The sequence below is a fragment of the Streptomyces sp. NPDC006384 genome (genome assembly GCF_042870695.1).
Classification (GTDB): domain Bacteria; phylum Actinomycetota; class Actinomycetes; order Streptomycetales; family Streptomycetaceae; genus Streptomyces.
Map to the genome: position 1 here is coordinate 89,362 of NZ_JBIAHR010000022.1, position 57,305 is coordinate 146,666.

A 57,305-nucleotide genomic window follows, 5' to 3' on the forward strand; every position below is an offset into this window, starting at 1 on the left:
ATGTGGGTCATCGACCAGCGAGTCACCCGGCCAGGACCCACCCCGCCCCCACGTAAACTCCACTTGATCTACCGCTTCCACATCACCCCCGCTCTTTGTGCCACCCTCGCCGAGACCGAACATGACGAACTGCCCGACGGCAGCCACGAGACCGGCATCATCGAGTGGGTCAACTACCGCAAATCCGCCGCCGACCTTCCGCTCTTCCCGCCCATCGGGCCCGCCATCGCCGCACTGCCCCACCCCCGTGCCGTCGTCACCGACGCCGCCCTCCCCGCCGTCACCGACGAGAACTACACCTGGATCGTCTGACACGACGTGATCAGTTTCCTCCAACGCGCCTCCTTCCTTCTCTGCGACCACAGGCCAAGAGCGTGTGGGAGGGATGGAGAATGCGGCTGACGCGACGGAGCGAGCAGCGGGCTCCGCACAGTGCCCACCAAGGCCTCAACCGGACGAGAACGCGTTCGCCCGGGGCAAGCAGACGGGTATGGTCGCAGCTGTACTGCTGGCAACGATCGGGCAGTTCGCGGTGGCCGTAGCGGAGTGCGGGTGACGACGACGGCCGCCAGGTCCGGCCGTCCGAGCACGGCCTCGTTGGCTTTCACTCGCTGTTCGGCGGCCACCCACATCCGTGCCGCGTACGCCCAGAACAGGACGTGGGAGCGGCTGGTGCCGCCCCGGAAGGGCCAGACGCGGCCACCGGCCAGTTCGTTGCCGGCTTTTTCCTGGCTGGCGAGCCGGGCGCGGAAGTTCAGGGTGCGCCACAGCAGCAGCGGTATGTCGCGTTGCCGCCCGTGGCGGGTGGCGCCGGGGCCGATGCGATCCAGGGCGAGTGCGACAGTTCTGGTCAACGTGTCCGCCGTGGTGGCCTTCACGACGTTGGCGAGCGCCTGCAGGAGGCGGACATGCACAGCGTGGTCGGGGCAGCCTGGAACAGCGCGGCCGCTGTCCATGTCCTCCCCGAACTCCACTTCCCTGTCAAGTCAGCGTGGTGAACATTATGCCGATGACGAGAAAGACCGCGGGGACAACGACCGGTGGGCTAGGGTCCCAAGGGTTCGCTGAACGGGTGGGAGGGCTGGCGTCGGTCCAGCAAGACAGCGAGGCTCTGTCGGCCGTCGATCACGAGCAGATCGTCTGGGCCTGCTCGGTCGGTCATCACCTGAGCCATCACCCGACGGCGCCGGACGCCGGCGGAGCAGTTGCCGAGTGGTCGCTCCGGAGGCCGAAGGAGGGGATCATGAAGCCTGTTGAGATCGTTCCCGGCCTCGTCGTGGACGAGCAGCTGTTCGACGCTGCCGTCGCGGGCCTGGCCGCCCACGCGCAGGACGAGCGCGTGACGTGGGGCAGCTTCACGGACGAGCAGAACTGGACGCTCGTCCCCGGCCCGGACGGGGCCGGATACAAGGCGGAGTACCTCGTACGGGGCGAGAAAGAACGCACCGTCAAGATCAACCTGTGGTTCAGCCCTGATCTCCGCGATGGAGAGGCGCCGAAGCCGCACAACCATCCGTGGGAGTTCACCGCGTTCATCCTGCTCGGCGGATACACCGAGAACCGGTACGAGGTAGTCGACGGCCGGGTGGAGAAGACCACCCAGGTCCACAAGGCAGGCGAGCAGAACCATCTCCCGCTCAGGACGTTCCACGAGGTCACCCAGATCGCCGAGCCTGGCCGGACGCTGACCCTGATGGTGTGCGGCGCCGGCTGCAAGGGGGCCTGGGGCTACATCGACCCGGAGACCGGAGAGTTCGAGGAGAACCAGCCGGACCCGGGCTTCCGTACACACTTGCAGGCTCTGAACCCGCGCCTGCGCTGAACGCCCCGGGGCGTACCTCCGTATAGATGCCGACGTCTTCCACGCAGCCCGGTCCCGGATGACCATGGAGGGCCGGGTCCGGCTGCTGGAGGTAGGCGGGTTGGACCGCAAGAGCGGCCGAACCGGCTGAAGAAGCACGCGAAGCGCCCGAGCTGGAACCATCCGGAGGAGCAGCACAAGCAGCTTCAGTGGGTGGACGGGCTCGGGAACACCGGCGCGTGGCGGGTGGAGGTCTGTCTGTCCTCCCTGTTTGCTTTCCGAGTAGCGGCAGGCCGCCTGGCACTGCCCGCTCCTTCTCCTGAGGCTGACCGCTTCTCCGGCAGCAACCGGCAAGCCCGCACGCGCCGTTGGGCGGCTCCGTCACCTTTTCCGACGTTCTCCCTGTGTATCAAGCTCAGGGCCTCTTCGCTGAAGTCCGTTCCGCCGGAGCACAGTTCGCTGAGAGCCTCACGCGGCGTAGTCGGCGGGCGTCAGGCGGGCCCGGAGAGCGTGCTGACGGCCGTCCCTGCGGACGCCGTCAAGAGAAGACGCTGTACCCAGTCCGCTACGAGTAATCGGCGTGGTGAGAGGGGGAGGCAGGCGAGGATCCGCGAACCGAACCTGGTGACCGGAGACCAGCCGAGCGTTGAAGGACGCGACTGATCTGCGGTCTCTCCTCCTCCCCCTTGCTGCAGCTAGCGGTCGGGATCGTCGTTCCACAGCAAGACGTGCGTCCGGAATGACAATCCGTACCCGCGTTCCAGGGCTGCGTCGACCACTTTCTGCGCGGTGGTGATGTTCGCCCGGCCGTCCGATCCTTCCGGCATTACCATCACCCGCTGCGGCGGCACGGGCACCTCCGCGACGATGCGGTCGACCTCGGCGAGATCGGGTTCGTAGTTCGCCGTGACGACGAACTTGAACCACGCCTTCCCTTCGGTCTGCAGCGCCGCCAAGACCTCCGGTTTGTAACGCTTCGACAGCCGGTTGCCGGAGTTTGCCAGCTTCGGCGACACGTTGTACTGCGTGATACACGCGTCGAACTCGGGGACAGGTGCGATGGTGCCGGCCGTCTCGATGTGCACCTCGTTGCCCCAGCCGCGCAGACGCTCCAGCAGCGGCACCAGTTCGCGCTGCTGCATCATCGGCTCCCCGCCCGAGACCACGATGATCGTCGGCCGCGCCTCGACGTCCCACAAGGACTTCAGCCGGTCCAGGACCTCGGCCGGCTCCATCAGCTTCAGGCCGTATGCCGGGTCGTTCCGCTCATAGAGGTGCCCGCTGCGGGTCCTGGCCGCCTTCTCGGGCGTGACGGCCCAGGTGTACGCGGTGTCGCACCACACACACTCCTGATTGCAGTCGAAGGTCCGCACGAACAGGCAGTGGCGTCCGGCGGCGCTGCCCTCGCCTTGAACCGTTGGCCCGAACACCTGGCTGACCTTGAGCATCCCATTCCCTTTCTGTATGGGCCGACGACACCCTGGCCTCCGGGTACTTCCTGAAGTCTGTGATCACCGCCGTCGGCTGCGGCCGGAGCGTGCAGAAGACCTTGGCGGTGCAGCGGTCACTGGCCGACCAGGGTGGCAAGTGGCCCGAAATCGCCGGTGACGGCCGCCAGCAGCACGACGTGCGGTGCGATCAAGGCGAGCGAGGCTGCCGTGTACCGAGCGTGGTCGTCGGGCGTCAGGTGGTCGTTCTCCCACTGCTCCATCGCGGTGACGGCCAAGTCGTGCCACGCAATCTTTTGGTCCTTGTGACAGGCGATCGCGTGATCCTGGACCTGCTGGTAGGACGGCGCGGGAGGAGGGGAGTCCTGCCACTGCTGCCACAGCCGGTCGGCGCTCGCGAGGCAAGGGCGACCCGCGTCCGCGTACGTACACAGCAGGCGGGCCATCCGGGAGTGGAAAAGACCGTCCGGTGCCTCGGCAAGGACCTGATCGGTGATCCGCACACAGTCCGAGATCCACAGGATCGACTGGGTCATCCATGCGGACTGCAGCAGCCACGGGACCGCTGGCCGCATGCCTGCTGCGCCCAACTTGTTGCGCCGCTCACGCATTGCCCCGCCGAGCAGGATCTCCGCATCGCTAGGCTGCCAGCGCTCGTCCAGCAGGTCGCGGGCCGCTTGTACCGCGTACGACGTCTGATCGTCAGCAGTCATGTGCACACCTTACGGAGGGAGAACCGTGAGCGGTGAGGAAACGCCCATCCTCCCCTTTAGGAGAAGGTGAGTTCACGCAGCGAATGGGTGGGAGAAAAGGCACAGTCGAGCCTTCAAGGCCGGTAGATCCGATCGAGTGCTGGTACGGGCTGGTCGGCCGGATGACTTTGCCCGGGCAGGGACCGCAGCAGGTGTGATCCGGCGTACGCTGCATGGGCGACGGACACCAGAAGGGGCGCGATGATGGGCTGGCGGCTCGGCAGGCGACGTGGCGGGGGGATACGACAGGCAGCCCACCGTGCCCAGTGGATCATTGCGGTCAACGCCGGCTACATGGCCTGGATGTCGGCGTGGAGCGAACAACCCAGGTTGTTCAAGACCGATCCCGCTGAGATCCCCCGCACCATCACCGGTCCGCTGCTCGCGCGCAGCCAGGAGATCGACGAAGCGCTGGGCATCTTCCTCGCGTGTACCCCGCCCGCAGAGGTCACCGAACTCGTGGACCGCGCGCGCCGCTTGCTGAAGCCGCTCCTCGACCTGCAGCCGGCCTGGATCACCTACCTCGCCTCCTGCCAGGAGGGCCGCCGGCTTCCTACGGAGGACATGGACCTCGACTTTGGCGGCTTCCTTCTCGCAGAGTGGCCGGACGAGGAGACCGCGATCAGCGCGGCCCTCACCGTCGCGCCGATCCTCGATCAGGTACAGGAAGCCCTCGTCCCTTATTCAGGCGTCAACCTGACTGCCCGCTCTGCCGGTTGACCCCTCGAACGCCCTGGTCCTGGCCGGATGGGGGAGGGACACCGGTTGTCTCACCTGTGTCTCGTCGCCACCGAGCGCAACACCCGGTGCAGTGGCCGGCACGTACGGCCGTCCGTACCGGGAACAGCGAACGACGAGGTGTTGCGCGGAGTATCAGGCTCGCACCAGAGAGCGAGCCGAATTCCAGCGGTGTTTTCCAGGGCACGCAGCACGCTGCAGTGTCCGTTCTCCCCAGCCGTTGGTCATCGCACCGTTCAGAGCCGCGCGGCCGACCGGCCCCGGCTGCGGCCCAAGCCCGGACACTGCTTTGTGTGTCGGTGGGCGTGACCAGCGTGTTACAGGTCGCGGAAGTCGTCGCTGGGATACCCACCGTCCGCCGGGGGAGGAAGGTCGGGCCAGGTGGTGAGTTCGAAGTTGCTTATCCGCACGGTGAACCGGCGTCCGTTCTCGACCATGTCGAGGCGTTCTGGCGGCAGCGGGAGGCGGACCTTCCGCGCAGGCTGCTGTGCACGGTTCGTCTCGGCGGCCTGGAGGATCCATGCGGCGAGCCGCTTGGCGAAGTCGTTGGCGTCGGCGCTGTCCCGCCGCGGAGGCGCCGGGATCTGCGGGCCGTCGTGCAGCGCCCTGTCGCGTTGACGCCACCAGGACAGCCAGGAATACAGCAGCGACGGAAACATCTCCACCGGCGCGTCGGGCGTCTCGCCCGTCATGGTGAGAAGCACTCCGTCCTTGTTGTCCAGCTGCTCGAACGTTGAACACAGCCCCAGGCGGCATGTCCGCGCATCGATCAGGGCGCCGACGACATGCGCCACGGCCAGCCCCGACATCAGCCGATCCACGACGAGTTCCGGCACCTCGTCATCACGAACGCGTGCCGCGACCACTGGTGACGTCCGGGCCCAGCGCTCGAACAAGGCAGTCCTGCTCGCGTCCTCGGCGGTGCCGGTGTCGACGGTGGTGAGGAACCTGGTCAGCAGCGTGTCGTCCGGGAGGGGCTCGGGCGCGGGGTCGTGCCGGCTCAGATGGAAAACCGGAGCGGAGACCTCTCCTGGATTACCGGTGGTGCGGGTGTCGATACGAGCGGCGACACCACCGTCCCGCAGCCGGCCGGTCTCACACTCCGGGCGCATCCGAATGCCTCCTACTGCTCTCGAGCCGTTACAGCGACTCGGTCTTTTTGTCCGGCCGCTGCGGAGTGCCGTCCTGTCCCGGCAGTGGCCAGCCGGGTCCTCCCGGTGATTTCGCAGCGGTCCGGCAAGGACTCCTGGCCGGTGCCGGCCGCCCCGTGCCAGGCGCCGTGGGGCGGCTCCTCAGTGATCATCGCCCCAGGCCTGAGCGAGCCGGTCGAACCGCTGACGCTGGTGTTCGCCGAGGAGTACGTCTGCGATGGTGCCGGCGCGCTCCCAGTATGGGCCGTCACTGCGGGCCTCAGGATGGCGCGGGCCAGTGTGACGGGCAGGAGTGCTTCTGGCGATGCTGTCCGCGACGGTCAGTGCGGCCGCCCGGACCCGTTCCCACAGCAGTCGGTCATCCGGGTGGGAAGAGAGAGCAGTGCGCAACAGCAGGACACGCGAGGCGCGCCCTTGGTGTTCGATATCGGGGCTGAGGTTGAGCGCGTCGTACGCCGACCGTCGCAGTGTGCCGGTGACGCCCTCCTCCTGAGGAGCAGCCAGCGGTACGAGCACCGCGTCGGCGAACGACAGCTCCATGCGCACGATTCTCTCGTGCAGAGCCGCCGCGAGGGAGAAGGCCACCAGATGCCGGTCAACCCCGACATACAAGGCTGTCTCCTCCTCGGAGAGCTTGAAAAGCTGGTCCTGGCGAGATTGTTCCAGTGCCTCCACATGGAGGCCGATCAGCAGATCAGCCCAGACGAGGCAGCACTCCCACACCGTCTGGGGGGAAGTCTCCCCATTCGGGGCCTCCGGGGGTGTCATGGGCAATCCCTCTCGTATCCAGAGTGCGGGGTGCAGCGCCGCTGGCCTGCTGGTCCAGCCTATGGAACCGTGGGCGAGCGATGGGCCGGAACGGAATCTTCCGCCGGTCCTGGATCCGGTCCTCGGCCTGTACCACCGCTCTTTCGGCCACCAGCGCGAAGACGCCCTGAGACGCGCCCCCGTTTCCCGCTCGGTCGCGTGCAAGAAGGGCAACAGCACAACGGCGCTTCCCCGCCGGACAGGCACAGACCACCGCTCACGCAACCGCGCGCGGGCGTGCACCCGCTCACCCGCACAAGGGGGCGCGCAGACGCCGCTGTACGCCCTGTTCCCGTTCCCCTGGACAACCGTAGTGTCATGGCGTCGCCCACCGGCCCAGAAGGAGACAGCGCATGGAGCGACGGAGCGTACTGGCGGAGGAACTCGCGCTGCCGACCGCGGCCCTCCTGCCGCAGCTGTCCACCAGCGACCTCGCCGCCGACCGCCAACTGTTCGTGGCCGGCTCCTACGCCCGGCTCGGCCGGGTGCTGCCGCTGCTCCTGGGTGCCGCCGTGCACAGCGCCCAGCAGGACCCGGCCGGCGCCGCCCGGGCAGCCGGAGTGTGGGTCCTTAAGGCCCTGGTGGATGGCCGTGTCCCATGCTGTGTGAGGCGCGGGCGGGGGCGGACTGACCGTTGCGAGACGGTGACGCCAGGAGAGTAGGGGACGTGGATGGAGCTGTCCTGGAGCCTGCTGCACCCCGTGATGTTTGTGCCGTATCTGCCGACACTCGGGCCCCTGCACCCCGACGTTGTCAGCGCAGACCTGCTCGACGCCATCACCCAGGTCGCAGGGACTGGCCAGTTCCTGCCCCACGACAAGGACCGCCGCTGGTCCAAGCGCAAGGACGAACACCTCCTCGCCGACGGCGTCCACCAAGACACCCGCCGCACCCTGATCCCCACCCGCACCGGCCGGGGAATCCTGCGGGTTCACCTCTATGGGGCCGGCGAGCACCGGCCCGAGGCGATAGAGACAGCCGTCAGGCTCGCCGCTGCCCACGACGCCACCGCGGCCCGCGTGGTGTGGTTCCAGAATGCCCCGGACCCGGTGGCCGCCTCCACCCGTGTCCAGCTCCGTGCCTTCGATGCTGACCACCCTGCCCCATCCGTTGACGGGATCGCACATCTCGACAGCCTGCCCGCGCCCGAACACGCCACGTTCGGTGCCTTCGCCGAAAGGCTGGCCAACGACGGCTTCGCCTTCCTGCACTCCCGGATCGACAGCGTTGGGCCCGTCCTGGCCGCCGTTCGCGACGGGGCGGTGGTGGGCGCGATCGGCCCGATGGAGACCATGCCCGATCCGATCGGCAGGACCCGGCTGCTGCCGCAGTACCTCGGCGTGCTGCCCGAGTACCGGCGCCTGGGCCTTGGCCGCCTGTTGTGGCGCGCGGCGATGCACTGGGGACACACCAACGGCGCCGACTACCAGCTGCTGCAGACCACCGCCGGCGGTGCGTCCGACCGGCTGTGCCAGACCGAGGGCCTGGCCGACCTCGGCTTCGTCTGCACGATGACGGTATGACCCCAGCGTTCCTATCGGAGCTGCTCTCGCGGGCGATGCCAGCCCAACAACGACAACACCCCCAGAAGTCGAGCTGCGGCCCCGCTCGACTGGGAGCGCCGCCCGTGCCCACGGGCGGCGCCATCGGTCCGGAGCCGTCCAGCCCGCCCGTCTCTTCCAGGCCGCCCGCGCCGAAGAAACAAGGCCGCCCCGGCTGTCGCGCGGATCCGGAGGGGTGGCGCAGATCTGCGGGGGACTGCCAGGATGGGCGGAACCAGCGCGGTGGGGAGGGCGTATGGAAGCGGCGCAGTATGAGGTGCGGAGCGCTGGCACCGCGGTCTACATCGACCGCGGCCCAGGGCACGCATCCCGGATGCCGGTGACCTGCCGTGATTGCGGTGCCCGCGTCGGCCTGACTTTCACTGCGCAGGGTGAGGACGCCTGGATCACCTGCTCGGAGGGGCACAGGACCCAGGACTGGCGGCTGACCCCCATGGCTGTGCGAGACGTGGCCCGGGCGGCTGCCGACGCCGACGTTGACGTGGTCCCGGCCGGTGCCGAGATCTGGTTCCGGGTACGGACCCGGGTGCCCGTTCTGCCCGAGTACGAGCACATGTTGCCCCCTGATGGGCCTCCTCGCTGACAGTGCGCGGCAGCAGCGCGCAAAGGGGTCATTCACGAACACGCGGGACGCCGTCGCGTCGGATGGCGGCAGTACCAGCGGGCTCTTCGGCGGCGCCGGAGGCTGACCCGGCCGCAGGAACACCGTGCCCCGTACGACGAGCCTCGCGTACGGGGCACGGCCCGTTGCGGCCACGCGCCGCTCACGTTCGCCGTGGCCGGACGTGCAACTTTCTGCAACATTCTGGACGCGGCGTGCGGGCCGCCAGGAGACTCGGCTTCATGTCTCTCCGCGTTTTCCGTCACGTCCACCATGAGCTCAGCCACAGAACGCGCGATGGTGCTGTCGACCCGCCCGCGGCTGATGCCGTCCGCTACGACGCGATGCTGGAAGCCGTCGCCATCGCGCGGGGGCTTGCGCCGGAGAAAGGGCGCGCGCTGTACGAGGCCTGGGTGGAGGCTGAGCAGCCGCCGGGGTGCGACTGCTCAGTGTGCGTCACCGTCCGTGAGTTACGCCAGGTCGAGCAAGACCGGTTGGCCGTGGGCGCATACCGGGACCGTGACGGGTTCTGGGTGTTCCCCAACGGCCTGCCGGACGGTGACAAGTGGTCGGGTCTCTACCAGCGGGCGGAAGGGGTCTGGGTGTATCCCCCTGGCGACGGTGAGCAGGCTCCGCCCTGCCCTGCTCCGGCCCCGGACGAGGCGTGACCGAGGTCAGCCGGCCGCCACCAGGGCGGCAAGGACCAGCGCGGTGACGTGAGTGCTCTGGTCGACCAGCCGAGTCGGCTCGCCTGAGTCCGCCGGGCGGTCAGGTCGCGTTGTCCTGGAGGTAGTGGTGCGTGAAACGGTGATGCGCCCACCGCGCTCCCGCGTCCAGCAGAGAGCCGCCGGGTGTCTGATCGAAGGCGGGAAGGTCCATACCGCTCGCGGAGTGGGTCACCGGCTCGCGGTAAGCGGTCAGCCACCGAACCAGGGAGGACAACTTCGAGTCGTCCTCCAGGTCGTGATGGCGCGCCGCCAGGCCTGCTCGGATGGTGTCCTCAAGCGACGGCCCGTCCTTGGCGGCGGGGCGCGGGGCGAGCGCGGTCACGATGTCTTCCACCGGTACGTTCTCGGGCTCGCCGCCGAGCGGGCCCGCGTACAGGAGCAGAGCGATCGTGGGGAGCGCGAAGGTAAAGGGGCCGGCGGTGTCGTGCGTGGGCCAGACCGGTTCCAGCAGGGTTGCCGAGCGGTGCAGGGAAGTGGACCACCGTACGTTTCGCCAACTGCCCTCCTCCGCCACGTTGAAGTCCATTCGCCCCGCTGCCCACCACAGATCCCGTATGCTCGTCATGCCGTCACGCTACGTGCCTGTGGCCCCTGGTGTCCGCCGCTTCGATCAGTTCCGCGGGCGCCTGCTGGGAAGCTCTGCGTCGGCCCTCCGACCAGCACTGAAGCAGACGGTTACCGTCTCCGCCATGCTGCGCCGTGCCTGGTTCGACCGGGCCGAAGGCGCCCTCGAGGACGCCGAAGCCGAGTACGAAGTTGTCCTCGGCGAGCCGACACCAGCCGCGTGTACATCGGCTACGTGCCCGTCCCCTACGCAGCCGAGCTGCTTGACGCGACCAGCTCCGCCCGCGAGCGCCAGCAGCACAGCACCCCGCAGGCCGGCCCGGAGCTCCTGGCACACTGAACGCATGAGCTCTCAGAAGTCCGCCCGCCTGCACATCAAGATCACGATCGTCGGCACCTGCGCGATGATCCTTGCGGGCGGGCTGACGGGGGCGCTACTGGGAGGCTGGGGCGATGCCGCCGTGGTCGGACTGATCGCCGGGGCGATGACGGCCCTCGGATCGTTCGTGTCCCGGCCCCGTGTCATCGAGGCCCTGGGCAAGGCAGCGGACCGCGGCTACGCCGACGGACTGTCCCACGGCGTCCTCACCAAAGTCTCCCAGTACGAGGCGGCCGTCTTCCCCATGAGCCCCGGCGGCGTGACCGCGGAAGAGCGCTTCGCCCGTCGCGGTGCCGCCTACCGGGTCGCCTCCGCCGGCGAGCTGCCCCACCCCGTCCGTGAGACTGCGGCCACCGCCCTGGCCGCCCTCGACGACCGCGACCCGGCCGCCGCACAGAAAGCCATGACCGCCCTGTTCACCGCCGTCCACCGGCAGACGACGGGACGCTAACCCCCAGGGGTGCATGGTCCCGTCCTCGCACCCGCCGCTCCCTTGCGGCCGTCACCGGCGGCCCAGCGCCCGGGCGCAGGACGGAGAACCCCCGCCGTGGCCTCTCGACGCCGCACGGGCGGGACGAGATGGGGGCCGCGAGGCCGCGGTGATGTGTCAGCACTTCGCAGACTGGCTTCTCCCCACCGGCCTTGCACTCCGGTCCGGTGCCATTGGAGGTGACGAGCCCTTCCAGCCGGACCGGAAAGCAATGGCCAACGATGGCTTCGGGTGCGGTTCGGAACCTCCGCTTTCGCGTCAAATCTCTGCCACCTTCTTGGGGTGCATTCGCAGCGTCGGTGCAGGTGAACTGTCAGAAGCCGGGAACGGAACGGCGCGATGCGACGGCGCGTTCAAATGGAGAACCCCCAGGTTGAAGGCGCGATACTCGCTCACCTCGCCGACCGGCACGGACGGCTCGATCGGCTATGGCCGGATTGTGATCGATGCAAGCCAACCCTCGTGATGACCCATCAGTTTTTGTCAGTGCCCGCTGATACACCCATACCCACAGGGGCAGCATCATCAAGTTGCCAGGTCACAGGAGGGGGAAAAGGGCATGCCGCCGGAGGGATTTCACGAGGTTCGTCGCCACATCCGCAGGAATCCTCGGCCCCGCGGAAAGAAGCTGGGCGGCTGGACCATTGCGGGAATCATCGCCTTCGTCTGGCTGTGGGGTCAGGTCTTCGGTTTCAGCGGCGACAGTGGGGCCGAGACGAACAAGCCGGCCTCCACTCCGTCGGTGTCCGCGTCGCCGGGCCGGTGATGGGCGGCAAGCGGATGCGGCTGCGTGCGCCGCGCGGTCGCCGCGAGCGGGTGGCGGCGGCCATCGTCGCCCTGGCCGTGGTCACCATGCTGGCACAGGCAGTCACGGTGCTGTGGCGCGCGGTCGTGCGCGGGTGGCCGTTCGTGGTCGCCGTGGCGATGGCGGTCCTGCTGGCTGTCGCCTGGTGGCAGGTGCGGCGGGTCCGGCTGCGGCAGACCCAGGCCGCGATGGTTGCGGTGCTGCGGCTCTCGCTCGACCGGATCGACTCGCTCGGTGATGCAGAGTTCGAGTTCGTACTGCGGGATCTCCTGATCCGGGACGGCTGGTCGGCGCGACGGGTCGGGCAGGCCGGCGATCAGGCGGCCGATGTCATCGGCCACCATGCCCAGCGTGGGCGGATCGTGCTGCAGGCCAAGCACACCACCGTCGGCGGGAAGGTCGACTCGAAGGTGATGTACCAGGTGAAGGGGACCGCCGGGCCCGTCCACAAGGCCGATGTCGCGGTCGTGGTCACCAACGGCGGCTTCACCCGGGACGCCAAGGCGTGGGGCGAGCGGCACCAGGTCCACTGGGTCGATCGCGAACGGCTGCGGCAGTGGGCTGAGGACGGAGTTCCGCTGCACACCCTGCTGCGCCTGCCCGCCCGCAGAGCACGCAGGACCGCGGGACGACGAGCCGCGTAGCACAGGCTACCGCGAGGGCAGAGAAGGGGGAGCGGTGTTCGACGAGGACGGGTCGCTGGACCCGGTGCTGAAAGTCATCCTCTGGTTGATCGTCGGCCTGGCCATCGCCAAGGTCGCCTGGGAGTGGCTGACGCAGGACGCATGGCCGTGGGTACGCGACGACGTCGGGGCCTGGTTCACGGAGGACGTGTGGGGGTGGCTCATGGGGCATCCGTGGTGGTTCGCGCTGATCATCGTGGGCACGTTTGTGCTGTTGTGCTTCGTGGTCTTCTCCGACCGGGGCGGCTACGTCGCCTACGGCGACGCGCCCGAGGACAGCGATCACAGCCCGGTCGAGAGCGGTGACAGCGAGCCCGGCACCGCGGCGCCCAAGGTCTTGACCTTCCGGATGAAGCAGCTCGCCGCGATGAGCGCGGACGGCTTCGAGCAGGCGTGCGCCGATCTGCTCACGCGGGACGGGTTCCAGCGCGCCCGCCGGGTCGGCGGCTCCGGAGACCTGGGGGCGGACGTCGTGGCCTGGGACGACGACGGAGGCAAGATCGTTTTGCAGTGCAAGCAATACAGTGGCGCGGTCGGGTCCGAAGCTGTGCAGAGATTCAACGGCACCGCGGTGCCCGAACATCACGCGCAGATGGCCGTCATCGTGGCCCTGAACGGCTTCACCCGGCCCGCGACGGACTTCGCCCGGCGCCACGGAATCGTTCTCGTGGGCCGGCAGGAGCTCAGACGCTGGGCCCACGGTGAGCATCTGTACAGCGTGGTCAGGGAGGAACACTCGCCTGCATAGTCCGCCTCTCCGGGGCCCGGCACGCAGAACAACACCGCGTTCAGCGGCCTGTTGCCAAGGACAGGGAGACCGCAGCCTGCTCCGCGTCCAGGGCGTCAGGCGGCAGGACATCACGGAGCGGACGGACGGCCGCCAGCCCCGGTGGAGCACAAGGCATCCTTGATGAGAGAGGACCGTCGGAGCCTGACCAGGAAGACCTTGCCGCCGCCCTTGCTCGGATACCGGGCTTTGCTCACAGCGCGCGCGTGCGAGCGCGCCCCATCGGAGGCTCCAAGGGGTGCTTCCCGGCTGTGCTGATCCATCCGTTCGCCCGGCCGGTGCTCATCTGCTTCACCCACCAGGCGTCGGCGGCTGTTCGCCGGGGCGCACAACCCGGACACCGGTAACCGCGTACACCTTGGGGGGCCAGAGCGAGCAGAAGGTGGTCACTGGGGCAGTCGGTCGAGGACCGAGCGGCGTGGATGGCATGGAAGGAGACCCTCAAAGGGCCTGAAGCGCAGCAGCACGGTGGAGGCGACCGCGATTTCGGCGTCGAAGGTCTCGATCCGGGCGACCGCTCACCGGCCGCCTCCTGCACTGCCGAAGGCACCTCTATGAACCGGGCATGTACCACCTCCGGCGCGGCTACGGACACCTGCTGGTCAGCCTTGCCACGCTGGTAGCCGACATCACCACGATCCCCGGAGGCCCTTGATGCCCGTACCGTTCACGGAGGAAGACGCCGCCCGCTTGAAGGAGACCTTCGAAGCCGTCGTCGCCAACGGAGCTTCCCCGGGCGGTGTCCTCGCCTACGGCACCACCGGCGCTTCCCCGCAGTACATCAGCGTCGGAGTGGTCGCGCCGGAGTGCGGCGACGAGCCCGCCTCCCGCTACACGGCGTACGACATCGCCTCGCTGACCAAGGTGGTCGCCACCTGGCCGCTGGTCGGGCAGGCCCTCAGCAACGGCCTGCTCGACCTGAATGCGCCCATCCGGGACTTCCTGCCGGCGATGACCGGCGAGATGCCCAGTGCGGACGCGACCGTACGACAACTCCTCACCCACACCTCGGGGCTTCGCGCCTCCACCCGCCTCGACCACTACCGCGGATCCGACCTCTCGCTGCACGAACTGCTCTGCCGAGAGCCGCTGGACGACGCTCCCGGCACCCACCGGTACATCAACCGCGGCTACATCCTCCTCGGACTGGCCCTCGCCCACGTCAACGATCTGCCCCTCGACGACCTGGGCAGCATCCTGTGGGACAGGCTCGGCATGACCGAGACGATGTACGGCCCCCTGGTCCGCTCCCACAAGGTTGCGCCGACCGAGCAGCGCATTCCGGGCGCACCGCGTCTCTGGGGTACCGCTCACGACGACAACGCCACCCTGCTCGGCGGGGTCGCCGGACACGCCGGGGTGTTCTCCACCCCCGCCAACCTCGCCCTGTACGCCGAACGGCTGCTGACCGCGCACGCGGACGACAATGATGCCGCGCTGGGTGAGTGGCTGCGTGCCAGCCTTATCCCACAAGCGGCAATCGAGCCAGGCCTCGCCCGCGGACTGTCCTGGATCCTCGCCGCCGGCGGACGCGTCGCTTACCATCACGGCTTCACCGGCACCAGCCTCTACCTGGCCCCGGAGACCGGCCGCTACCTCGTGATCTGCACCAACGCCGTCTACCACGGCACCGCCCGCACCCGGATCGCCCCGTTGCGGTCCCTCGCGCTGAAGACGATCTCCGCGGCCTGACCAACGAAGCCCCCGCCGACTGGCCCGGCCTCGCCCAGGACGTACGGCGCCATGGTCTGACTCCGTACGTCCTGCCCATCGGCGTACGCTCACCACTCGCCGATACGTTCCAGGGCGTCCTCGACGACCGTCGGCACCGTGATCTGTCGCTCCCCAGGAGTGGCCCAGACGCCCGCCGAACTGGCGCCGTCGTTCAACCCACCCACCCCGCTCGGGAACTCGCATCACCCAGTCCTGGATCACACTGGGTAAAGCCCGCGCTGGTTTTCTCGCCGCAGGCCGGACTGCGCCTGGTGAGCTCTCCGGACATACATCCCAGACGTCGGTGCCATGTACGACGTCGTCTGCCTCGTCAAGGTCATCTCTGTCTCGGGCCGTTGGTGTGCCAGGCCAGGCCGCCGCGGGTCTGGTCACTTCGCCACCCCGTCCCTCGTCTCCTGCTCATCGGGGGAGAAGTGGCTCAAGGTTTGCCGTTCGCCGGGGCAGGCCCTTGGAGGAACTCTCTGGCGCCTCGGAGCTTCGTGCTCAGCCGGCTCTGTGAAGTGCGGCTGTCGAGACGGACGTCGAGGGCCCCCGGCAGGCCGGTGTCCGTCCTGCGGCCGGCTGGCAGCAGGACGGGGTCGATGCCGTCGCGTCGGGCGATGAGGGTGCCAAGGGCGTGGCGGCTGAGGGCGTCGGGCCCAGCCAGGTGGAAGATGCCGGTCATGTCGGACATCGCGAGTTCCCAGAGGGCGGCTGCCAGATCGGAGACGTGCACGGGGCAGCGGATGTCGTCCGTGAACAGGGTGCCCTCTCGGGTCCCGGCGGCGAGTTCGTGCACGATCCGCTCGTGGGCGGATGCGCCGTCACCGATGATCAGAGAGGTGCGGGCGACGACCGGGGTGGGATGCAGGAGACGGACCGCCGTCTCGGCGGTGGCCTTCGCGGCGCCGTATGGGGTGATCGGATCCGGGAGCGCGGTTTCGTCGTAGCGAACGTCGGCCCCGGAGAAGATCGCGTCGCTGGACACATGTACCAGCCGGATACCCCGCCGTGCTGTTGTCCTGGCCAGTCGGACAGCCCCGTCGGCGGTGACTGTCCAGTCGGCGCCTCCACTGGAGGCGTTGATCACCACGCTGGGCGCCACCGTGTCGACGACTGTCTCGATGCATTCGGCGTCGCGAAGGTCCAAGCGGTGCCACGGGACGCCGGGAGGCGTGTGGGGCCGGGAGTGGAAAGTCGCGGCCGCGGGGTGGCCTGCGGAGGTCGCTTGCCGTACCAGCTCAGTTCCCAGGAATCCGCTGGCTCCGATGATCAGCACCGTCATGCCGGCACACGGTAACGAAACGGCGCACGTTGCGCGCCGGAACAGGGATATAGGGGCGTACGGCGGCCGTGGACGGCAGGTGCGGCAGCAGGGCCGGGGGTTTCTGTTCCGCACCCTCTGCGGCCGGGAGTACCCCAGTCGCGAGCGCGCGGTCGGCGCCCGCTGCGCGCACGCGGGTGCCTGTGGTGCAGGAGGCGTGGCAGCGGACGGACTGTAGCCGGACACGAACCGCGGCGGGGTCCCTCACCGGCCCGGCACCGCTACCACCCGGGTCTGACAACCGCTGTGGCACACCGATGTCTTTCGGACGGCCCACTCCGGCGCATCCGTGCCGGTCCTCCGTGACGCCACGCGTGAGGACGCCCGTGTACTCCGGCGGCCTGTGAGAGACCGCCGTAACCGGATTGGCCGGATCTCGCCGCCGTGCCGTACCGCCCGCCGGATGCTCCGGGGACATCGACCAGCCGACGACATGCGCTGCTCATCCGTGCCGGCCGCGGCCGAAAAAAAGGGGGAAGCCTTGCCCATCGACGACGACACCATCACCGCGCTGTCCCGGCGCCGCATCGAGCTGGCCCGGCAGGCGGGCAGCGACTGGCGGTTCTCCGAGAGCCTCAAGGAGCTGAGCGAGGAGATGGCCCAGGAGTACGCGGGGCGTGCCCTGGTGGAGCTGATCCAAAACGGCCACGACGCGCTCGGCTCAGGCGGCCGGGGCCGCATCGGTGTTCTGCTCGACCTGCACACACCCGGCCCCGCAGGGGATGCCGAGCACCAGGGAACGCTCTACGTGGCCAATGACGGCGCCGGGTTCACCGAAGCCAACTTCCGGGAGATCATCGAGTTCGGGCTGTCCGGCAAGGGACCTGGCGAGGGCATCGGCAACAAGGGGCTGGGATTTCGCAGCGTGCTCCAGCTGACCGACTGGCCGGAGATCTACTCCAGATCCGCACCGGACTCGGCCGGCTTCGACGGGTTCTGCTTCCGCTTCGCGACCCCGGACGACGTGCGCGCCCTCCTCAAGGACCCCGAGGCCGCCTCCTGGGTGATCGACAAGGTGTCGCCGCTGGCCCTGCCCGTGCCCGCCGCCGTCACGGACCCCGTTGTCGAGGAGTTCGCCGCCCAGGGATTTTCGACAGTGGTCCGGCTCGCGCTGCGCAAGGAGAACGCGGTCACCGCCGCGCTCGCCCAGGTCGCCGAACTGGTGCACTCCGAGGCCCCGCTGCTGCTCTTCCTCGACCGGATCACCGCTCTGACGGTGGAGACCCTGGACGGTGCGGGACGGACGGAACGCCATGTGCTGACCCGCTCCGAGCGACCGCCTGCCTGGTCCACCACGGCAGGCGTCGGGGGCATCGCCGAGGTGGACCTGGGCGAGGCGGGCCGGTACCTGCTGGCACGCGGGAGCGTCAGCGCCGACGCCCTGCACGACGCCATCGAACGAAGCATTGCGGGCGACGAACTCCACAGAAAATGGCGGAACTGGCAGGGCGACACCTGGGTGGGCATCGCCCTCCCCCTCGACCGCGACCTCGACGCGGGCCTGATGTACACGTTCCTGCCGATGGGCCCCGAGGCTCCCGCGCCCTTCCCCGGCCACGCGCACGCCCCCTTCTTCACGAAGATGGCCCGGCTGCACCTCAACGAGACAGTGGCGCTCAACGACTTCCTCCTCGACGAGCTCGCCACCCTCTGTCTGAACACCGCGCGGCACCTGCGCGCCCACGCACCCCGATCGCTGGCCGTCCGCCTGGTGCCCGACACGGTGTGCTGGGCGCGCCCCGACCGGATCGACGCCGCCGCGCACGGCGCGCTGGCCGACGAGACGGTGGTGCCGCTCGCCGGAGGGGGCGAGGACGGATGGGGCTGCCTACGGGAGTCCTTCGCCTGGCCCGACGACGGCATCCCGTGGAAGGTCATGACCGCGACGGCGCTGGCCGCCTGCGGCGCCCCGGTCGTGGACCCCGAGGTGGGCGCCGCCCGCCAAGGCAGGATCGACGACCTGTACACGAAGCTGCTCGGCGGAAGGTGTATGCGGGCGGGGGCCCGCGTCAAAGCCGAATGGGCGGAGCATCTGGCCAGGACGCTGCACCCCGGCACGGCCGCCCCTGTGGGCGTCGAGTGGGCCGACTTCTACGACGACCTGGCGCAGGCCTTCCGCGGGGAAGGGGCCGCCGAACTGCGCGGCCGCGCCATCGTCCTGGACCACAGTGGGGAGCTGCGCGCGCCTCTGGGCGGCGAGCCCGGTGCGGGCCACGGCAGGGAAGAGAGCGTCTTCTTCGCCCCGGAGGGGGCCGGCACTGACGCAGCCGCCCGTGTCCCGAGCGGCCTGCGGGCCCTGCGCAGACGTCTGGTCTTCACTCACCCCGGCATCGCCTGGCGTCCGGCGGGCCGCGGCTTCTTCGAAGGCAACCGGCTGATCCGCCGGTACCAGCCCGACCGCGTCCTGGACGCGTTGCGAGAACTGCTTGCCCACCGGCCCTCGCACGCGCTGTGCCGGGATGCCCTCGTCTTCGTCCATCACCAGTACCCGCACCTCAGCCAGCCTCAGCGCAGCCGGCTCGCCGCCGTCGGCTTCAGAGTGCCTCTTAAGGACGGCGGCTGGGCGAAGGCCGCCGACTGCCTGATGTCGCCTGGGTGGGGCACCGAGGGTGCCCGGCTCCTCGCCCGTTTCCTGGACTCGGGCGGTGATGCCGTACCCGAACTGGCCGCACTGCGAGGGCGCTGGATCTCCGCGCCCGACGACTGGCCCGTGCGCGTGAGCGATCCCGCGCTGTGGCGCGAGTTCCTGCTCAGCGTCGGCGTACGCGACGGACTGCCCCTCGAGGAGGTCACCCTCCCGGCGGCCGAGGGCCGCAGCCTCGCCCCCGGGAGCCTCGCCCGCCGCTTCCCGCTCACTTCTGCGGTGACCCGGGCCTGGGCGTCCGACGTGAGGCGGAGATGGTCGTCGGGAAATCACCCCCAGACCCCCTACGCGTTCGACCGGGCGGTGCCGCACCTGCCGGGCATCGAGGCGGTGGCAAAGCTCGACGGTGCGAGCCGGCGTCTCTTCGCCAGCCTGGTCCTGAACGGTCTGCGGACATGGCCGCAGCACGCGCTCACGGTCGGCGTCCGCCGCCCGAGCTTCCGGCACCAGCGGACTCCGGACCTGCACACCTGGCCCACCCCCGTGAGCTCTGCCCTGCGCCACCTGCCGTGGCTGCCGGTCGAGGACGGCGCCGAGGGCAGCCTCTCCTTCGTCGCCCCCGGCCGGGCGTGGTACGGCGACGACACCGAGCTGCCCCCCTTCGTTCCCCAACTTCCTCTGCCGGTTCGGCGGATGCTGGGCGACAAGCGCACGCTGGAGCGGCTGCGCTGGCTCGGGCTGTGTCTGTGGGAAAACCCCGCCGATGCCGCCGCGGCGGTGCGGGACCTCGGTGAGCTGCTGGCCGACGGCCAGGTACCGGACCGCTTCGCCGTCCGTTTCAAGAGGTACTACCGACAGGCGTGGCAGCACACGGCCGCCTCCGGGTCCTGGCCCTGGGACGACGACGAGACGATCCGGCTGGCCGTGACACAGTCGAACGTCCTGAGCGTGCACGCACTGCCGGGCACGGACGACGAGGAAGAGGAGGTTGGGGAACTGGACGCGGGCACCGTCTACGTCGTCGACGAGGCCGCCCCGCTGAAGGAGTCCCTCGTCGAACTCGCCGGGCACCCCGTGCTCGTCACCGCCCCCGAGCACGGCAAGGACATTGCGCGGCTGCTCAAGCGCCACGGCGTTGACCTGCGCGTGCTCTCCACGACCGAGTTCCAGGTCCGCACCCGCGACGGCCGGCCGATCACTCCGGCGGGCGACCAGCCCCTGCTGACGGACGGCAGGGAATGGCTGCTCGTCCTGGTCGCCCTGGTCATGGAACTGAAGTCGGGCGCCTTCACCCACCGCAGCGAGCAACGGATGAGGGAGCTCCTGGACCTGCTGCACCTCATCCGCATTGTCCGCACCGAGGAGGTCGACATCCTGGTCGCCGGCTGTCCGGTGACACCCCCGCCGACCGCGCGTGCCCTGGCCCTGCCCCACCCGGAGCACCCCACAGTCGTGGTGTGGGCCGGAAACGACGGCCGCTGCGAACTCCAGGCGTGCGCACCCGCCCTCGCCCAGCTCCTCCACAGCCCCACGCTCCACGACGCGCTCGAACTGGCACTGACGAAGGTGCGCCAGCAACTGGGCACGCCACCGGCCGAACTCCCCGACGTCGACGACCGCACGCTCGCCCTCGCCCTCGACACGACCGAGGAGAAGGTCGCGGAGGTGCGCCGCGGACTCACCGGCGAACTGACCACGCTGGTGCGCCGGCTGCGACCGGTACTGGTCTGCACGGCGGGCCCCGGCCGGGCCGCCGAAGTGGACGAGGCGCTGCGCGGCGCCCGCTCCGAGGAAGCGCTGCTCGACGTCATCGACCGCTACCGGACGACCGTGCGCACGCCCGCACCCGAACTGCTGGCCCGTACCCGTGAGCACCGCTCACTGGCCGACCTGCGCGACGCCCTCGGCCTGGACTTCACCGCTTTCAACGCGGCGCTCGAGGCGATCGGCCCGCCCTGCCACCCACTGACCCATCCCGAGCTGCACGAGCGGGCCTTCGACGAATTCGTGCACACCCACACCGATGCGATCTTGGACCGGCTCCGGGAGCACTACGCTCCCCTGGCAGCGGCCGGCGCGGACGTCTCCAGGTACGTCCAGGCCCGGCACTTCGAGAAACTGGCCCCCGACCCGGCGTGGCTGCCGCTGTTCCGGGTGCCGCCGCCGGAGATCATGCGCGGACACGTCAGCGCGTGGCTGCGCGCCCAGGGAGTTGAGGGAGACGACTGGGACGACCCGCAGAACCCCACCCTCAAGCCGGTGGCCGAACTCCGCGTGGCCAACGCCACCGGGCTCGACGCCCTGGTCCCCGAACTTGTTCCGCTGGTGCAGGCATGGTGCCGCGCCCACGGCGTCCCGGTCCCCCCGGCCTGGCTCCAAGCACCCCTCATGCACGCCAAGGACGGTCTCGACCGCTCAGGCCTGGCCGATCTGTCGCTTCTGACCGAAGACCAGTTGCTGCAGTCCGTCTTCCGTGACCTGGGCCGGCCTCCGGGTATGCCGCTCACCGCCGACGCGGCGGCGCTCGGTCTGTCCCCGGCGAACCTGGCCGCGGCGGCATCCCGCCGCCCGGGCGGATCCGCCGCGCCCACGCCCACCATCACCATCGGTGGCGCAGAAATCCCCGTCGGCCGCGATCAGCTGGCCCGGATCGCCGAGCTGGCGCACCAGAGCGTTGACGAAGCCCTGCTGGCACAGCCCGGGACAGTCCACCTCACCTCCATGGCACCGGTCACCCGCCTCCGCAGCACCAGCCCCGCCGGGGCCGGCGCTAGCTCTGCCCAGGTCTCCCGCCCCACCGACGCCCAGCGGGAGGCGATCGGACTGGTGGGCGAGGTGGTGGCACGCGCCTGGCTGCGCCGCAGGCACCGAATCGTCCACTGGCGCTCGAGCTACGCCGCACTCCTGGGCAGCCCCGAAGACGCGGCGGCCGCGTCGAACTCCCACGGCTACGACTTCGAGGTCCCCTGGCGCAACACCTCACTGCTCTACGAGGTGAAGGCCCTGTCCGACGCTTGGACGAGGCACGAGCTGGAGTACGAGTTCGATCTGGGCGCCTCCGAGCACCACGCGGCGACGGCGCACGCCGCCACCACGCGCTACCGCATCCTTCTCATAACGTCCGCCCTGGACCCCACGTCCCGCCAGCTGTTCGAACTGCCCAACCCGCTCTCCCCCCGAGGCAGGGACTGCTTCCGCATCGTCGGCCACGGGCTGCGACTGCGCTGCGCCCCAGGACGGTGACCCGGTCTCACTCGCCGGCGGGTTCGAGGCGAGAGTGAGCTGCTGCAGTACCGCTGACCGGCCGGAAGGAAACCGGGCCGCCTCCGGTTCTGCAGCACACAACCGTCAGCGTGAACGCTCCCGTGGGCGAACAGCCAGTTCTCGCCGAGTTCGCAGACCGCGGACGCGAGGCAGACACCGATGCTCCCCGCCGCCGGGGTGCCATACCGCACTGCCCTGATGACGCTCGCGCGGGCCGCGGTGAGGGACGCCCGCAAGTCTGCAGAATCTCGCGTGATCACGTGCGCGGACACCAGCGTTGCTGTCACGATCTGAGAGCAGCGGCACGCGAGGCCGCCGGAGCGGGGACATGCCAGCCCGTCCCTGAACCGCGGCCTCCCGAAGCCGCGTTGGCGACCTGCGTCACATCGGGATCTGGGGCGGAAGGAGCGGCATGCAGTTAACCGTAGTAGTGCAGAACGTAGGGACCGGAGGAATCAGGAACGGGGACGGCGACCCGGAAGACCGCTGGCCGGCGCTGGCCGAGCGGATCAACGGAGCCGCCGACCGGGTGGACGTGGTCCTGCTTCAGGAAGTGTCGGAATGGGACAAGTACGGCCACAAGCAGCTCAGCCGCGCCATGAGTGATCTCGGCCTGGACGCCCTGCCGCTCGCCCCGTCACGCAGCGGCCTGGGGACGGCGATCCTGTACCGCCCCGAGGTCCTGGGCCGCTGGGTCCGCTGGAACACGGACTTCGCCAGCGAGACACTGCACGGCTTCGGCATTGCCACCTTCGACCTGGGACTGCCGGCCCCGCTCGCATTCGCGTCGGTGCACCTGACCCCCTTCGACGCCGACGCCGCGCTCAGCGAGGCCAACCTGATCGCCACCCGCGGCTACAAGTACGGCCCCTTCAGCGTGCTGGGCGGCGACTACAATTACCCGCCGGCGTCATCGCAGCATCCCGCTCCGGACTTCTCCGCCATGCGGCCCTACAACATCGCCTCGCGCACACTGCTGCCCGACGGAGATCTGGTACCCGCCCAGGGTCTGGAGCCCGACCGGCGGGTGACACGCAAAATGGTCCACAACGGCTATGTGGATGTGGCCTGGCATCTGTACCAGCAGACCGGGGACGAGGACTTGCTGCGGCCCACGGGGACCGATGACCGCATCGACCAGGCATGGGTGAGCGGGGCACTTGCTCCGGCGGTGTCCGACTACCGGGTCCTCGACAGCCCGAGGGGAGCCGTCGATCACCACGGACTGGTCTTCCGCCTGGAGACCACCGCCATCAGCACGGACAACGTGTGGACCTACCGGTGACAACCACCGGCTGACCGGTGCAGGCCCAGGGCACAAGCGCGCGGGCCGGCTCGGAGAAGAGCAGTTTCATCCCCGGCCGCCAGCCGCGCGGTGAAGCCCCGTTCGTGCGCCGGCCAGGCAGGACGGCCTCGCACCACCACAGGCTGGTGCCGAACCCGAGGGAAACTGCTCGGGCCCGGCACCAGCCATCAATCAGTCCCTCAGATGTTCGGCGGGGGTTCGTACCGCTCGACACCGAACCCGGTGACGTCCAGCACGCCGCGCAGGAGCAGGGAATTCCCCGGCTTCGGAGAGAAGGGGGCCAGATCCTCCAGCCGGTCGCCCCCTCCCATGGGGAGGTACACGTTCATCGCCGATCGCTTCCTCATGCCGGTGTCGCACACCGGCGCCCGGAACGTGATCAGGTCTTTCCTGTCGCTGCCCCGCATCCACCCCGGTCCGATACGCACTCTCGGCAGTGCTTTCGCGAGACGCCGCCGTCCCTCTGCTACATCAGCGGCCCGGACGCTGGCACCGTAGACCGGTGCCGTTCGCCCCACAGCCTGAAGGACCGCCCGGTGCATCAGGATGTGATCCGGATGCCCCGTCAGCCCGTCACTCCCGACGGTCAGCACGGCCTGAGGCGCGACCGCTTCCACGTGCGGCACGATGGCGGCGGCCAGCTCGTCGACAGTGGCACGGGTCAGCGAGCCCGGTGACGGGTCGCCCCCCGTGTCGAGCCACCGGCCCGCCTCGATGTATCCCCAGTCCGCCAGGCCCAGGACCTGGCAGGACCGGTTGAACTTTCGGGTGCGGAGCATGCGGGCTATGGCGATGGTGTCGGCGTGGGGCTCGCCTGCTTCCCCTTTGGAGGCGACCCGCAGCACGACCCGGCAGCCCTCCTCTGCCAGATACTCGATCGCGGCTCCCGTGGCGTAGACCTCGTCGTCCGGGTGAGCGTGCAGGACCAGGACCGTGGCCTGGCTGTCCACCAGCTCCTGGAAAATGGACGTTTCCAGCCAGGTTTCGGGGTCGTAGGTCGTCACCTCGCACCGCCGACGATCTCGGCCCACACGAGTGCTTTGTCGTCATGCGGCTTGTACCTCGGGTAGCGCCGCCCGTCGGAGTCGGTCTCCTCGTGGCTGTGGACCGTGTCGACGACGGACTGCGGCCCGCGGGCCGCACAGTCCTGGGCCAGTGCAGCCCACGAGGGGTAGAGGCCGTATTCCTCGACCGCGCAGCTCACCCCGTCGGTCATCACCAGGAGCCCCGAGATGTCAGCCGCCGGCCAGGACCTCACGACCGCGTGCCGTGCCGCCTCCGGAACTGCCTCGGCCACCCAGTAGGCGCCCGGCACCTCCCGGTTGACGTGCTCCATCTGGATGCCCCGCAGTTCCTGGAGCAGCCGGCGGTGGTCCGCAGAGCCGAACCCTTCGCCGGCCCGCAGCCGGTCCTGGTACTCCTGATACCGGTGCTGAGGCGTGACCAGGTCGGCGAGCCGGTCGTCGCGGACTTCGTCCACGCTCCCGTCGTGCAGCAGCGCGACGACAGGCGTGTCGGCCAGTACCAGGGCATCCACCTGTCCGGCGTGCAGCCGCACCATGGCGACGGTGGCTGCGGGGGACTCTCCCGGCACCAGGTCACGGCGCCTGGTGACCGCGGCGATCGCTCGGTCGAGGACCTCGCGCAGGTCACGGTCCGGAGCTGCTGTCAGCTCGATGGCCAGCTGCAGCCCGAGGCAGTCGGAGTACCAGCCGCCGAGCGGCGTCGAGCCCGAGAGGGTGGACACCCCATCGAGCACGATGACGGCATGGGGGAGACTCACGATGCGGTCCTCGGAGGGCCGGCCCCCTCCGGTACGCTCCCCCTCCGACACGAGAAATTTCATTTCGCTCACGTTTTCTTCCTCTCTTTGAAGGGAATTCGTGTCGCCTTTCGGGCGGCACGAAGAAACAAACTGCGGGCGGATTCGCGGGTGGCCTGAGAGAAGTTCCCGGATTTCCCGGGCGGTCCCTGCTGCTTCAGTGGCGAGAATCCGAGAGTGGGGTCTCGGGGTGCCGCATGACGAAGGTATACCCACGGAGGGGCTGCACGCACGTGATGTGTGAATCTGTCACATCTGGGCTTTGACAAGGAGTTTCGCACCCTCCGGGGGGAGAGGATGAGGTATCAGGGCGAGCGGAGGGGGCACCCCCGGAACGGAATCAGTGACGCTTGCGGGGGTCTTGCCCGTGGCCGCCAAGCAGGATGTCCGGCGTCGCGCCGGACAAGGAGAAATTACTTGCGGCAAGGCCGGGCGAATTCCCTGTCCGGTATATCTCTGGCTACACGCCTTCCGGCCGGGCAGCAACCGCCTCGAGGTGCTGGACGGCAGTGCGGGCAAGGCGCGCAGAGACGGTCCTACTGGAACGCCTCATGCCGACGCTCGGTGACGGCGACGGCCAAGGTTTCCAGCGAGGGAATGCTTTGCGGCGCACCGGCTGCTGCGGTGAGGAGCGTGGCGGTCGAATCACGGCTGTCGGCTCGAGAGAAAGAGCTGGCGTTTCTGCAGTGCCGCTACGGGGAGAGGAGTTCCTCGGCTGTCTTGGTCAGGAGGCAGGTGGACGCCCTGCTGTCGTGGGTGAGGACCAGAGCTCGGCGAGGCAGCAGGGCGAGTCGGTCGGCGAAGTCGGTTGCCGGGGCCGCCTTATCGGGCGCGAGGCGGAAGATGTCCGGGTAGCGGTCCTCGGTCTTGCTGGTGAAGAAGTCCTCTTCTCTCAGTGCGCGCGGCGCCGGGACGAGCTGCGGCTCGGCGTCCTTCTCGACGCGGGGGAAGAGTAGCGCGGTGGCGTGAGCCTGGGAGGCGAGCGTCATGCCGAGGAGCGAGGAGAGCTGGTCGGGAAAGAACTGGGGCTTAAGTTCCTTGCCCTTGGAGTTCCAGATCGGCTTGGTGCTGCCGGCGTACAGGGCGTCGGTGACGCGCTGGTCCTGGGTGGGGTGCATCTGCTCGCCGGCCAGAATGCGGGCGCGCAGCGGTTCGTACAGGCCGACCGACCCCAGCAGGCCGAAGCCGATCGCGGAGGCCGACGGCCAGGGCAGGATCCGCAGCCCTTCAGAGTCCGGTCGGATGAAGAGGCGGTCGTTGGCGAGGAGCTCGAAGCCCTTGCGGGCGAGCAGGAGGGCCGTGGTGGTCTTGCCGGCGCCCTTGGGGCCGAAGGCGAGGAGCGCGCGGCCGTCACGGACGACGCAGGAGGCGTGCAGGATATGGAACCCGGCGCGCAGTAGCTGGCCGCGGATGAGTTCGCGGGCGAGGCGGGAAGCGGCAACGGCGACCGGCCGGGCTTGGGCGCCTACCACTACGAGTCGGTGGGCGGCCGGGGTGTAGTGGTAGGCGAGGCGCTCGGCGGGCTGGACAGCACAGATCACGCCGTCCTTGTGCCGGGCGACCAGCGTGCGGGCGTTCGCGTAGTCGACTTCGTCGTACTCGTAGTCACCGACCTGGGTCTCGAGTCCCGCCAGGCGCTTGCTGTCCACATCGGCCAGAAGCAGGGCGTCACCCTCGCCGATGCTGCCGCCGGGCGAGGCCGAGGCGTCCACGGCGGCAGCGTTCCACCAGCCACCGAAGTAGCGCAGGGCCCAGTCGGTAATCTCCTTGGTTTCGCTGACGACCGTGACGGCCCCCTCAGCGGCGAGGATTCGGGTGGCGTTCAGCACGCGGTCCCTCCCTGCAGAGTCTGCTGATATGCGGAGTCGAGCTTGGTCCGGGAGGCAAGGGGTTCGGCCGCGAGATGGTGGGCGGCCTCGTGTTCGGCGGGGTGACATGGTTGAGTTCGCCGTGGAGGCGGTGCTGGTTGAACCAGGTGATGTAACTTGGCGACCTCAGTCATGATCTGCCCCGGAACCACCGTGTGGACCAGCTTACGTGAGGGCTGCGGCCCGCTTCATGAGTTCTTGGGCTTGGGGCGCGTTCGGGAAACGGCGCAGGCGTACTCGCATGTCGTGGATGGCTGTGCTGACCTTGACGGAGCGGACACCGTCGGCGCAGTCGAGGAAGGCTGACCACGTGGACATGGCGCCATCGACGTCGCCTTGCTTCAGGCGGACGCCGCCAAGGTCGGCCAGGACGATGGCACGGGTACGGCGGCGGTCGAGGCCGTGGATGTCGAGGGCGAGATGAAGGTGTTCTTCGGCTGCAGTGAGATCACCGAGGCGGCTGTAGATCATGCCGGCTTCGTGGGCCCAGCGGCCCGGTGAATAGTGAGCGGCCCAGGAGTCTCCGGGGCCGGTAAGGGGCTTTCCGATGGCCTTCTCGGCGAGCGTGAGATGCTGTTTGGCCAGAGGCCGGTCGTCGTCCTGGGCTGCGGCGTTGGCGAGTGTGGCGTTGTAGTAGGACACGACGCGGGGGTTGCTCAGATTCCGACCGTAGGTGACGCAGGCTTCGCTGAGCTGGACGGCTTCTGCCCGGTAGCCGAGGCCGATGCATTGGACTGCCAGCCCACGCAGGGCGGTGCCGGCGAGTTCGGGGTCGCCAGCTTCATCGGCGAGGCGGTAGGCGTGGGCGTAGTAACCCTGGGCGATGCCCTGGAGTTCGGAGGTGTCGCCTTCGTCCTGGGCCATCCAACCGGCGAGGTGGGCGAGCTGGGAAGTGGCGGCGAACAATTCTCTGCCGGTGGCCTCGGTGTACTTGCCGTTCAGCCAAGGCTCGACATCTTCGGTGAGATACCGCACGGCGAGGTGGCGGGCGTGGCCCCCACCGAGTTCGGAGGCAGAATCGCCGAGGGTTTTGACCATGACCTTGATGGCCTCGACTTCGCCGCGGCCGACGCGGACAGCGTCGGGCGGCGCGCTCTTGACGCGGCGGGTGATGCTCTCGGGGTCGGGCAAGCCGAGTGCGGCGAGGGCGTAACCGCTGGACGCGGTGAGGAAGCTCCGGCGGTCCACGTCGAGGTCACTCCTTCCCAACTGGATGACTGAGGCCACGCTATCGGCGTGGATCGGTGCGGAGGCGGGGGATTGACGGATGGCGTGGACGTTGGGATCGAGTTCGAGGACCTGGGCGATGTAGGGCCACCAGTATTCAGGCGTGCGTTCGCCAGTCATCCACTTACGAGCGTACTGGCGCTGTAAGCGGCCCGGTCCGCTGCCCTCGGCCCTGCCTACGGCGCGGGCCAGGTCGGTGGGACCCCAGCCGCGCTCCTGACAAGCCATGCTGATCAGGCTCGCGATGGTGTGAGCGTGCGGCTTCCTCGTCATCCCGTCATCCCGTCCCTGGACTACACGAGCCTACGGAGGATTACATCCTCCCCTCTCCCGAGGCCCCACACCTGACGATTGACTGACATCGTCCGCCTCGAACACGGTTCCTTCAATGAGTCGTTGGCCAAGAGCGGCTGGGGCTCTCGACAGAGCGTGGTCGTCGACTTCCGGAGGAAGACCGGGGCGGGCCAGCCATGGCGTTGCGGGCGGCCTGCTGCCCGGCAGCGTGTCCTGTGGCCGTTCGTTCGGCCAGCGGTTACGAGCACGGGGACACGAGTTGTTCAGCCGTGAGAGAGGAGGCCAACCATGTCGTACGACCACTGAGTCCGATCAGCGGGGCCGGGACCGCAGCGGGTGGTCCCGGCCCCTTCCGAAAAGCACCCTGCCCGGCTGTCTGAGGGAGAGCTGATGCCATCAGTAACCGTGTACGACCCGCTGGACGCCGCGACGCTGGAGGATCCCTATCCGGTCTTCGCCGAACTGCGAACACGCACGCCGGTGTTCTGGCACGAGGGGATGACCTCGTGGGTGCTGACCCGGCACGCCGACTGTGTGCGGGTGCTGCGGGATCACGGGCTGTTCGCCCGTGACCCGCGCCGCACCGGGGGGACGGTCCCGAAGCCGTCCTTGAGTGTGCAGACCCTCGACCCGCCGCAGCAGAGCCGCGTGCGCTCGTTGTTCATGACGGCGCTGCGGGCTCAGGACCTCGCGACTGTTGAGGAACGCGCCCGCCGCCTGGTGGCTGGCCGGCTCGACGTACTGGCGGCCGCGGGCAGGGAGTTCGATGTGGTCGCGGAGCTCGCGGTGCCGCTGTCCGTGGCCGTCGTCGCGGACCTGCTCGGGGTCGAGCCCCCGCCGTACGACGAGTTCGCCGAGGTCTCGGACGCCATCATGCGGAGCATGGACGGCGGGCTGGACCCCTCGCTCGTGGAGCCGGGGCGGATCGCCCGGCAACGGCTGAGCGACCTGGTCGACGGCTGGTTCGCCGCCTCGTCCCGGCCGGGCCTGCTCGATCACGTCCGCCGGGCCGGGCCGGATGCCGATCCGCTGGCCCGGCTGTACGTGAAGAACACCGCGAGGGTCATGTTCCAGGGCGGCTACAGCACGATGGCGGCCGCCGTCGGCAACGCGGTGGCCGTCCTCCTCGACCGTCCTGAGGCCCTGGAGCAGATGTGCGATGCCGCGCTGCTGGCCACCGGCGTGGACGAACTGGTGCGCTTCGACGGGCCGGTGCAGGGCACCACCCGCGTGGCGGTGCGCGCGTGCCGGATCGGCGGGGTCGATGTCGCTGCGGGGCAGAAGGTGGTGGCGCTGTTCGCCGCCGCCAACCGCGATCCGGACGCCTTCCCCGGCGCGGACCGGCTGGTGCTGGAGCGCACACCGAACCCGCACCTCGGCTACGGGTGGGGGCCGCACTCCTGCATCGGTACGACCGTCGCCCAGGCGGGCCTGCGCGCCCTGGTCGCGGCGCTCGCCTCCTACCCGGTGCGGTTGGTCGCCGCCGGCGAGGGTGTGCGGCGCCGCACGGCGACCATGCGGGCGTATCAGACGCTGCCCGCGCGCTTTCACCGCTGATCCGTCCTCGGCGGCGCCCGCGCTCGGGTCCGCCGCCGGGGTCTCCGCTTCTTCCACCTGTGTCAGGAGATCCGCCGTGCGCATCCTCGTCGGCAATCACATCGACCCGTCCATTCGGGCACGCGGCGACATGCGGGCCTGGACCCAGCGTCTGCTGTGGTTCGCCCGCCCCGGTGACCTGCTCGTCCTGTGCTGCGAGCCCGACGACGCGTTCCTCGACTACGTGCTGGCCCACACCGGTGTGAAGCGGAGCGAGATGGCCGTCCTGGCGGCGCCCGCCGGAGCGTGGGGCGACAAGCTCCTCGACCCGGCCGCGCTCACCGATCCCGGTTTCGTCAAGGCGGTGCGGGGCGCGCTCGACGCCGCGGGCGGACCGGGTGCGGTGAGCGAGGTGTTCGCGCTGTGGCCGTCCGCGTCCGTCGCCCGTTTCGCCGCCGCCCTCGGCATCGAGGACCGGTTCCCCGGCGCCGCGTTCTTCGCCCAGGGCGGCGGGGAGATCGGCAACAACAAGGCGAACTTCCGGGCCCTGGCGGCGGCCGCCGGGGTGCCGATCCTGCCCGGCCGCGTCTGCCACAGCCGCACCGAGGCCATCGCCGCGACCGGAGAACTGCTGAAGTCGTCCGGCGGCGGGGCGGTCGTGGTCAAGCAGGCCCACAACGGTGCCGGGGTCGGCAACCAGCTCCTCGTGCGCGATCCACAGCTGGCGGTGGACCACGTCGGGGCCCGCCACCTGCACCACCTGGCGCCCGGCGAGGACGGCATCACCGCGTACTGGGATCAGCGCTGGTCGTGGGCGAGCGAGGATGGCCGGTGGCCGGTCGTCATCGAGACCTTCGCGGCCGGCGCGGACGCGGTGTACTCCGAGCACTACGCCGCCGACACCGGCAGCGAGCCGACCGAGATGGGCCGCCTGCTCTACGTCGGCCGGCGCCTGAGCCACCAGGTCGTCCCCCTCGACGGCGTGAGCGACCCGGTGCGGGCGGCGCTACTGGACGGAGGCACCCGGCTGGCCGAGGCATACCGGGCCTTCGGCTACCGCGGGCACCTGAGCGCGGACGCCCTCGTGCTGCCCGATGAGTCCGTGGTGTTCACGGAGGTCAACGCGCAGGTCTCCGGGTCGCTGCACATCTACCAGCAGATCGCCCACCACATCGTGGACGTCGCCGCCGCCCCGCGCCGTCAGGTGGTCGAGTACCACGTCCCGCCCACCTGGACCGTGCCCGACTTCGACACGTTCCTGGCCGCGCTGGACGAGACGGGCCTGACCTACGACCCGGCCACCCGGACCGGGGTGATCGTGTCGATGCCCGCCATTCCCCTCGCCCCCGGGGCGCCGGTCCAGTTCGTGTTCTGCATCGCCTACGACCCCGCCACCGGTTACGACGACGCGTTCGCCCGGCTCGGCGAGCGCTTCCAGACCCTGCCTGCCGGCGCCATCGACGCCAGCGAGCACGTCGGCCATACGGCCGTGTCCTTCTCCTCCTGATCGGGAGCCCCGCCATGACCACCAGCACGACGGCGGCCGCCGAGGCGGCCCAGCTCACCCCCGCCTTCGACCTCGACGCGGACCGGCTCGCCGCCGAACTCGCGGCCGTCACCGCCCATACCTGGAACGTGCAGCGCACCCACACCTACGGCGGGCAGGTCGGCCAGCCCGCTCCGATCGACTGGCGCGTCCTGCCGCTGCGCAGTCTCGGCGGCGACGCGGAACGCACCGACCCGGGCGGTCCCGGCCCCCAGCCGTTCGCGCCGACTTGCTGGCTTGAGCAACTGCCCTACCTCGCCCACCTCCTGGACCAGGTCCCGGCCCCGCTGAACGCGGTGAGGCTCATGGCGCTCGGGCCCGGCGCCGTCTCCGCCGCGCACTGCGATCCCAAGTACCGGCTCGACCGCGGCCTCACCCGCCTGCATATCCCCATCGTCACCACACCGGACGCGGTGCTCGTCCTGGACGACGTCGAACACTGCTGGCAGCCGGGCACCCTGTGGTACGGCGACTTCTCCCGCGAGCACCTGGTCCGCAACACCAGCGATGCGGTGACCCGCGTCCACGTCGTCATCGACGCTCTCCTCACCGCCGAACTCGCGAGCTGGTTCCCCGCCTCCTGGCAAGAGCTGTTCGCCCACGGGGAGGTCCTGTTCAACCGCCCCGCCCCGCCCGCCGCGCCCGCGTGGCCCACCGCGCTGCCGTACGACGTCCTCCTGCCCAGCGGGTTCGCGGACTTCGACGCGGCCGCCCCGCTGGACGGCTCCCTCCTGCCCGCCCGCCTCGACCGCGCCGACGGCGACGGCGACGGCCTGGCCCTGACTGTCGCCGGACGCTCCTTCGCGCTTCTCCCGGCCGGCGACGGCGGCGAGTGGCGGTTCTCCGGCTGGAGCGAACAGCGCACCCTGGCGCCCGGCCCCGACGGCGGCCTGCTGCTGCGAGTCCGTCGCGGCCGCGCGCTCGCCGACCGGCACATGCCCGCCGAACCCCGCACCCCTTGACCCTCGACCGCTCTCCATCTGGAAGGAACCGCCTTCGCCATGCACCTGCACAGCCACGACGACTTCACCCCGCTCAAGGAGATCATCGTCGGGTCCGCGGAGAACTACCTCGGCCACGACCGTGACCTCTCCTTCGAGCTGTTCCACCACGAGAACATCAGCGGCTTCCGCTCGGACTGGGCCTATCCCCGGCTCGCCCAGAGCGGCACCGGCACCCGCGGGCAGAACTGGGCCGTTAAACAGCGCTACGCCGAGGAGCTGCACGAGGACGTCGAGAACCTGGCCGCGACCCTCACCGGCCTCGGGGTCACCGTGCACCGGCCGCTGCCGCTGCCGCCCGACGCGGCCCGCATCGCGGGCCTGGGCTGGGAGGCGCCGCCCACCCCCGCGCTGAACATCCGCGACAACACCCTCATCCTCGGGGACCAGATCATCGAGACGCCGCCGGCGATCCGCTCGCGGTACCTGGAGACCCAGCTCCTGCACCGCGTCTTCCGCGCGTACGAGAAGGCCGGGGCCCGGTGGACGGTGATGCCGCGTCCCACCCTCACCGACACCTCGTTCGATCTGTCCTACGCCCGCGACGCCTCCACCACCCTGGGCGGCCCGACCGAGCCGATCGCCGACCCGCAGCCCAGCCCGTACGACGTCGGTCTGGAGATGATGCTCGACGGCGCCCAGGTGCTGCGGCTGGGACGGGACCTCGTCGTCAACGTCGCCCAGCACAACCACGAACAGGGCCTGAACTGGCTTCAGCGGCACCTCGGCCACGACTACCGCGTTCACCGGGTGTGGCGGATGGCGGACAACCACATCGACTCGATGGTCCTCGCCCTCAAGCCGGGGGTGTTCCTCGCCCGGCACGACGGCATCCGCGACCTGATGCCCGAACCGCTGCGCTCCTGGCGGTACATCGTGCCGCCCGAGCCCGACGCGGGAGCCTTCCCCGTCTACGGCGACGACGACCTGGTCCTCACCAGCCCGTACATCGACCTCAACGTCCTCTCCGTCGATGAGCACACCGTGCTGGTCAATGAGGACTGCACCGGCCTGGCCAAGGCCCTGGAGACCGAGGGCTTCGACGTGGTGCCCGTCCGGCACCGGCATAGGAGGTTGTTCGGCGGCGGCTTCCACTGCTTCACCCTGGACACCTGCCGGGACGGCGGCCTCGTGGACTACCTGTCATGACCGGCGCCGCCGTGCTGCTGCTGGACGCGGCGGGACCGGAGTCCGCCGCGCTCGCCCGCGCGGCGGCAGACCGCGGCCACCAGGTCCACGCCGCCACCGTGGCGGACGGGCCGGCCCCGGCTCCGGAGCTGGCCGGGCAGGTCGTCACCGACTTCGCCCGGCCCGACCGGGCCGTGGAAGAGATCACCGCGTACGCCCGCCGCCGCGGCGTCGGCGCCGTCCTCACCGCCAACGAGTACCTGACCCCCCTCGCCGCGCTCGTGTGTGCCGAACTCGGTCTTCCCGGCAACGACCCACGCCTCGCGTACGCCGCCCGCGACAAGGCGGCGATGGCGAGCGTGCTCGCCGCGGCCGGCGTACGCGTCCCCTGCACCCGGCTCGTCCACGACGACACCGAACTGGCCGACGCGCTCGCAGACCCAGGGGTCGGCTTCCCGTGCGTGATCAAGCCGGTCAGCGGGGCGGGCTCGGCCGGGGTCACCGTGGTGACCTCACCGGCCGAAGCCGCCGCGGCCGCCGAGACCGCCCGCATGGCGCGCGGGCGGTACGGCGCCGCCGCGGCGGGCATCCTGGTCCAGGCGTACGCCGCCGGCGACGAGTACAGCGTCGAGTCCGTCACCCAGGACGCCCACACCACGCACCTCGCCGTCACGCGGAAGGCGGTGACCGGCGGCGCCCGCCGCGTCGAGACCGGGCACAGCCTCCCCGTCCGCCTGCCCCCGGCGACCGAGACGGCCGCGCACCGGGAGGTGGCGGCGGCGATCCGTACGGTCGGCATCCGCCACGGCGCCTCGCACACCGAGGTCGTCATCGCCCCCGACGGCCGGTGCACGGTCATCGAGATCGCCGCCCGGCTCGGCGCCGGGCACATCGGCGTCCTGCTCCAGCACGCCCTGGGCATCGACGTCTTCGCGGCCCTGCTCGACGTCGCGCTGGGCCGTCCGGCCGCGCTCGCCCCCACGGCCCGCGGCCATGCCACCGTCCGCTTCGTCACCGCCCCGTGCGCCGGACGCCTCACCTCCCTGACCGGGTTCCCGAAGCCGGGGCCGGGGGTGCCGTTCGTGCGCTGGCGGGCGGCGATCGGCAGCCTGGTGAACGCCGCCGGCGTCAACGCCGACCGGCTGGGCGCCTTCGTGGTCACCGGCCCGGACGCGGCCGAGGTGGAACAGCGGGCCGACCTACTCGCGCGGCAGATCCGCGTCCGGGTCGTTCCGGCACCGGCCCGCGCCGCACGGACCTGATCAGCTCAGCTCGGCGAGCAGGTCGGCCATCGCCCCGTAGCTCTCGCGGACCGCGTCCGCCTTCCCCAGCCGGTGCCGCTCCAGCCGGATCGCGCCCAGGTGCCTCGCCTCGTAGATCCGCGCCCGCCACACTGCGGCCTCCGACCGGTCCAGCGGCCCGTAGGACTCCCAGAACGCGGTCCGCTCGTCGTTCTTGGCCGTCGCCATGCGGATCGTCCAATCCGCCTCCGGCGCCCCGAAGGTGCAGCGGTCGAAGTCCAGCACGCCGCTGATGGTCGGCACCTCGGCGTCCCGGGCGAGCAGAGCGTTCACCGTCCACAGGTCGCCGGTCAGAAGGCGGGGTTCGGCGACCTCGTCGAGCACCGCCCGGTCGTGGCCGGCTACGGCGGCGACCTTGCGCACGTCCGCCGAGTCCAGTCCCACATCGTCCAGATCCGCGGCGATGTCCTCCAGCGACGCGATCACGGCCTCGCTCCACGTGGCGTATCCCGGGCCGGCCACGGGACCGAAGTGCGGTCCCCGCACATCGTGCACGGTACGGGTGATCGCACCCATCTGCCGGAAGAAGAACGGCCACGCGCTGCGCGGATACGACCCCAGATGCTCCGGAGCCGGGACACCGTCCAGGTGGGTCTGGATCATCCAGTCCCGGCCGATCACCTGCCCCGTCCAGTCCGCGGCGATCACCTGCGGCATCAGATGCGCGATCGGAGCCAGCCACGGCACGCTGGCGTGCTCGTTCCTCATCAGGTGCAGCTCGCTGCGGAACTGCCGCTCCTCCGCCGGCGCCGCCCGAAGAACCACCGGACGGTCCCGCCCGGCCAGGACCACGCGATAGACGCTGTTGTACAAGCCCGTGCCCAGCTCGACCGCGGACACCGGCGAGGCGTCACCGCCGAACGCGCGGCGGCAGACCTCTGTGATCTCCTTCGCGGTCAGTGACTGCTGGAATGCCCCCGCACTCCGCTCAACCGGCCGGAAATCCATTCCGCTCACTGCGCACCGCCCCGGACCCACTTCGTCATGACCGTACGCTACGCCGATCGGTCGCCGTGATGCTCGACTTCACCGCACCCACGAGGCGTCAGCGTCCCAGCCGATGTCCCGCACATAGCCGCTCTGGCCGACGAAGCCCCCGCCGTGCACGCGGACCCGCTCATGCACGGCAAGGCCGCCTTGCTCGGCGCTGAAGACGGCGCTGACCGCGGCCGGACTTCGTCAAGGGGCCCGAGGGCGCGCCGTTCCTGCGCCGCGACATCGTGCACATCCTGCGCAGGCTCGAGCAGTAGAACACCGCAGGCATAAGGTGGCGCATCTGCGGGTGCGCGGTGGCCACCGCGCGCAGCCGTTCTTTCAGCTCTTCCAGCGTCGGCGGGCGGTCGCCGATGAGACAGGCCGCGGAATGAAGGTCCACGAATGTCCTTTCCGCGTGGATGGGGTGACAAGAGGAGCGGGCGCGGTCAGCCGCTGGTGGTGATCTCCGCGAGTGCGGAGCAGATCTGCTGGTGGTGGTGCTGGTCGGTGCCCAGAAGCTCGGTGATCAGGGTGCTGTCGTCGAGGGTCCGGCGAGCCAGAGCGGCAGCCTCCTCCGACTGGCCGGTGTGGTGCAGGAGCACGGCGAGGTCCGCCTGCGCCCGCAGGGTGTGCGGGTGCTCGGGTCCCAGAGCGGCGGCGCAGGCGGCGGCCAGGTCGCGGGCGACGTCGAGGGCTTCGGTGTAGCGCTCCTGCTCGCGCAGCAGGCGCACCAGCAGGTGCCGCGCGGCCAGGGAGGTGCGATGCTGGCTCCCGAGTACCTGGGCCAACTCCTGCGTCACCACGCGCAGGACTGTCTCAGTAGTGTCCGCACCAGTGCGCTGGAGCACCCAGGACAGGGCAAGTCGCGCAGCCAAGGCCTCCTCGTGCGTGGCTGGCAGCCCCGACTCGGCACGCTCGACGGCCTCGCGCGCCAGCGTTTCGGCCTCCTCCCAGCGGCCCTGCTCGCCGACGGCTTCAGCCAGCCGCGCCATCGTTCCGACCGTCTCGGCTGCCGTGGGGCCCACGAGCTGCTCCCGCCCCCGCAGAACCTCCCGCAGCAGGGCTTCACCCTCGGCCCACCGTCCCTGGCCGCAACAGACCAGGGCGTGGCCGTGCAGCGCTGCCAGGTAGGGGACGGTACCGGCGGCCCCGGACTGCCTGAGGGCGTTCAGGACGTGTCCGTACAGTATGTCGGCGCGCGAGAAGGCCCCCTCGCTGAAGGCGCGTTCGGCCCGCGCGTGAAGGCGCTCCAGGAGCCCGTTGCCGAGGCCCGGCTCGGCCGACGGGATGGGCCTGACCCGGGTGGGGTGCGGCGCAAGGCGCACGCGGACGTAGGTCCGGTCGTCGAAGCTGTCCGCGCCGGGTCTGATTCCCTTCGTGCCGGGGTTCACGCCGACGCGCAGGGGGTCCTGAACGATGGCCTCCCGCAGCTCGGCCTCGGCGGCCGCCAGCGTCGCCGCCGGCGACAGGAAGCCGTCGGTGGCCAGCACGACCTCCTCTACATCGTTGTCGAAGGGGATGATTTCCACGAAGTCGGCCGGTACGGGGGTGCCGTCGAAGACGCCGTAACCGTACGGGCCCGGCCGGTTGGCCAGCCGTCCTTGCTCTTTCAGGATTGGCAGGATGACCGCGCGACCCGGGTCGTGTTCCGCGATCTCCTCCTGGGACCGGCCGCCGGCGAGCATGCAGTGCGTGTACGCGGCGCGACTGCCGGCCAGGACGTCGTCGATCCGTTTCGTCGCGGGCAGGCGCGTCCATGTGGCTGCGCGCCGCAGCGCCACATGGACATCGCCCACCCGCCAGACGAGATGGAGGGCCGGGACCACCACGGCCGCGACCGCGCTGGGAGCGACTGGATCCTCGGCCGGGACGTTCCACCGCTCGCGCAGCTCGGCGAGCGCAGCCGTGATCTGCTCCACCGCTTCACAGGGTGTCGTGCCGGGCGCCATGCGGGCGAGGGTGTCGCGGACGCACTGCGCGGCACGCGCACCGCCGGTCAGCCCTCCGTAGTCCCGTCCACTCTTGTCCGTGGCCCCGTCGATCACGGCCACCAGATCATCCGTGATAAGGAGTTCGTCCTCTTGCACGCCCGCAGCTCCCTTGGGGACCGTGACGTGCTCGACCACCTGCCAGGACCCGGAGCCGTCCTCCGCCGCGGCTGGCCGGGGCGCTGGCACCACCGTGCCGTGCACGGGGAGGGGAAGTAGAAGGGTGTTGGTGAAGGGGAGAGCACCGTAGTGGGCGTAGAAGGAGCCGGCGTCATTGCCGTCGATCACGCTGATCCGCAGGGATGTGGCACCCCGGGCCCGGCAGTGCTCGTCGACCGCCTGGAGCAGATGCCTCCCCAGACCACGGCCCCGGGCTGCGGCGGTCACCACCAGGGTCTCCAGGACTCCGACACGCTCGCCGAACTTCCACGAGCCGACCGCCGCCACGATCCGGACGAAGGCGTAGCCGAGGAGCCGTCCGTCCTCGCGGACGGTGAGGGCCGTCGCATCGGGCTCCTCCAGCCAGGACAGATACTGAGCCCGCCGGATCTGCCAGGACTCGGCCGCCGAACGGACCTCGCCGAACTTGCCGAGGTGAGGAGCACAGGCCACGTGGTGGTGCAGAAGCTCGCTCCACAGCGGGGCGAGTTCGTCCAGGGCATCAGACGGATGCTCCCCGACAACGAGCGTGAGGGATACCGGTGTGGACGACATCGACTTCCTTCGAGTAGGTGGGAAGGGCTGGGATGAACAGACGGCGCTCAGAGGGAGCACGCGGCGGGGGCCCGGGAGACCTTCCACGCCGTCAGGCCGCCTTCGTGCGGCTGCTCGCAAAACGGGGCATGATGTGGGGTGATCTTGCGGAGCCTGTTCTGCAGCGGATCATCGCCGGTCGTGTTACCGGTAGCGTCGGATATTGGATCTCTCGGAATGCGTCGAAGACCGCTGGCTTCATATCACCGTCGTTATCAATAGGTGGCGCCAAAAAGCCCAGATGAAACGCCTCACATGGTCTCTGACATGTTAGGCACGTGATCCAACGAGCGTGGCTCAGTCGGTGGACATGGTGAGGCAGACGGATCGGCGGCCCAGCGGAAGCGGCACCCGCGGCCCGGTTACGGAAGGGCGCCGGCGCGGGCGGCGAGGGCGCGGAGTTCGGGTGTGGTGCGGCCGGACAGCAGGAGTCCGGAGATGAGAGACCTCACTGCGGGACGGGAGTGCGTCTCTTGGGGTGCCTGGTGCTCGGCCGCCAGCAGCGCGCGCACGCATTCGTCCCTACGCCCCCGTTGGGCCAGGGCGGCCGCTACGTCGGTGTAGTAGCGCGCCCGGCGTTCCACGCTGGGCAGGCTCTGCGGCGGCAGTGCACGTGCGGCGGCCAGGGCTGCAGAGGGGTCGCCGGTGGAGAACTCGGCGGAGATGCGGTGGAGCTGGACGGTAGCGGGGCTGAAGCCGCCGCCGTGATCACGCAGCGCAGTGGTGCCGCCGAGACCGGCGGCGATGGCGGCGGCCTCGTCCGTCAGCTCCCGCATCCCCTCCCGGTCGCCGCCTCTTGCGGCACTGTACGCAGCTGACTGGATCAACAACCCCCGTTCGGCGGCGCCGCTGCGGGACGCGCGAAGGGCCGGGTCGTCGGCGGCGTTGAGCGCGATCGACAGCGCCTGCTCTTCCCAGCCGGCGCGTCGGGCAAGCACGGCGAGATTCCGAGCGGCCTCCGCCACCGCGAGAGGGTGTCCGGCCGCTTCGGCTACCTGGCGTGCGCGGTCGGCAGCCATCCAGCCGAGCTGCTGCTCGTCCAGCTTGATGAGCATGCGCGTCGCGAGTAGGTAGCTCTGTCCGAGCAGGTCGAGGTGATCTCCCTCGTCGGCGGAGCCGAGCGCGTGTCCGGCACGGATCAGGCGGGGCAGGCGGACGACTAGATTCGCGTAGTGGCAGGTGTGGAAGTCAGTATGCACGCGGGCGAGTTCGATGGGTAACTGCTCGGGGGCCGGCAGTTCGTTGTCCTGCCCGATGCCGAGCATCGCGTCACGCAGGCGACCGACGAGGATCTGTCCCACCGGCACGTCCTGGGCCGCTGCTGCCCCCGCTGCCGAAAGCGAGACGCCGGCGGTAGCCGCGACCGAGAGAGCCAGGAACTTCCGTCGCCGCACTGAGTCGTCACCGTCCTCCCGCTGAGTTCGTCCCAGCCTAGGGCCGGGAAGGCGCGGGTACGCGAGACCAGGAGAAACAGGGTATCCGTGTCGAGTCTGTGCAGGGGGCGAAGACGCCGTGAGCCCGAACTCCTTGGGCGGAATGTCGAGAACATCGGCGAAGCGTCTGAGGACGTCAACGTCGGACAGCGGCGAGAGACCCCGCTCGTACCGGGAGACCTGGGAGGCGGAGTAACCAGCTCGGGCCCCGAGATCAGCAAGCGTCCAGCCACGGGCCTGGCGCCTGCTGCGGATCAACTCACCTGGTGTCCTCGGCCGTTCGGATCGAGCTCGCGCCGTGCTCACTGGCATCCACGCCCCCGTCGATAGCCGAGGTATCCCCCGCTCACCGTAGACCGGGCTGCCGGGCAGCAACAGCGGTTTTGCACCAGATGCAAACGACATTGCAGGCCGCGGCAGCGCCCCTGCCGCGGCCGGACCGGGTGCGGTGCTCTGGAGCATGTCAAGGCCCGCAGCAGGCGGGCCGACGTGCTTTCACCGAGGGGCGTGAACGCGAATGAGCGTACGCAAGAAAGCAGCCGTCATCGGGCTCGGCCACCAGGCCCTGGAGGACCACCTGCCGGGGCTCACCGACTCCCAGTTCGCCCGCCTTGCCGCAGTCTGCGACACCGACCCCAGCAAGGTCGCCGCCCAGGCCCAGCAGCACAACGTGCCCGGCTTCACCGACATCCGCGCACTGCTGGAAGACGTGCGCCCGGACTTCGCCATCGTCGCGGTCCCCCACCACGCCGGCCGTGAGGTCATCGAGACCTGCGCGGCGGCCGGGGTACATGTGATGAAGGAGAAGCCGTTCGCGACCGGCCCGGCCGAGGCCGCCGAGCTGGTGGCGCTGTGCGACAAGGCCGGGATCGAGCTGATGGTCACCGTCCAGCGCCGCTTCCATCCGGTCTACACCGCGGCGGTGCAGCTGCTGGAGCAGATCGGGCAGCCGTACCTGGTCGAGGGCCGTTACACCTTCCACTGCCCCGACCCGTCCGCCGGCTGGCGCGGCCGGGCATCCCTGGCCGGCGGCGGCGCCCTGATGGATATGGGCTACCACCTCATCGACCTGCTCATCTGGTACCTCGGCCTGCCCGACCGCGTCCTGGCCGACACCTCCACCGCCGCACATCCCGACGCGGACTGCGACGCCGAGGACACCGCGCTGGTCCACCTCGCCTACAACTCCGGCCTGTACGGCTCCCTGCTCATCTCCCGGCTCCACCGGACCGAAGGCCGAACAGCTGACGGTGACCGGACCCCGCGGCGCGGTCGTGATCGAGCGAGGACGGGTGCGGCGCCTTGCCCCGGACGGGCAGCTGATCGAGTCCCTGACCCGTGCACCGGCCTGGCCCTCCGCCGCGACCGCGCAGATCGACTGCTTCTGCCGCGTACTCGACGGCGAGCGGACCAACCCCTGCGGACCCAGCACCCACGTGGCGCACGCCGCGTTCCTGGCCGCCGCCTACACCTCCCAGACCTCCCGCACGCCCGCCGACCCGAAGGAGTACCTGCTGTGACCGCCACCTCGCCCCTTGCCCTCCTTGGCGGACCGCCCGTCATCGAGGCCCCCGGCTCGCACTTCTCCTGGCCCCCGATCGAGGACAGCGACGTATCGGCGGTCACCGGCCAGCTGATGTCCGCGGTGTCCATCCCGGACCGCTCCGGCGTCGTCGCCGAGCTGGAGGACTCCCTGGCGTCCTTCCTCGGGGTCCGGCACGTTGTCACCACGTGCACGGGGACGGCCGCCCTGCACTCGATGTACGCGGCGGCCGGCATCACCTCGGGTGACGAGGTGATTGTGCCGGCGCTGACGTTCCACGCCACGGCCACCCCGCTCTTCCACCTCGGCGCCCGTCCCGTGCTCGCCGACGTCGACGAGCACGGGCAGCTCGACCTCGACGACGCCGCCCGCCGCATCACGCCGCGGACGAAGGCCGTGGTCGCCGTCCACCTGTGGGGCCTGCCCGAGAACATGGACGCCTTGGCCTCCTTCAGCGCCCAGCACGACCTGATGCTGCTGGAGGACGGCTCCCACGCCCACGGCGCCACCTGGCGCGGGCAGCCGGTCGGCTCCTTCGGCCGCGCCGCGGCCTTCAGCATGAACGGCCCCAAGCCGCTGTCCGCCGGGGAGGGCGGATTCGTCGCCACCGACGACACCGAGCTGTACTACCGCGTACTGCTGCACGGCCAGTACAACAAGCGGTGCCGCCGCGAGATCCCCGCCGACCACGCCCTTGCCCCGTACGCGGTCACCGGCATGGGGCTCAAGCTGCGCATCCACCCCCTGGCAGCCGCACTGGCCAACGCCCAACTTCCCCGCCTGAAGGGCTACCTGGCCGGCCGCGAAGATGTTGCCGCCCGGATGCGGAGGGCTCTGCGCGACGTGCCGGGCATCGACGTGCCGCACCCGCCGTCCCATGCCCGTCCGGCCTGGTACGCGCTGCCGCTGCACTACCGCCCGGACCAGCTCGCCGGCCTGCCTGTCGAACGGTTCCTCGAAGCCGTCCACGCCGAGGGCGCCAGCGAGGTCGACCTTCCCGGGGCCACCCGCGCTCTCGGCGATCACCCGCTGTTCCACACCCCTGGGGCACTCCTGCCCGGCTACGCTGACCATCAGGGCCCCGCCGCCGACAGCTTCACCACCGCTCGACGTGTGCACGGCCGCACGGTGAAACTTCCGGTGTGGCACCGCGACCAGGACCTCCACCTCGTCGAGGCGTACACCGCGGCCATCTTCAAGGTCGCCGAACACCACAAGGAACTCGTGAAGTGAACACACTCGTCGACGCCGCCCTGATGGGCGACCTCCTCCACGCCGCCGACGCCGACGGCATCACCAAGCACGTCGTCGGCGCCGTCATCCCCAACGCCGAAGGCAAGGTGCTGCTCCTGCACCGCGCCGCCGACGACTACCTCGGCGGCCTGTGGGAGCTCCCTTCCGGCGGCGTCGACGCGGGCGAGACCCTGACCGAGGCCCTCTTCCGGGAAGTCGCCGAGGAGACCGGCCTCACGGTCACCGTGATCGGGCCCTACCTCGGACACTTCGACTACCTCTCCAAGAGTGGCAAGAAGACCCGACAGTTCAACTTCACCGCCCGCGTCACCCACAAGAGCGACACAGTCAAGCTCACCGAACACGATGCACACCTGTGGGCCGACCGTACGGAGCAGGAGCGGGTCTCCAGCGCCGTACGAGACGTGCTGGCAACCTGGCGAGAGGGAATCGCGTGATGGATCCGGCTGCCCGCATGGGCACTCGCCGATCGCCCGGAACCAGGACTCGTCTCCCTCGGCCCGCCCGTGACGAGGCATCGGACCTCGGCTCCCTACGGCCGGTTCGGGCCCGCATCACCGGGCCGGGCAGCGGCATCGACCTCGAGTTGGTGCAACGGCTCACCCAGCAGTCACGCGGAGTCCCCAACAACGGAGCCGGACTCCATTGAAACAAGGGCAAGACGATTGTTCGGGCGATACCGTGGCGCGTCATGAAGCCCTTCGTCTTCAAGCACGCCGACGCCCGCTGGCCCGAGGGCTCCACCCTCTTACATGTATATCTGACGGTATCTGACCGGGATCGCGCCCTTCTCGACCTTGTCACCAGCGCGAACGAGGCCCTGAAGGACTTCCCACTCACCCCGGTACCTCGTCAGTGGCTGCATGTCACGCTCGACCAGATCACTGACCGCCATGCTGCTCTCATCCCCCACCATGAACGCGACGAGCTGGTCGGCGAACTCACCAAGCAGCTTGCAGACTTCCCGCCCTTCGAGGTTCAGGTCGGGTCAATTCTGGCATATCACTCGGGGGTGATCGCGGACCTTCACCCGGACGACCAGATCGCTGCCCTCCACCGTGCCGTCCGTGAGGCCATCCGCACGGTCCGCGGCGACGACGCGGTGCGCTACCCATGGGGCCTCCAGCACCTCACGATCTCGTACGCGCGCGAGGAGGCGTCCTCCGACGATGCCCAGCGCATCCTGCGCCGGGTTCGTCCCAGCCACGCGCCCCTGCATGTCACCGAGGTGCAGCTGGTCGATGTCACCGCGGACAGCACTGCTAAGACGATCACCTGGGAGCAGCTCGCGACCATCCCGCTCGGCGGCCAGTAGGCGGGCGAGCCGGGCCGCCTACGGTGGTCCGGCCCGCTTCGCGTGGGTCACTGAGGTGGCAGATTACCCTCCCGGATCATCCGGCGCAGGCTCGTCCTGGACGCCGCGAGGTCGTCCTCCAGGGCGGCAACCTGGCGCTGGAGCGCGGCAGTCGCTGAGGATCACCGTTCAGGCCGCCGGGCGTGAGCAAACCGGCTGGGCGGTGACGTCGGCTGCGTATGCCGCCCGGTCCCCGCCGCTGGCCTGCTGCCACCGCACAGCTACCTCACGGTGGATGCCCAGGGTGCGCGTGAGGATCGCGGCCGGAACCTGAGCGGCCAGTGTGAACAGGACCGGAGTTCGGTCTTGGCGTGGATTGGCGCCCAGTCCGGTACACCACCATGATCTTGAGCCCCTTCAGCTCTGCAATGGTCCGATTCCGCTTGGAAACCCGCTTATTGAGTTCCGCGACCGTGGCTTTGAGGCGCTCGATCTGCGTGATCCGCGGATCCACGCTCAGGGATCAACCGCTGCCTCTCGCCCCTGGCCACCCGCGGGCCGGTGATGAACACGCCGATCGTTCGGGCATGCTCGGCCCACACCGGTCGGTGACAGGGGGTGGCAGGTGGCCTGCGGGCAGCGTGTCGAGTCCGGGGCCGGCCATCAGCAGGCACAGGGCCTTGACCGGGTCGCGGAACCAGCAGGAGTTGGCTGGTCCAACGAGCAGGGACTTGGCCAACTTGCGGAGCAGACTTTCCAGGTGGCGGCCGTAGTGAAGTAGTTCAGGTCGCGCGCACCAGGGCCGCTGGGCATGACGCCCTTTTGGGCGTCCCGGAATGCCTGGACCGTCAGCTGCAGGTGCTCTTCTTTCTCCGCCTCGGCATGGAAGAGCTGCTGAGATCCGCCGGGACGCGCTAACGGTGCAGTCGGGTATTGGAATCCCCAGAATGCGTCGATGCAACGCCAACCTTACCCGTACGATCTGTGATGGCGACCTAGCCCCGGCCTTCGGGCATGTCGAGGCGGTCCGGCGCAGGTCATGTACACCTTCAACCGGAAGCTGTTCAGATGATTGAGATGGCCCGTCTGGCGCAGAAGGCAGCTGCCGTCATTGAAAAGAGAGGGCTGTACCAAGGGGACTTCAGCGACCCTTGGACAGACCCCGATCGGGGCGCGGTCTGTGCTGTGGGGGCTCTTCGCCTTGTCATGGAGGGGCGGCCCGACGCTGAACCGGAAGACCAGAAGCTGTTCACTGCCACAGTAGATGCATTCGCTCGTTTCCTGGGTGTCTCTTCGGTGCCGGACTGGAGCGACGAAGCCGGGCGAACAAAACAGGACATAGCTCAGGCGTTCCGCCGGTTCAGTGCCTCCGTTGGCTGACGTCGGCAGTGTAGGCAGCTCAAGTCCCCGCCATCGACCGATGAGATCAGGAGCACGACCGTGGAGAAGTTCTTCACCCCCGAGAAGATCTGGAAAGACGGCGGCCCCTTCCCGCACGCCCTCATCCTGCTCAGCCAGTACCCCGAGTTCCGCGAGTACGCCCGCGCCCACCACGAGCTGCTCAGCGAGTACGGTGACCAGCTCGGCGTGGTCCCCGAGGCGTGGCTGCACTCCACCGTCCAGGGCATCCACCACGCCATCGACGGTGACCAGCTGAACCAGCTCCGCGACGCCCTCCGGACAGAAGTTGCCGGCATGAAGCCCTTCCAGGTCCAGCTCGGTCCGGTGTGGCCCGGAGTCACCGCGGTGACCGTCGCCGTCTACCCGGAAGACGGCATGGCCCAGCTCAACGAGCGAGTTCGGGCGGCGGCCGAGAAGGTACCCGGGATCTCCTTGCGGGCCAAGGAGGCCAAGTTCTGGGCTCACGCGACGCTCGCTTATGCGCGGGCTGACTTCCCCGACAAGAAGCTGAATCGTGCCCTGCGGGCGCTCCGGCCGCCGCGCGTCGACGTCACGATTGATCGCGTCCACTTGGTTAACCAGTACCAGCGTCGTGACCTGGGGTATTACACATGGGACGTTCTCGAAGAGGTCTCGTTCAGCTGCTAGCTGCGGTGCAGTCAGAGGCTCTATCCAGCTCTGGCGGGAATGCTCCACTTCTGTTCCGTGCAGCGACGACGGGGCGACCTGGCATCACCTCGGCCTTCGTGACCCCGCCCGCCTGGAGGAGGTCCTCGACATAGTGGCCCCGGCCATGGTGATCAATGCGACGGGCGGCGGCTGGGACTGGGCGGTCACCGCCGAAGGCGGTATCCGCCTCGGCCAAGCCGCCGCCGAGCGCAGCATCCGCCTGGTGCACGTCTCCAGCGACGCGATCTTCTAGATCACGGGCCGCGACTGGTACGACGAGTCGCGCCTTCCAGATTCGCTCGCCTCGTACGGGGCCGCGAAGGCGGCCGCCGAGACCACCGTACGCCTCCTGTGCTCCCACGCGGCCGTCGCCCGCACCTCACTGATCATCGGCAACGGCCGCTCCGAACACGAGCAGCTGGTGCACGCGCTGGCCGCCGGCGCTCGACAGGGCGTCTTGTTCATTGACGACATCCGCTGCCCCGTCCACGTGGAGGACCTGGCCGCCGCCCTGTGGGAGATCACCCGGTCTGACGCTGCCGGCGTGTTCCACCTCGCTGGGCCGGATGCCCTGAGCCACGAGCGGGGCGAGCTCATTGCTGCGGTACAGCTCGTCGATCGGTCCGTGCCGGGCGGGTGTGCTGTGTATCGACTGCCTCCCTGATGCGGGTCGAGACGAATGGGTGGGGGTCGGGCGTCCAGGAGCCCGAGCAGCGCGCCCTGCCCCGACTGGAGCACGTGCGCGGTCTCCAGCGGGATCCAGAAGCACTCGAACCGTGTCGGCTCACCGTGCCCGTCGTGGTCCTCTTGGCTCGGCCACCGTTCGGGCGTCGGCTCGGTCAGCTCCATCAGGAAGACGTGCCGCTCCTGGATCTCAGGGCGGTACGGACCCATGTCGTACGAGGTCACGCCCAGCTTGCGCACGATCTTGAAGTCCGTCAGTCCGGTCTCCTCGCGGGCCTCGCGCAGCGCCGCCGCCTCGGGCGTCTCGCCCTCACGGATGCTGCCGGCCGGGACCTGGACGCCGACCTCCTCCCAGGGGAAGTCGATGTGCCGGTGGACCAGCAGCTTGCCGCCACGCACGATGTAGCACAGCGCCTTGGCCTTGGTCGTCTTCACAGGCACGGGGTTCTCCTCAGGAGTCGTCGGATCGCGCCCGCCGGTCGCACCCCGGAGCCGGGCCACGAGAACCGGGCGGAACGGAAGCGCTGAGTTTAGGTCTCGCGAGGAGACTCCCGACAAAGTCCGCAGAGGCCGAAGAAACCTGCCGCATGAGGCTGTCGCCACCACTCGTGCAGAACTTCAGGGACGCGGCGCGCTGGTCGACTCCATCCTGGAGAGGCAGATCCGCAACGCTCGGTTCTGGGCAGAGCAGGGACTGCATTCGAACGGCGTTTCCGTCATCGCGCAAAGCCTTGCACGGAGCCGCCGAGAGCACGCCTTTGTTCACGCTCACCACGAGACCTTCGAGGCGCACTGTGACCGATGTGTTGCTCGTGGGAGTCCTCGCTTCGAGATGGGGCAGGCGAGCCATAAGGCGGTGAGATCGGTGGCGTCCGGTCTCAAAACGTTGTGCGGTCCTCGCTGCGCGGGTCCCCGACCACCAGCCGGTCCTCGTAAAGCCCTTCCTGCGCCCGGCGGCGCCATGGCCGGGCGTACCGAAGGGCCACGTCGATGTCCGTGTCGGTCGAGTCGAGGTTGATGTCCGCGACCGCCAGAGCGGGTTGTCCGTCGGCGGGGCACTGCGCCAGCCATCGGCCCCCGGGCGCCACGATCCCGGAGGGCACCGTGGCGCTGAACTGAGCCGGCACGGCGTAGCCCAGCCAGTAGCAGTACAGCGTCCCGTAGGCCTGGGCGACGCGTGCCCTGGGGGCGTCGTCGACCATCACGGAGAGCAGGACGCAGTCGACGCCCAGGCGCTCGTACTCGTCGAAGAGCGGCGGGAAGTGCGCCTCGACGCACAGCGCGCAGCCGAACCGGATGCCGTCCACGTCGAAGACGAGCGGCTCACGCCCTGGGGTGTACAGGTAGGAGACCTCGGTATGCGACAGAAACCGCTTGTCGTACCTGCCGACCAGCTCGCCGCGGTCGGAGACGACGAAGAGGCTGTTGTGGGGCCTGCTCGGCGGCGTGAGCGGGTGAAGCGACCCGAACGCCGTCCACAGCCGTAGCTCCCCAGCCAGCGCAGCGATCGACTCGGCCTCCTCGCGCAGAACGTCCCAGGCGGCACGGCTCCAGTCGGCCGGGACAAGCTCGCCATCCAGGCCGGCCGCCATCACGCGCTTGCTCGGATAGACGATCGCTCCCTCGGGGAACTGCACCAGCCGCGCACCCGCCCCGGCTGCCTCCGCCATAAGGGCCCGGATCTCCTGCCCGGCCGCCCGCAGCTCACCGCGGTCGGTGGGGTCCTCCGGCACGGTGCTCTGCGCGACAGCCAGTCGCAATGTCCTCGCCATGGCGCGGACGCTACGCGGTCCGCTACTGCCCGGGCTCGGAGCTCCGGGCGGCTCGGCCGGATCCGAGCGGGTTCTGTCCAGTTCGCCGACTAGGGGCGCGAGGAGGGAATCCTCGCCCAGCTCAACTACGACCTGACCGGCCTGGCTCGCGTAAAGGAAGGCCGCAAGCCCGAGCCGACCGCCTCCGTCATCGACACCCAGAGCGTCAAGACCTCCATCAACGTACACCTGACCAGCCAAGGAACGGACGCCGCGAAGAAGATCGTGGGCCGGAAGCGGGGCATCCTGACCGACACGATCGGCCTCATCCTCGCCATGACAGTCGCCAGCGCCGGCCTCTCCGAGAACGCCATGGGAATACGCCTCCTCGACCAGGCCAAAGAGACCTACCCGACCATCACGAAAACCTGGGTCGACACCGGCTTCAAGAATGCTGTCATCGAGCACGGGGGCTCGCTTCGGAATCGACGTCGAAGTCGTCAACTGCAACCCAGAAAAGGGCGGCTTCCGCGCCGTGAAAAGACGCTGGGTAATCGAGCGGAGTATCGGCTGGATCATGATGCACCGCCGCCTCGCCCGCGACTACGAGACGCTCACGGCCAGCTCCGAGCCGATGATCCACATCGCCTCGATCGACATTCCCTCATCGCTTCGCTGCCAGCCGTGCAACCTCCCCTGCCGTCGGCACCTGTCGATGTTGAGGGATGTAGCAGCGACGCTGGTTGCAGACCTCACCGTCCTTTTTGACAGCGCGGCAGTACTCGGCGTGGTCCTTGCACCGGTCCCCACCTTCGAGGGGGGTGATCCGGCAGATACGGGTGTTCTTGGGATTCGCGTAGGTACAGCGTCCGAGGCCTGCGGCGCGCTCGGGACGGTGCAGTTCGCACGGCAGGCCCTGGGCCTGGACGGGGCGGAGGCACCAGGCCTTCGGGAAGGACTCGTACGACAGAACAGGATCCAAGGGCTCCATGCACAGCGGCTTCGAAAGCTGCTCAAGCCAGCTAGCGAGCTCATGCTCGTGGCTGGTGCGTGACAGATGCGCCAGGGCGCACAGAAGATCTGGTGTGGCCTTGACGTACCACTCGTCGTACTGGTGGCCATTGATGAAGCCGGGCTGCGGACGGAGCTGAGCAGCGGCCTCGAAGACCGCCGTCATACTGCCGGTGATCTCGTCCGGTGCGCCCGTCGTCCCGGCTTCCTCCGCGCGATTGGCTGGTTCGCTGTCGTAGGCGACGTCCACGCGGTGTGCACGGATGTGGGCGGCGTCCCGGACGATGTCGAAGCGGCGCAGTTCGGGGGTGTCGCAGTCGGTGACGTCCGGGGTGTCGTGGAGGGTGCAGTGCTGGGCGAGCCAACGATCAGTGTCAACCGTGTCGCCGGCGCCCAGTGAGCCGTACGCCTGGACGTAGCCGGCGGAGCCGAGCTGAAACTCATGAAGACCAAGCAGCTGCACGTACTCAACGGGGTTCTGACAACGGCTGCCCCTCCTGGTGCGAGCAACGCACCGCAAAGCATGGGCATCCCCGCTGGGATTGACCCACAGGCGACCGCGCAACACAACGAGCTGCCGTGGCTTCATGACGCTACTCCGTTCGCTTTCGCTCATTCCGTAGGTGCGTGGACAGACACGTGAGGCGTCCACGCTCCGCTCCGAATCCGAAGGCCGTGCCACTGCGGTCAGTCCTCAGCGCGGGTGCACAGGTGCCCCGCCGGGCACGCCTCGCACCCCTTCTCATCCACGGCACCGGACGCCAGCGCCGCAGCGAACAACTCCCTGGCGTGTCCGGTTCCGTTCACTCCCTCGCGCTGGCCGTACGCCTCGGGATCGGGCTCCTCCAGACCGGACCGGCACATCCGCAGGTACGCCACGGCTCCGGCAACCTCAAGAGGCAGTTCCGCCCAGATGCGGTTCGGCATGCAGGTCATCGCAGTGACCGCATCGGGATCTCCCTGGAACCGCCAGGGCTGCCCGGGCTCCTCAGGCCTCTTGGCAACCAGGCGGATGAAGGCGATGTCGTGTTCGTCGTCCGTATCGACAAGCAGCGCTCCCACCGCATGCAGGTTGTGGAGCGACTGGCGAACGTCGGCCGTGGCGCCGAGCCTCGCTGCTGCCTCCGCGAGGGGCACGAGAGTGCCCTCCTCGTCGTCGCCGAAGATCGGAAGGTGGCCGGTGTCGATGAGGTCGTCCAGATATAAGGCGGCCTTCGGTACCTTGTTGCCGTACAGAGGACCGAGACGAGCCAGACGTTCCATCAGGGCGCGGGCATCGTCGTCGACCCGCGGATCATCGATCTGGTCCGGGTTCATGCCCGCGGTCACCCAGAACCACTCCTCGTAACCTTCGCCGGGCGGCTGGAGCTCCTGAAGGGTGTACTGACGCGGAATGCGAGGCCGACGCGGTTTCCCCGGCTTTCTCCTGCCCATCACAACTCCTTACCTAGTCTCTGTTCGGGCGCATCAACACAACGCTCAGCGGCACGGCAAGGTGGTGCGCCATCCGGGTGTGTCCTGCATCAGGAGGGTGCGTTGAGCACTCGCGCCCGTGCTTCCTCACCCTGGTCCCGGCTGCCGGCCCGGGCGACGTGGAGGCACGGGCGAGCACCACGAGGGCCAGGAGCACGGCGCCAAACCGGCACGGCCGCCGCGACGGCGCCGGCGTCCATCCCCTTCGCCCGGCGGCGTACGACGCGGCGGGCGGTGCGCCGGGGCGGCCAGGGCGTGGTCATCGTCGGCCTTGATCGTGGTGTGGCTTTGGGGGCGGGCCGCTGCCAGAGCGCTGTACGACGGCCCGCCGGATATGTTTCTAGCAGGTCTTGAATTCGACCGGGGCGGTGTCGTGCACGCCGTCGACTGCGAAGAGGCGTCGGCCGGAGCGCCGGTGCTGCCGCTGGAGCAGGCCCTGGACGCAGCCGAGCAGCCGGGTGCGCGGCTGTGCTCGCTGTGCGGCGCTGCCACTGAGCTGGGCTCGCTCAGTCCTCAAGGGCTTCGAGCGCGGCTTCGAAGAGACGTGAGCGGGAGATCAGCGGCGGGTGACGGCGTAGCCCGCGTCGTTGACGGCGCGGGTCCACACGTCGCGGTCGAACCACTTGGTGATGTTCGGCTGGAGCTCGGTGATGGTGCGCATCCGGGCTTCCCAGTCGTGTCCGGCCGGGCCGCGGCTGCCGTTGCATCCGGTGCAGCCGTCCTCGCCGTGGATGTGGCCGGCCATCCAGGCGTTGACGGCCACGTTGACGATGACCGCGTACAGGTCGCCGCCGCTCTGCGCCAGGGAGTCCGGCACCCCGGCGAGGACCAGGGCGAGCTCCGGGTTGTCGATCGGCGGCATCGGGGCCTGCCCGACGCCCTTCTCGCTGCTGCTCTCCTCGAAGGCCTGCACGCTGTCGGCGAGACGATCGGCGAGGGCGGCGGCGTCGAAGTACCCCCAGACGGAGCGTACCTGGATCCCGAGCCGCTCGGAGACGGTGGTGATCTGCTTCTCGATCGTGTCCTCCACGGTCGCCGGCGCGAGGGTCACCCCCCGGTGGGCCAGCTCCGCGAGCGTCTGGGCAACGGCTTCCTTGAACGCCTTCGTGTTTCGCACGAGCGCATCGTAGGCGTGTCGGCGCAGCCGCCGGACGGCTTCATCGGCATTGACCGGCGATGGCGTGCAGTCCGGGCGGCGTTGTCAGTGGCGGCTGCCACCATCCGGTCATGCCCATCAGCCGGGAGTACGCACGCTCCCTCTTCGCGGACCTGACACAGAACGCCACGGTGCCGCTGGACCCTGACGAGCTCCTCCACATGCCGAGTCTGCGGCAGCACGGCCACGTCTTCTTCGGCGACATAGCGGTGCGCTGCTACAAGCACAAGGCGCGCTGGACGTACGACGAGCGGGACGTCCGTGCCGCCGGCCAGACCCTGGCGGACCTGCACGTGGACCTGGACGACGTCGTCGACGTGCAGTTGCCCGCGTACCGCGACCTCCCGGAGCGCGCCCCGGAGGAGTGGTACCGGCCCGACTGGCGGCGCACGCTGATGTCGTGGATGGTCGAGCGGGCCCGCTTCAAGCTGGTCCAGGAGAACCGTCCCTATGACGAGTGGGGCGACTGGAAGGCCATCGGTGACAACGGGCTGCCCGGAGGCCTGACGTGGCAGGAGTTCGTCGCCTACAGCAGCCAGGCCCGGCACCTGCGGAACATCGCCGGCACCCGGCCCCTCCAGCTGCTGGCCTGGAACGGTGAGACCTGGCTTCTGCCCCGGGCCTACACCGAGCTCCTGGACCGCTGGGAGCAGCGGGAGGGCGAGCTGGTCGAGCGGGCCCGGCTGTGCCGCTGCGGAGCCCAGGGACCGTACGGGGGAGACTGGAGGCGGAACACCCGCACGGGGTACGCCACCATGTGTCCGCCGTGTGCCGGGGAGTCCAGCCAGCTGTACACCGGCCACCTGCGGGGCGTGCTGTACGCCGCTCACCGACGGCGTGGCACCCGGGCAGACGACTACCTGTGCCGACTGTGCCAGCAGAGTCCGGCCGCGGCGTGGGATCACTGTCACGAGCACGGCTACGTCCGCGGCCCGCTGTGCGGCAGCTGCAACACCCGCGAAGGAACAGGACTCCCCTACCTCTTCCTCCGCCTCGAAGGAGCGGCACTGCATCTCCTGGAATGCCGCGGCTGCCTCGAACAGCGGACCTTGCCGCGCCGGTTCCATGCCGCCGTCGTCTGCGCGCACCTGGAGCAGACCGAACGGCACGGGCGCTGCCCGCGCGAGCCCTACGCCCGCGAGGTGGAGCACGCCCACGGTGTGCGCCGGTTCGAGCTGCAGTGCAGCGGATGGCACACCAGCCGGTGGACGAAGGACGTGACGGCACCCGAGGCGGCCGCGCTCGTGCGGGCCTTCGTCGACGCGACTCTCACCGCGCAGGAAGGCCAGCCATAAACTCGCGCAATGAGCGATTTGATGGCGACGATCGACGCCGAGGCGTTCCCTCTGTACGTCGTGCACGGCCCCCACCTGATGGTGATGGTGCCGGTTGCCCGGAATGCGGTGGCAGGACTCGACGAGGCGTACACGGAGGCCTCGCTCGACTTGACCACGGGCATCCAGAGCACCGGCACGACCATCGACGCTCGGTGGAAGGTCACGCCCGATCACCGGCACGTTCTTCTGCAGCTGTACGGGCGGGAGCCGCAGCAGTTCGAGCTGGCAGTCCGCTTCGAGTTGAAGACCGACCGGCAGCGGCAGGGCTTCCTGGACATGGCCGCCTTTGGAGACACCGGACGGGTCAGCCTGTGGATCTACCCCGACAAGGAAGACACAGCGAGGGCCGCGGTCGCGCTGCAGAAGAACGACCATGCACTCTTCGTCTGTCTGGGCATCGGCGTGGAGGAAGACATGCCGTGCCGCACCCTGCACCGACTCGCCCGACCACCCCGCACCGCTCCGTAACTCGCACGCGACGGCGTTCGTCGAGTACGGCATCGCGTGCATCACCACCCGCCCCGCGGATACGCGAGCGAGCCCCGGACCGATGCGGTCCGGGGCGACTGAGCAATCCAGTCGGCGAGTGTGCAAGCTAGTAGCTGCGACCGTGCCTACTTGCGCACACGGAAGCGCAGCATGGTGGCCCCGCCCGACTGGACGTTGCTGAACGGGTCCAGGTCGATCCGGTCGAGGCCCGGCGGCGCGAAGCGGACGCCGTCGCCGAGCAGCACCGGCAGCACGTACACCAGAATCTCGTCGACGAGGCCGCGCTGCAGGCACTGGGCGGCCACGTCGGCGCCGAGGATCTCCAGGTCCTTGTCGCCGGCGGCGCGGCGTGCCGTGGCCACGGCTTCCTCGATGTCGCAGGTGAGGAAGGTGACGTTGGGGTCCGGCTCGTCGGGCGGGAGATGGGTGAGGACGAACTGCGCCCCGCCGCCTGGAGGAGACGGTCACTGCCTTCGCCGACGAACCGGACGCCCTGGTCGACCTCCTGCTCTCGCTGGCCCGGCAGGCCACCACGCCAGCGCAGATCACCGAGCTGCTCGCCCTGTGGCCCGGGCTCCTCGACCGCTTCCTCACCCCTGGCCGGCGCTGCTCGAGGCACCTGCGCGAGCCGCTCCTTCCCGCCCCGGCCGGCGGCACCCGCTGGCCCGCTCAGCCCACCTGGGCCGTCATCACGACCTGAGCCAAGGCCCACACGGGCGCCACGGCGCGCGCCGACCACCTCATCCGCATCCTCGGCCGGCACCAGATGTTCACCAGTGCTGCCATCGCACTCGTCCTCGATGTACTCGGCGCCGACCCCGCACCCGTCAGCTGCCTCAGCCGCAGCGCCGTGCCCTTCCACCAGCACGTCCTGGCCAACCCCGTATTGCGCGCCGAGCCGATCGGTCAGCACGCCCATCGCCTGCTCGATGAACTCGCCGCCAGCGCAAACGCCGAAGCCCTGCAAGCACAACGGGCCCTGGAGCGTTGCCTCTCCAGGGTGAGGGCGGCGGCGACGGCGGTCATGCGGTTGGGGCTACAGCGAGCTCTGCGGAAGATGCGCCAGGACTTCAGCCTCGCGGCGCTTCGTTCGACGGGTGCTCGTGCCGCTGACAGTGCCCGGTTGATCGTCCGCTGGGGCGCGGTGAGATCCTGGTGCGGGAGCCGTCTGATCGGTGTGGTCACCCAGGGGCCGGCGCCGATGTAGGCGCGGTCGGCGAGGACGGGCACGCCCTGGCGTTCGCAGATCCGGATGATGCGGTGGGTGCGGGCCGCGGTCAGGTCGTGGGTGTGGCCGGGCAGTGCGGGCGAGAGCCACAGCAGCCGGCCCTCGGGATCGGCGACGACCTGCACGTTCACGCCGTGGCGGCGGTGTTTCTGGGAGAAGTCGGCCCGGCTGTCGCCGACCCGGTCGCACTCGGCAAGCGTCCCGTCGAGCAGGACATGATTCGGGTCCGTCTCCCGCAGGACCCGCAGCAGCCCGGGTGCCCTGCGGGCGAGGTGGCCGACGACGGCGGTGACGTAGGCATGGGCCGTGCCGACGGATATGCCGAAACCAGCGGCGATCTGCGCGAGCGGGTCGTGCCTGCGGAGGTAGATCAGGGCGACGAGAGCACGCTGGTGCGGCCGGAGCTTGCAGCGGCGGTCACCCTCACGGGTGACGATGAGCATGGTTACCCACTCGACCAGGGCGTGAGGCAGGTCGAGTGAGGCAGGATAGGGGACCAACGAGGCTCCTGCGCTGATGAGTTGAGACGTCGAACACCTCTCTCAACGGCACAGGAGCCTCGTGCGTTGCGGGACGCCACCCCCGTCACCCGACCGGTGGCCACTCTGAAAACGCTCAGTGTGCCATCGGTTCCGTGATCGTCAGGACGCTGTTTATCGACTCTTGCGTGGCCCTGGGCACGTGCGCCGATTGCGGAGGGGGCACGGGCCACAGATAGGAGTCAAGGCGATGCTGAGTCGGTCCAGGGCGGGCGGAGCCGGTGAAGGGCCTCGCGTCCTCTGCCGGTGCTCGGCTTCATGAACGTCGCCTACGTCGCCGTGCCCGTCCGGGGCTGCTCCGCCGTGCGGTATTCGGCCAGGTCCGATGGCTTTGTGCCATTCAACGGCAACTCGATCCCAACATCACCGAAGCCTGGCTACATAAGGACGCTGGGGCGGCGTGCTGCCATCCCCGCGTAGTGATGGCCGGTCGTATGGGGGAGGTCGGGGCGTTTGGTGACCATCAACGTGGCGCTGCTGCTCGCAGTCATCGTCGTGTGGAGGTTGCGGCGGCGTACGGAGGCCCGTAGCCGCTTCGACGAGAAGCTGACCGTTGTCATCGTCCTGGCGCTGGGCGTCCTGATCGCGCCGACCCCGGCGGGCCAGGGGATCTTGAACGTCCTGGGGCAGCTTGCGAGCGGCGTCACCCAGGCCGGCCGATGAGCCCCCGCGCACGCCAGGCCGGGACGGTGCCAGCCCGCGCCTACTGCCGGGCACGGGTCTGGGGAGAGGGGGAGTGATGGCGGCACGTCGACGGCGTCGGCGTTTGAGGAAGCGGACGCGCAGGCAGTTGCAGGGTTGGGGTGCGGTGGCGATGCTTATCGCCGCGGTATGGGTGGCCGGGCATTGGTCGGTGGTGTGGCCCGTCCTGGTGGCCATGCTCGCCGCGGCCGTGGTGGGCGGGGCCGGATGGGCGCTCTGGCGGGCGCACCGTCGCGCGGTCGGCCAGGACCGCGCCTGGCGGGCGCAGGAGGAGGCCCGGGCGCGCGAGTTGTCCATGGCTGAGGTCGACGCGTTGTCGTGGCAGGAGTTCGAGAGGTACATCGCGGACCTGTGCCGGCGGGACGGCTGCACGAAGGTCGTCGTCAGCGGCAAGAGCGGCGACTTGGGCGCGGAT

46 protein-coding genes and 5 pseudogenes (2 of these 51 only partly in view) are annotated in these 57,305 nt (G+C 69.6%); 30 read left to right on the forward strand and 21 right to left on the reverse strand.

Annotated elements, in window-relative coordinates; translation table 11 throughout:
- Both ACFYOJ_RS27030 and ACFYOJ_RS27035 read left to right on the forward strand, forming a co-directional pair.
- Positions 1–312, forward strand: the 3' portion of a protein-coding gene (locus tag ACFYOJ_RS27030) for an NUDIX domain-containing protein (RefSeq protein ID WP_356559002.1). 234 nt of this gene lie to the left of the window's left edge; the window shows 312 of its 546 coding nt (coding positions 235–546); its start codon lies beyond the left edge, outside the window; its stop codon occupies positions 310–312.
- Positions 313–1,243: 931 nt separating this feature from the next.
- The gene (locus tag ACFYOJ_RS27035; RefSeq protein WP_356559000.1) at positions 1,244–1,822 is read left to right on the forward strand and encodes a hypothetical protein; all 579 of its coding nucleotides are present in this window, start codon (positions 1,244–1,246) and stop codon (positions 1,820–1,822) included.
- Positions 1,823–2,496: 674 nt separating this feature from the next.
- Here the strand turns inward: ACFYOJ_RS27035 and ACFYOJ_RS27040 are convergent.
- Both ACFYOJ_RS27040 and ACFYOJ_RS27045 read right to left on the reverse strand, forming a co-directional pair.
- Entirely contained in the window at positions 2,497–3,249 is a 753-nt protein-coding gene (locus ACFYOJ_RS27040; protein ID WP_356558998.1) for a 7-carboxy-7-deazaguanine synthase QueE, read from the reverse strand.
- A gap of 116 nt (positions 3,250–3,365) precedes the next feature.
- Entirely contained in the window at positions 3,366–3,962 is a 597-nt protein-coding gene (locus ACFYOJ_RS27045; protein WP_356558996.1) for a hypothetical protein, read from the reverse strand.
- Between the two features lie 240 nt (positions 3,963–4,202).
- On the opposite strand from ACFYOJ_RS27045, the gene ACFYOJ_RS27050 reads away from it, so the two are divergent.
- Complete coding sequence (locus tag ACFYOJ_RS27050; RefSeq protein ID WP_356558994.1) at positions 4,203–4,721, forward strand: hypothetical protein; 519 nt, start codon at positions 4,203–4,205, stop codon at positions 4,719–4,721.
- 335 nt (positions 4,722–5,056) lie between these two features.
- Here ACFYOJ_RS27050 and ACFYOJ_RS27055 read toward each other — a convergent pair whose 3' ends face one another.
- Together ACFYOJ_RS27055 and ACFYOJ_RS27060 are read right to left on the reverse strand one after the other, a co-directional pair.
- Positions 5,057–5,851, reverse strand: a complete 795-nt coding sequence (locus ACFYOJ_RS27055; protein ID WP_356558992.1) for a hypothetical protein — start codon at positions 5,849–5,851, stop codon at positions 5,057–5,059.
- Positions 5,852–6,031: 180 nt separating this feature from the next.
- Positions 6,032–6,658 (reverse strand): hypothetical protein, encoded by a 627-nt coding sequence (locus ACFYOJ_RS27060; protein ID WP_356558990.1) that lies wholly within the window; start codon positions 6,656–6,658, stop codon positions 6,032–6,034.
- Between the two features lie 392 nt (positions 6,659–7,050).
- On the opposite strand from ACFYOJ_RS27060, the gene ACFYOJ_RS27065 reads away from it, so the two are divergent.
- The 3 genes from ACFYOJ_RS27065 (at position 7,051) to ACFYOJ_RS27075 (ending at position 9,528) form a co-directional block, all read left to right on the forward strand.
- On the forward strand, positions 7,051–7,359 hold the full coding sequence (locus ACFYOJ_RS27065) for a hypothetical protein (RefSeq protein WP_356558988.1): 309 nt from the start codon (positions 7,051–7,053) through the stop codon (positions 7,357–7,359).
- A gap of 9 nt (positions 7,360–7,368) precedes the next feature.
- Positions 7,369–8,220: a GNAT family N-acetyltransferase gene (locus tag ACFYOJ_RS27070; protein WP_388598087.1), complete on the forward strand. Its 852-nt coding sequence runs from the start codon at positions 7,369–7,371 to the stop codon at positions 8,218–8,220.
- 882 nt (positions 8,221–9,102) lie between these two features.
- A complete protein-coding gene (locus ACFYOJ_RS27075; RefSeq protein WP_356558948.1) occupies positions 9,103–9,528 on the forward strand; it encodes a hypothetical protein in 426 nt (141 codons plus the stop codon).
- Positions 9,529–9,628: 100 nt separating this feature from the next.
- On the opposite strand, the gene ACFYOJ_RS27080 is transcribed toward ACFYOJ_RS27075, so the two are convergent.
- The gene (locus tag ACFYOJ_RS27080) at positions 9,629–10,153 is read right to left on the reverse strand and encodes a hypothetical protein (RefSeq protein ID WP_356558946.1); all 525 of its coding nucleotides are present in this window, start codon (positions 10,151–10,153) and stop codon (positions 9,629–9,631) included.
- 343 nt (positions 10,154–10,496) lie between these two features.
- Between ACFYOJ_RS27080 and ACFYOJ_RS27085 the strand changes: the two genes are divergently transcribed.
- The 4 genes from ACFYOJ_RS27085 to ACFYOJ_RS27100 all read left to right on the forward strand — a co-directional run bounded on the left by ACFYOJ_RS27085 (position 10,497) and on the right by ACFYOJ_RS27100 (position 14,988).
- The gene (locus ACFYOJ_RS27085; RefSeq protein WP_356558944.1) at positions 10,497–10,982 is read left to right on the forward strand and encodes a hypothetical protein; all 486 of its coding nucleotides are present in this window, start codon (positions 10,497–10,499) and stop codon (positions 10,980–10,982) included.
- Positions 10,983–11,786: 804 nt separating this feature from the next.
- Positions 11,787–12,470, forward strand: coding sequence for a restriction endonuclease (locus ACFYOJ_RS27090; protein ID WP_356558942.1), 684 nt, complete (start codon positions 11,787–11,789; stop codon positions 12,468–12,470).
- A 34-nt stretch (positions 12,471–12,504) separates the two neighbouring features.
- Complete coding sequence (locus ACFYOJ_RS27095) at positions 12,505–13,257, forward strand: restriction endonuclease (RefSeq protein WP_356558940.1); 753 nt, start codon at positions 12,505–12,507, stop codon at positions 13,255–13,257.
- A gap of 693 nt (positions 13,258–13,950) precedes the next feature.
- Positions 13,951–14,988 carry a serine hydrolase domain-containing protein gene (locus tag ACFYOJ_RS27100; protein WP_356558938.1) on the forward strand — a complete coding sequence of 346 codons (1,038 nt, stop codon included), beginning with the start codon at positions 13,951–13,953 and terminating at the stop codon, positions 14,986–14,988.
- Positions 14,989–15,448: 460 nt separating this feature from the next.
- Here ACFYOJ_RS27100 and ACFYOJ_RS27105 read toward each other — a convergent pair whose 3' ends face one another.
- Positions 15,449–16,294, reverse strand: coding sequence for a sugar nucleotide-binding protein (locus ACFYOJ_RS27105; RefSeq protein WP_356558936.1), 846 nt, complete (start codon positions 16,292–16,294; stop codon positions 15,449–15,451).
- A gap of 520 nt (positions 16,295–16,814) precedes the next feature.
- Between ACFYOJ_RS27105 and ACFYOJ_RS27110 the strand changes: the two genes are divergently transcribed.
- Together ACFYOJ_RS27110 and ACFYOJ_RS27115 are read left to right on the forward strand one after the other, a co-directional pair.
- Entirely contained in the window at positions 16,815–22,160 is a 5,346-nt protein-coding gene (locus tag ACFYOJ_RS27110; protein WP_388598090.1) for a sacsin N-terminal ATP-binding-like domain-containing protein, read from the forward strand.
- A gap of 433 nt (positions 22,161–22,593) precedes the next feature.
- On the forward strand, positions 22,594–23,466 hold the full coding sequence (locus ACFYOJ_RS27115) for an endonuclease/exonuclease/phosphatase family protein (protein ID WP_356559186.1): 873 nt from the start codon (positions 22,594–22,596) through the stop codon (positions 23,464–23,466).
- Between the two features lie 200 nt (positions 23,467–23,666).
- Here the strand turns inward: ACFYOJ_RS27115 and ACFYOJ_RS27120 are convergent, their stop codons facing one another.
- The 4 genes from ACFYOJ_RS27120 to ACFYOJ_RS27135 form a co-directional block, all read right to left on the reverse strand.
- Complete coding sequence (locus ACFYOJ_RS27120) at positions 23,667–24,491, reverse strand: PIG-L deacetylase family protein (RefSeq protein WP_356559188.1); 825 nt, start codon at positions 24,489–24,491, stop codon at positions 23,667–23,669.
- Positions 24,488–25,270, reverse strand: coding sequence for a protein phosphatase 2C domain-containing protein (locus ACFYOJ_RS27125; protein WP_356559190.1), 783 nt, complete (start codon positions 25,268–25,270; stop codon positions 24,488–24,490). The genes ACFYOJ_RS27120 and ACFYOJ_RS27125 overlap by 4 nt, the downstream gene beginning before the upstream one ends.
- Before the next feature lie 731 nt (positions 25,271–26,001).
- A complete protein-coding gene (locus ACFYOJ_RS27130; RefSeq protein WP_388598092.1) occupies positions 26,002–27,138 on the reverse strand; it encodes a hypothetical protein in 1,137 nt (378 codons plus the stop codon).
- 204 nt (positions 27,139–27,342) lie between these two features.
- On the reverse strand, positions 27,343–28,677 hold the full coding sequence (locus ACFYOJ_RS27135; protein WP_356558831.1) for a tetratricopeptide repeat protein: 1,335 nt from the start codon (positions 28,675–28,677) through the stop codon (positions 27,343–27,345).
- Positions 28,678–29,088: 411 nt separating this feature from the next.
- On the opposite strand from ACFYOJ_RS27135, the gene ACFYOJ_RS27140 reads away from it, so the two are divergent.
- The 5 genes from ACFYOJ_RS27140 to ACFYOJ_RS27160 all read left to right on the forward strand — a co-directional run bounded on the left by ACFYOJ_RS27140 (position 29,089) and on the right by ACFYOJ_RS27160 (position 35,171).
- Entirely contained in the window at positions 29,089–30,255 is a 1,167-nt protein-coding gene (locus ACFYOJ_RS27140; protein WP_356558833.1) for a cytochrome P450, read from the forward strand.
- Between the two features lie 76 nt (positions 30,256–30,331).
- Positions 30,332–31,741 carry a peptide ligase PGM1-related protein gene (locus tag ACFYOJ_RS27145; protein WP_356558835.1) on the forward strand — a complete coding sequence of 470 codons (1,410 nt, stop codon included), beginning with the start codon at positions 30,332–30,334 and terminating at the stop codon, positions 31,739–31,741.
- Positions 31,742–31,755: 14 nt separating this feature from the next.
- Positions 31,756–32,742 carry an aspartyl/asparaginyl beta-hydroxylase domain-containing protein gene (locus tag ACFYOJ_RS27150; protein WP_356558837.1) on the forward strand — a complete coding sequence of 329 codons (987 nt, stop codon included), beginning with the start codon at positions 31,756–31,758 and terminating at the stop codon, positions 32,740–32,742.
- Between the two features lie 39 nt (positions 32,743–32,781).
- Entirely contained in the window at positions 32,782–33,930 is a 1,149-nt protein-coding gene (locus ACFYOJ_RS27155) for a glycine amidinotransferase (protein WP_356558839.1), read from the forward strand.
- Positions 33,927–35,171 (forward strand): ATP-grasp domain-containing protein, encoded by a 1,245-nt coding sequence (locus ACFYOJ_RS27160; RefSeq protein WP_356558841.1) that lies wholly within the window; start codon positions 33,927–33,929, stop codon positions 35,169–35,171. Before ACFYOJ_RS27155 ends, ACFYOJ_RS27160 begins: the two co-directional genes overlap by 4 nt.
- Here the strand turns inward: ACFYOJ_RS27160 and ACFYOJ_RS27165 are convergent, their stop codons facing one another.
- The 4 genes and pseudogenes from ACFYOJ_RS27165 to ACFYOJ_RS27180 form a co-directional block, all read right to left on the reverse strand.
- The gene (locus ACFYOJ_RS27165) at positions 35,172–36,158 is read right to left on the reverse strand and encodes an aminoglycoside phosphotransferase family protein (RefSeq protein ID WP_356558845.1); all 987 of its coding nucleotides are present in this window, start codon (positions 36,156–36,158) and stop codon (positions 35,172–35,174) included. It abuts the gene before it with no gap.
- 473 nt (positions 36,159–36,631) lie between these two features.
- Positions 36,632–38,887 carry a GNAT family N-acetyltransferase gene (locus tag ACFYOJ_RS27170; RefSeq protein ID WP_356558843.1) on the reverse strand — a complete coding sequence of 752 codons (2,256 nt, stop codon included), beginning with the start codon at positions 38,885–38,887 and terminating at the stop codon, positions 36,632–36,634.
- 401 nt (positions 38,888–39,288) lie between these two features.
- Complete coding sequence (locus ACFYOJ_RS27175) at positions 39,289–40,227, reverse strand: XRE family transcriptional regulator (RefSeq protein WP_356558847.1); 939 nt, start codon at positions 40,225–40,227, stop codon at positions 39,289–39,291.
- A 231-nt stretch (positions 40,228–40,458) separates the two neighbouring features.
- Positions 40,459–40,821, reverse strand: a pseudogene (locus ACFYOJ_RS27180) (helix-turn-helix domain-containing protein); the annotation flags it as partial.
- A 55-nt stretch (positions 40,822–40,876) separates the two neighbouring features.
- Here ACFYOJ_RS27180 and ACFYOJ_RS27185 point away from each other — a divergent pair.
- The 7 genes from ACFYOJ_RS27185 (at position 40,877) to ACFYOJ_RS27215 (ending at position 47,184) form a co-directional block, all read left to right on the forward strand.
- Positions 40,877–43,135 (forward strand): aminotransferase class I/II-fold pyridoxal phosphate-dependent enzyme, encoded by a 2,259-nt coding sequence (locus ACFYOJ_RS27185; protein WP_388598095.1) that lies wholly within the window; start codon positions 40,877–40,879, stop codon positions 43,133–43,135.
- A complete protein-coding gene (locus ACFYOJ_RS27190; RefSeq protein WP_356559398.1) occupies positions 43,132–43,593 on the forward strand; it encodes an NUDIX domain-containing protein in 462 nt (153 codons plus the stop codon). The genes ACFYOJ_RS27185 and ACFYOJ_RS27190 overlap by 4 nt, the downstream gene beginning before the upstream one ends.
- Before the next feature lie 254 nt (positions 43,594–43,847).
- Positions 43,848–44,471 (forward strand): 2'-5' RNA ligase family protein, encoded by a 624-nt coding sequence (locus ACFYOJ_RS27195; protein ID WP_356559400.1) that lies wholly within the window; start codon positions 43,848–43,850, stop codon positions 44,469–44,471.
- Between the two features lie 1,047 nt (positions 44,472–45,518).
- Positions 45,519–45,830, forward strand: coding sequence for a hypothetical protein (locus ACFYOJ_RS27200; RefSeq protein ID WP_356559402.1), 312 nt, complete (start codon positions 45,519–45,521; stop codon positions 45,828–45,830).
- A gap of 60 nt (positions 45,831–45,890) precedes the next feature.
- The gene (locus ACFYOJ_RS27205; protein WP_356559404.1) at positions 45,891–46,499 is read left to right on the forward strand and encodes a 2'-5' RNA ligase family protein; all 609 of its coding nucleotides are present in this window, start codon (positions 45,891–45,893) and stop codon (positions 46,497–46,499) included.
- Positions 46,500–46,644: 145 nt separating this feature from the next.
- Positions 46,645–46,773 carry a hypothetical protein gene (locus ACFYOJ_RS27210; protein WP_388598097.1) on the forward strand — a complete coding sequence of 43 codons (129 nt, stop codon included), beginning with the start codon at positions 46,645–46,647 and terminating at the stop codon, positions 46,771–46,773.
- Positions 46,774–47,184, forward strand: coding sequence for a sugar nucleotide-binding protein (locus ACFYOJ_RS27215; RefSeq protein WP_388598108.1), 411 nt, complete (start codon positions 46,774–46,776; stop codon positions 47,182–47,184).
- 89 nt (positions 47,185–47,273) lie between these two features.
- Here the strand turns inward: ACFYOJ_RS27215 and ACFYOJ_RS27220 are convergent.
- Positions 47,274–47,810: pseudogene (locus ACFYOJ_RS27220) on the reverse strand (NUDIX domain-containing protein); the annotation flags it as partial.
- A gap of 272 nt (positions 47,811–48,082) precedes the next feature.
- Positions 48,083–48,976 carry a carbon-nitrogen hydrolase family protein gene (locus ACFYOJ_RS27225; protein WP_356559440.1) on the reverse strand — a complete coding sequence of 298 codons (894 nt, stop codon included), beginning with the start codon at positions 48,974–48,976 and terminating at the stop codon, positions 48,083–48,085.
- 228 nt (positions 48,977–49,204) lie between these two features.
- Here ACFYOJ_RS27225 and ACFYOJ_RS27230 point away from each other — a divergent pair.
- Positions 49,205–49,453: pseudogene (locus tag ACFYOJ_RS27230) on the forward strand (transposase); the annotation flags it as partial.
- A gap of 166 nt (positions 49,454–49,619) precedes the next feature.
- On the opposite strand, the gene ACFYOJ_RS27235 reads toward ACFYOJ_RS27230, so the two are convergent.
- Together ACFYOJ_RS27235 and ACFYOJ_RS27240 are read right to left on the reverse strand one after the other, a co-directional pair.
- Positions 49,620–50,429, reverse strand: coding sequence for a hypothetical protein (locus ACFYOJ_RS27235; protein WP_388598098.1), 810 nt, complete (start codon positions 50,427–50,429; stop codon positions 49,620–49,622).
- Between the two features lie 224 nt (positions 50,430–50,653).
- Positions 50,654–51,400, reverse strand: a complete 747-nt coding sequence (locus tag ACFYOJ_RS27240) for a hypothetical protein (RefSeq protein ID WP_356559369.1) — start codon at positions 51,398–51,400, stop codon at positions 50,654–50,656.
- A 373-nt stretch (positions 51,401–51,773) separates the two neighbouring features.
- On the opposite strand from ACFYOJ_RS27240, the pseudogene ACFYOJ_RS27245 reads away from it, so the two are divergent.
- Positions 51,774–51,881 (forward strand): annotated as a pseudogene (locus ACFYOJ_RS27245) (hypothetical protein); the annotation flags it as partial.
- A gap of 114 nt (positions 51,882–51,995) precedes the next feature.
- On the opposite strand, the gene ACFYOJ_RS27250 reads toward ACFYOJ_RS27245, so the two are convergent.
- Positions 51,996–52,556 (reverse strand): hypothetical protein, encoded by a 561-nt coding sequence (locus tag ACFYOJ_RS27250; RefSeq protein WP_356559367.1) that lies wholly within the window; start codon positions 52,554–52,556, stop codon positions 51,996–51,998.
- 110 nt (positions 52,557–52,666) lie between these two features.
- On the opposite strand from ACFYOJ_RS27250, the gene ACFYOJ_RS27255 reads away from it, so the two are divergent.
- Together ACFYOJ_RS27255 and ACFYOJ_RS27260 are read left to right on the forward strand one after the other, a co-directional pair.
- The gene (locus ACFYOJ_RS27255) at positions 52,667–53,890 is read left to right on the forward strand and encodes an endonuclease domain-containing protein (protein WP_356559365.1); all 1,224 of its coding nucleotides are present in this window, start codon (positions 52,667–52,669) and stop codon (positions 53,888–53,890) included.
- Between the two features lie 9 nt (positions 53,891–53,899).
- Positions 53,900–54,400: a hypothetical protein gene (locus ACFYOJ_RS27260; RefSeq protein WP_356559363.1), complete on the forward strand. Its 501-nt coding sequence runs from the start codon at positions 53,900–53,902 to the stop codon at positions 54,398–54,400.
- A 146-nt stretch (positions 54,401–54,546) separates the two neighbouring features.
- On the opposite strand, the gene ACFYOJ_RS27265 is transcribed toward ACFYOJ_RS27260, so the two are convergent.
- Positions 54,547–54,795: a dihydrofolate reductase family protein gene (locus ACFYOJ_RS27265; protein WP_388598110.1), complete on the reverse strand. Its 249-nt coding sequence runs from the start codon at positions 54,793–54,795 to the stop codon at positions 54,547–54,549.
- 610 nt (positions 54,796–55,405) lie between these two features.
- Positions 55,406–56,149: pseudogene (locus tag ACFYOJ_RS27270) on the reverse strand (transposase family protein); the annotation flags it as partial.
- Between the two features lie 492 nt (positions 56,150–56,641).
- Between ACFYOJ_RS27270 and ACFYOJ_RS27275 the strand changes: the two are divergent.
- Together ACFYOJ_RS27275 and ACFYOJ_RS27280 are read left to right on the forward strand one after the other, a co-directional pair.
- On the forward strand, positions 56,642–56,851 hold the full coding sequence (locus ACFYOJ_RS27275) for a hypothetical protein (protein ID WP_356558728.1): 210 nt from the start codon (positions 56,642–56,644) through the stop codon (positions 56,849–56,851).
- 151 nt (positions 56,852–57,002) lie between these two features.
- Positions 57,003–57,305 carry the beginning of a restriction endonuclease gene (locus ACFYOJ_RS27280; RefSeq protein ID WP_356558729.1) on the forward strand. It continues 312 nt past the right edge of the window, so 303 of the gene's 615 nt are visible here — the first part of the coding sequence; it begins with the start codon at positions 57,003–57,005; the stop codon falls past the right edge of the window.

What these genes read in the sequence shown, in the direction of transcription:
- ACFYOJ_RS27035 (WP_356559000.1), top strand. Translation starts at nt 1,244, where the DNA reads ATGAAGCCTGTTGAGATCGTTCCCGGCCTCGTCGTGGACGAGCAGCTG.
- ACFYOJ_RS27040 (WP_356558998.1), bottom strand. Translation starts at nt 3,249, where the DNA reads ATGCTCAAGGTCAGCCAGGTGTTCGGGCCAACGGTTCAAGGCGAGGGC.
- ACFYOJ_RS27045 (WP_356558996.1), bottom strand. Translation starts at nt 3,962, where the DNA reads ATGACTGCTGACGATCAGACGTCGTACGCGGTACAAGCGGCCCGCGAC.
- ACFYOJ_RS27050 (WP_356558994.1), top strand. Translation starts at nt 4,203, where the DNA reads ATGATGGGCTGGCGGCTCGGCAGGCGACGTGGCGGGGGGATACGACAG.
- ACFYOJ_RS27055 (WP_356558992.1), bottom strand. Translation starts at nt 5,851, where the DNA reads ATGCGCCCGGAGTGTGAGACCGGCCGGCTGCGGGACGGTGGTGTCGCC.
- ACFYOJ_RS27060 (WP_356558990.1), bottom strand. Translation starts at nt 6,658, where the DNA reads ATGACACCCCCGGAGGCCCCGAATGGGGAGACTTCCCCCCAGACGGTG.
- ACFYOJ_RS27065 (WP_356558988.1), top strand. Translation starts at nt 7,051, where the DNA reads ATGGAGCGACGGAGCGTACTGGCGGAGGAACTCGCGCTGCCGACCGCG.
- ACFYOJ_RS27070 (WP_388598087.1), top strand. Translation starts at nt 7,369, where the DNA reads ATGGAGCTGTCCTGGAGCCTGCTGCACCCCGTGATGTTTGTGCCGTAT.
- ACFYOJ_RS27075 (WP_356558948.1), top strand. Translation starts at nt 9,103, where the DNA reads ATGTCTCTCCGCGTTTTCCGTCACGTCCACCATGAGCTCAGCCACAGA.
- ACFYOJ_RS27080 (WP_356558946.1), bottom strand. Translation starts at nt 10,153, where the DNA reads ATGACGAGCATACGGGATCTGTGGTGGGCAGCGGGGCGAATGGACTTC.
- ACFYOJ_RS27085 (WP_356558944.1), top strand. Translation starts at nt 10,497, where the DNA reads ATGAGCTCTCAGAAGTCCGCCCGCCTGCACATCAAGATCACGATCGTC.
- ACFYOJ_RS27090 (WP_356558942.1), top strand. Translation starts at nt 11,787, where the DNA reads ATGGGCGGCAAGCGGATGCGGCTGCGTGCGCCGCGCGGTCGCCGCGAG.
- ACFYOJ_RS27100 (WP_356558938.1), top strand. Translation starts at nt 13,951, where the DNA reads ATGCCCGTACCGTTCACGGAGGAAGACGCCGCCCGCTTGAAGGAGACC.
- ACFYOJ_RS27105 (WP_356558936.1), bottom strand. Translation starts at nt 16,294, where the DNA reads ATGACGGTGCTGATCATCGGAGCCAGCGGATTCCTGGGAACTGAGCTG.
- ACFYOJ_RS27115 (WP_356559186.1), top strand. Translation starts at nt 22,594, where the DNA reads ATGCAGTTAACCGTAGTAGTGCAGAACGTAGGGACCGGAGGAATCAGG.
- ACFYOJ_RS27135 (WP_356558831.1), bottom strand. Translation starts at nt 28,677, where the DNA reads ATGACGAGGAAGCCGCACGCTCACACCATCGCGAGCCTGATCAGCATG.
- ACFYOJ_RS27140 (WP_356558833.1), top strand. Translation starts at nt 29,089, where the DNA reads ATGCCATCAGTAACCGTGTACGACCCGCTGGACGCCGCGACGCTGGAG.
- ACFYOJ_RS27150 (WP_356558837.1), top strand. Translation starts at nt 31,756, where the DNA reads ATGACCACCAGCACGACGGCGGCCGCCGAGGCGGCCCAGCTCACCCCC.
- ACFYOJ_RS27155 (WP_356558839.1), top strand. Translation starts at nt 32,782, where the DNA reads ATGCACCTGCACAGCCACGACGACTTCACCCCGCTCAAGGAGATCATC.
- ACFYOJ_RS27160 (WP_356558841.1), top strand. Translation starts at nt 33,927, where the DNA reads ATGACCGGCGCCGCCGTGCTGCTGCTGGACGCGGCGGGACCGGAGTCC.
- ACFYOJ_RS27165 (WP_356558845.1), bottom strand. Translation starts at nt 36,158, where the DNA reads ATGGATTTCCGGCCGGTTGAGCGGAGTGCGGGGGCATTCCAGCAGTCA.
- ACFYOJ_RS27170 (WP_356558843.1), bottom strand. Translation starts at nt 38,887, where the DNA reads ATGTCGTCCACACCGGTATCCCTCACGCTCGTTGTCGGGGAGCATCCG.
- ACFYOJ_RS27185 (WP_388598095.1), top strand. Translation starts at nt 40,877, where the DNA reads ATGAGCGTACGCAAGAAAGCAGCCGTCATCGGGCTCGGCCACCAGGCC.
- ACFYOJ_RS27195 (WP_356559400.1), top strand. Translation starts at nt 43,848, where the DNA reads ATGAAGCCCTTCGTCTTCAAGCACGCCGACGCCCGCTGGCCCGAGGGC.
- ACFYOJ_RS27200 (WP_356559402.1), top strand. Translation starts at nt 45,519, where the DNA reads ATGATTGAGATGGCCCGTCTGGCGCAGAAGGCAGCTGCCGTCATTGAA.
- ACFYOJ_RS27210 (WP_388598097.1), top strand. Translation starts at nt 46,645, where the DNA reads ATGGTGATCAATGCGACGGGCGGCGGCTGGGACTGGGCGGTCACCGCC.
- ACFYOJ_RS27225 (WP_356559440.1), bottom strand. Translation starts at nt 48,976, where the DNA reads ATGGCGAGGACATTGCGACTGGCTGTCGCGCAGAGCACCGTGCCGGAG.
- ACFYOJ_RS27240 (WP_356559369.1), bottom strand. Translation starts at nt 51,400, where the DNA reads ATGGGCAGGAGAAAGCCGGGGAAACCGCGTCGGCCTCGCATTCCGCGT.
- ACFYOJ_RS27255 (WP_356559365.1), top strand. Translation starts at nt 52,667, where the DNA reads ATGCCCATCAGCCGGGAGTACGCACGCTCCCTCTTCGCGGACCTGACA.
- ACFYOJ_RS27260 (WP_356559363.1), top strand. Translation starts at nt 53,900, where the DNA reads ATGAGCGATTTGATGGCGACGATCGACGCCGAGGCGTTCCCTCTGTAC.